Origin of the sequence: Pseudomonas sp. PS01300, assembly GCF_029960155.1 — a bacterium.
GTDB classification, from domain to species: domain Bacteria; phylum Pseudomonadota; class Gammaproteobacteria; order Pseudomonadales; family Pseudomonadaceae; genus Aquipseudomonas; species Aquipseudomonas palmensis.
Genome location: NZ_JASCPN010000021.1, coordinates 1 through 56407, shown reverse-complemented (window position 1 = coordinate 56407; position 56407 = coordinate 1). Strand labels below are relative to the sequence as shown.

The 56407-nt window shown below is 64.8% G+C and carries 50 protein-coding genes and 2 tRNA genes (1 of these 52 cut by a window edge); 30 read left to right on the top strand and 22 right to left on the bottom strand.

Annotation, left to right across the window (positions count from 1 at the left end; translation table 11 throughout):
- The 4 genes from pvdM to QMX96_RS12935 all read right to left on the bottom strand — a co-directional run.
- A protein-coding gene (gene pvdM, locus QMX96_RS12950; protein ID WP_213607275.1) for a pyoverdine-tailoring dipeptidase-like protein PvdM crosses the window boundary here: on the bottom strand, positions 1-722 show its 5' portion. Its footprint begins 631 nt before the window's first position; only the first 722 of its 1353 coding nucleotides appear in the window; it begins with the start codon at positions 720-722; its stop codon lies off the left edge, out of view.
- A 185-nt stretch (positions 723-907) separates the two neighbouring features.
- Positions 908-1831, bottom strand: a complete 924-nt coding sequence (pbpG, locus tag QMX96_RS12945; RefSeq protein ID WP_282361877.1) for a D-alanyl-D-alanine endopeptidase — start codon at positions 1829-1831, stop codon at positions 908-910.
- A 191-nt stretch (positions 1832-2022) separates the two neighbouring features.
- Complete coding sequence (locus tag QMX96_RS12940) at positions 2023-2211, bottom strand: hypothetical protein (RefSeq protein ID WP_043863041.1); 189 nt, start codon at positions 2209-2211, stop codon at positions 2023-2025.
- 121 nt (positions 2212-2332) lie between these two features.
- Entirely contained in the window at positions 2333-2698 is a 366-nt protein-coding gene (locus QMX96_RS12935; protein ID WP_054915708.1) for a hypothetical protein, read from the bottom strand.
- Positions 2699-2890: 192 nt separating this feature from the next.
- Here QMX96_RS12935 and QMX96_RS12930 point away from each other — a divergent pair, with 192 nt between their 5' ends.
- A complete protein-coding gene (locus QMX96_RS12930) occupies positions 2891-3706 on the top strand; it encodes a shikimate 5-dehydrogenase (RefSeq protein ID WP_282361876.1) in 816 nt (271 codons plus the stop codon).
- A gap of 87 nt (positions 3707-3793) precedes the next feature.
- On the opposite strand, the gene QMX96_RS12925 is transcribed toward QMX96_RS12930, so the two are convergent.
- A complete protein-coding gene (locus QMX96_RS12925; protein WP_043863038.1) occupies positions 3794-4438 on the bottom strand; it encodes a DUF480 domain-containing protein in 645 nt (214 codons plus the stop codon).
- 124 nt (positions 4439-4562) lie between these two features.
- On the opposite strand from QMX96_RS12925, the gene QMX96_RS12920 reads away from it, so the two are divergent.
- Positions 4563-5072: a DUF1993 domain-containing protein gene (locus QMX96_RS12920; RefSeq protein WP_043863037.1), complete on the top strand. Its 510-nt coding sequence runs from the start codon at positions 4563-4565 to the stop codon at positions 5070-5072.
- Between the two features lie 66 nt (positions 5073-5138).
- On the opposite strand, the gene sstT is transcribed toward QMX96_RS12920, so the two are convergent.
- Complete coding sequence (gene sstT / locus QMX96_RS12915) at positions 5139-6350, bottom strand: serine/threonine transporter SstT (protein ID WP_043863036.1); 1212 nt, start codon at positions 6348-6350, stop codon at positions 5139-5141.
- Between the two features lie 242 nt (positions 6351-6592).
- Positions 6593-7498, bottom strand: coding sequence for a transcriptional activator NhaR (gene nhaR, locus QMX96_RS12910; protein ID WP_043863167.1), 906 nt, complete (start codon positions 7496-7498; stop codon positions 6593-6595).
- A gap of 115 nt (positions 7499-7613) precedes the next feature.
- Between nhaR and QMX96_RS12905 the strand changes: the two genes are divergently transcribed.
- Both QMX96_RS12905 and QMX96_RS12900 read left to right on the top strand, forming a co-directional pair.
- The gene (locus tag QMX96_RS12905) at positions 7614-7868 is read left to right on the top strand and encodes a hypothetical protein (protein WP_043863035.1); all 255 of its coding nucleotides are present in this window, start codon (positions 7614-7616) and stop codon (positions 7866-7868) included.
- A gap of 31 nt (positions 7869-7899) precedes the next feature.
- The gene (locus tag QMX96_RS12900) at positions 7900-8658 is read left to right on the top strand and encodes a TerC family protein (RefSeq protein WP_043863034.1); all 759 of its coding nucleotides are present in this window, start codon (positions 7900-7902) and stop codon (positions 8656-8658) included.
- 82 nt (positions 8659-8740) lie between these two features.
- On the opposite strand, the gene QMX96_RS12895 is transcribed toward QMX96_RS12900, so the two are convergent.
- Positions 8741-8914, bottom strand: a complete 174-nt coding sequence (locus QMX96_RS12895) for a hypothetical protein (protein WP_167400240.1) — start codon at positions 8912-8914, stop codon at positions 8741-8743.
- A 156-nt stretch (positions 8915-9070) separates the two neighbouring features.
- Between QMX96_RS12895 and QMX96_RS12890 the strand changes: the two genes are divergently transcribed.
- Entirely contained in the window at positions 9071-9808 is a 738-nt protein-coding gene (locus QMX96_RS12890; protein ID WP_123752231.1) for a peptidase C39 family protein, read from the top strand.
- An 18-nt stretch (positions 9809-9826) separates the two neighbouring features.
- Here the strand turns inward: QMX96_RS12890 and QMX96_RS12885 are convergent, their stop codons facing one another.
- On the bottom strand, positions 9827-11110 hold the full coding sequence (locus QMX96_RS12885; protein WP_043863032.1) for an FAD-binding oxidoreductase: 1284 nt from the start codon (positions 11108-11110) through the stop codon (positions 9827-9829).
- 204 nt (positions 11111-11314) lie between these two features.
- Here QMX96_RS12885 and QMX96_RS12880 point away from each other — a divergent pair.
- Both QMX96_RS12880 and QMX96_RS12875 read left to right on the top strand, forming a co-directional pair.
- Positions 11315-11391, top strand: a tRNA-Val gene (locus tag QMX96_RS12880).
- A gap of 157 nt (positions 11392-11548) precedes the next feature.
- Positions 11549-11625, top strand: a tRNA-Val gene (locus tag QMX96_RS12875).
- A gap of 111 nt (positions 11626-11736) precedes the next feature.
- On the opposite strand, the gene QMX96_RS12870 is transcribed toward QMX96_RS12875, so the two are convergent.
- Positions 11737-11955 carry a hypothetical protein gene (locus QMX96_RS12870; RefSeq protein ID WP_043859680.1) on the bottom strand — a complete coding sequence of 73 codons (219 nt, stop codon included), beginning with the start codon at positions 11953-11955 and terminating at the stop codon, positions 11737-11739.
- Between the two features lie 147 nt (positions 11956-12102).
- On the opposite strand from QMX96_RS12870, the gene QMX96_RS12865 reads away from it, so the two are divergent.
- Positions 12103-12657: an NAD(P)H-dependent oxidoreductase gene (locus tag QMX96_RS12865; RefSeq protein WP_282361875.1), complete on the top strand. Its 555-nt coding sequence runs from the start codon at positions 12103-12105 to the stop codon at positions 12655-12657.
- A 101-nt stretch (positions 12658-12758) separates the two neighbouring features.
- Here QMX96_RS12865 and phnX read toward each other — a convergent pair whose 3' ends face one another.
- Both phnX and QMX96_RS12855 read right to left on the bottom strand, forming a co-directional pair.
- Entirely contained in the window at positions 12759-13586 is an 828-nt protein-coding gene (gene phnX, locus QMX96_RS12860; protein WP_258662481.1) for a phosphonoacetaldehyde hydrolase, read from the bottom strand.
- A 49-nt stretch (positions 13587-13635) separates the two neighbouring features.
- Positions 13636-14742 (bottom strand): 2-aminoethylphosphonate--pyruvate transaminase, encoded by a 1107-nt coding sequence (locus QMX96_RS12855; RefSeq protein ID WP_282361874.1) that lies wholly within the window; start codon positions 14740-14742, stop codon positions 13636-13638.
- A gap of 112 nt (positions 14743-14854) precedes the next feature.
- On the opposite strand from QMX96_RS12855, the gene QMX96_RS12850 reads away from it, so the two are divergent.
- The 17 genes from QMX96_RS12850 (at position 14855) to QMX96_RS12770 (ending at position 40546) form a co-directional block, all read left to right on the top strand.
- Complete coding sequence (locus QMX96_RS12850) at positions 14855-15715, top strand: LysR substrate-binding domain-containing protein (protein ID WP_116053428.1); 861 nt, start codon at positions 14855-14857, stop codon at positions 15713-15715.
- A 73-nt stretch (positions 15716-15788) separates the two neighbouring features.
- On the top strand, positions 15789-16802 hold the full coding sequence (locus tag QMX96_RS12845) for an AraC family transcriptional regulator (protein ID WP_043859675.1): 1014 nt from the start codon (positions 15789-15791) through the stop codon (positions 16800-16802).
- A gap of 82 nt (positions 16803-16884) precedes the next feature.
- Positions 16885-21453 carry an NEL-type E3 ubiquitin ligase domain-containing protein gene (locus QMX96_RS12840; protein WP_282361872.1) on the top strand — a complete coding sequence of 1523 codons (4569 nt, stop codon included), beginning with the start codon at positions 16885-16887 and terminating at the stop codon, positions 21451-21453.
- A gap of 136 nt (positions 21454-21589) precedes the next feature.
- Positions 21590-23242: an AMP-binding protein gene (locus QMX96_RS12835; RefSeq protein WP_282361871.1), complete on the top strand. Its 1653-nt coding sequence runs from the start codon at positions 21590-21592 to the stop codon at positions 23240-23242.
- Between the two features lie 9 nt (positions 23243-23251).
- The gene (locus tag QMX96_RS12830; protein WP_213607283.1) at positions 23252-24019 is read left to right on the top strand and encodes an SDR family NAD(P)-dependent oxidoreductase; all 768 of its coding nucleotides are present in this window, start codon (positions 23252-23254) and stop codon (positions 24017-24019) included.
- Positions 24020-24033: 14 nt separating this feature from the next.
- Entirely contained in the window at positions 24034-25227 is a 1194-nt protein-coding gene (locus tag QMX96_RS12825; protein ID WP_058541898.1) for an acetyl-CoA C-acyltransferase, read from the top strand.
- An 8-nt stretch (positions 25228-25235) separates the two neighbouring features.
- Positions 25236-26363, top strand: coding sequence for an acyl-CoA dehydrogenase (locus tag QMX96_RS12820; RefSeq protein WP_043860115.1), 1128 nt, complete (start codon positions 25236-25238; stop codon positions 26361-26363).
- A gap of 14 nt (positions 26364-26377) precedes the next feature.
- Positions 26378-27151: an enoyl-CoA hydratase gene (locus QMX96_RS12815; RefSeq protein WP_043860114.1), complete on the top strand. Its 774-nt coding sequence runs from the start codon at positions 26378-26380 to the stop codon at positions 27149-27151.
- A 4780-nt stretch (positions 27152-31931) separates the two neighbouring features.
- Positions 31932-33452, top strand: coding sequence for an aldehyde dehydrogenase family protein (locus QMX96_RS12810; protein WP_043860112.1), 1521 nt, complete (start codon positions 31932-31934; stop codon positions 33450-33452).
- 109 nt (positions 33453-33561) lie between these two features.
- The gene (gene pqqA, locus QMX96_RS12805) at positions 33562-33633 is read left to right on the top strand and encodes a pyrroloquinoline quinone precursor peptide PqqA (RefSeq protein ID WP_020289857.1); all 72 of its coding nucleotides are present in this window, start codon (positions 33562-33564) and stop codon (positions 33631-33633) included.
- Between the two features lie 122 nt (positions 33634-33755).
- Positions 33756-34919: an alcohol dehydrogenase-like regulatory protein ErcA gene (gene ercA / locus QMX96_RS12800; protein WP_043860111.1), complete on the top strand. Its 1164-nt coding sequence runs from the start codon at positions 33756-33758 to the stop codon at positions 34917-34919.
- Entirely contained in the window at positions 34903-36585 is a 1683-nt protein-coding gene (locus QMX96_RS12795; RefSeq protein WP_282361870.1) for a NahK/ErcS family hybrid sensor histidine kinase/response regulator, read from the top strand. The genes ercA and QMX96_RS12795 overlap by 17 nt, the downstream gene beginning before the upstream one ends.
- A 250-nt stretch (positions 36586-36835) precedes the next feature.
- Positions 36836-37240, top strand: a complete 405-nt coding sequence (locus tag QMX96_RS12790; RefSeq protein ID WP_043860109.1) for a TraR/DksA C4-type zinc finger protein — start codon at positions 36836-36838, stop codon at positions 37238-37240.
- A 162-nt stretch (positions 37241-37402) separates the two neighbouring features.
- Positions 37403-39010, top strand: a complete 1608-nt coding sequence (locus QMX96_RS12785) for a methyl-accepting chemotaxis protein (RefSeq protein ID WP_043860108.1) — start codon at positions 37403-37405, stop codon at positions 39008-39010.
- 117 nt (positions 39011-39127) lie between these two features.
- Complete coding sequence (locus tag QMX96_RS12780; protein ID WP_054915725.1) at positions 39128-39337, top strand: hypothetical protein; 210 nt, start codon at positions 39128-39130, stop codon at positions 39335-39337.
- A 535-nt stretch (positions 39338-39872) separates the two neighbouring features.
- Positions 39873-40340, top strand: a complete 468-nt coding sequence (locus tag QMX96_RS12775) for a hypothetical protein (RefSeq protein ID WP_043860106.1) — start codon at positions 39873-39875, stop codon at positions 40338-40340.
- Positions 40337-40546: a hypothetical protein gene (locus QMX96_RS12770; protein WP_235384112.1), complete on the top strand. Its 210-nt coding sequence runs from the start codon at positions 40337-40339 to the stop codon at positions 40544-40546. The genes QMX96_RS12775 and QMX96_RS12770 overlap by 4 nt, the downstream gene beginning before the upstream one ends.
- Positions 40547-40555: 9 nt before the next feature.
- Here QMX96_RS12770 and QMX96_RS12765 read toward each other — a convergent pair whose 3' ends face one another.
- The 7 genes from QMX96_RS12765 to QMX96_RS12735 form a co-directional block, all read right to left on the bottom strand.
- The gene (locus tag QMX96_RS12765) at positions 40556-40927 is read right to left on the bottom strand and encodes a Na+/H+ antiporter subunit G (protein ID WP_043860104.1); all 372 of its coding nucleotides are present in this window, start codon (positions 40925-40927) and stop codon (positions 40556-40558) included.
- Positions 40924-41202 carry a K+/H+ antiporter subunit F gene (locus tag QMX96_RS12760; protein ID WP_043860103.1) on the bottom strand — a complete coding sequence of 93 codons (279 nt, stop codon included), beginning with the start codon at positions 41200-41202 and terminating at the stop codon, positions 40924-40926. The genes QMX96_RS12765 and QMX96_RS12760 overlap by 4 nt, the downstream gene beginning before the upstream one ends.
- Positions 41199-41687: a Na+/H+ antiporter subunit E gene (locus QMX96_RS12755; RefSeq protein ID WP_043860102.1), complete on the bottom strand. Its 489-nt coding sequence runs from the start codon at positions 41685-41687 to the stop codon at positions 41199-41201. The genes QMX96_RS12760 and QMX96_RS12755 overlap by 4 nt, the downstream gene beginning before the upstream one ends.
- A complete protein-coding gene (locus tag QMX96_RS12750) occupies positions 41684-43369 on the bottom strand; it encodes a monovalent cation/H+ antiporter subunit D (protein WP_043860101.1) in 1686 nt (561 codons plus the stop codon). The genes QMX96_RS12755 and QMX96_RS12750 overlap by 4 nt, the downstream gene beginning before the upstream one ends.
- Positions 43366-43710 carry a Na+/H+ antiporter subunit C gene (locus tag QMX96_RS12745; protein WP_007986256.1) on the bottom strand — a complete coding sequence of 115 codons (345 nt, stop codon included), beginning with the start codon at positions 43708-43710 and terminating at the stop codon, positions 43366-43368. The genes QMX96_RS12750 and QMX96_RS12745 overlap by 4 nt, the downstream gene beginning before the upstream one ends.
- A complete protein-coding gene (locus QMX96_RS12740; protein WP_054915726.1) occupies positions 43710-46628 on the bottom strand; it encodes a monovalent cation/H+ antiporter subunit A in 2919 nt (972 codons plus the stop codon). The genes QMX96_RS12745 and QMX96_RS12740 overlap by 1 nt, the downstream gene beginning before the upstream one ends.
- Positions 46629-46777: 149 nt before the next feature.
- On the bottom strand, positions 46778-47725 hold the full coding sequence (locus QMX96_RS12735) for a DMT family transporter (protein WP_078480523.1): 948 nt from the start codon (positions 47723-47725) through the stop codon (positions 46778-46780).
- Between the two features lie 84 nt (positions 47726-47809).
- On the opposite strand from QMX96_RS12735, the gene QMX96_RS12730 reads away from it, so the two are divergent.
- Positions 47810-48373: an XRE family transcriptional regulator gene (locus QMX96_RS12730; protein ID WP_100634750.1), complete on the top strand. Its 564-nt coding sequence runs from the start codon at positions 47810-47812 to the stop codon at positions 48371-48373.
- Between the two features lie 7 nt (positions 48374-48380).
- Here QMX96_RS12730 and QMX96_RS12725 read toward each other — a convergent pair whose 3' ends face one another.
- On the bottom strand, positions 48381-48938 hold the full coding sequence (locus QMX96_RS12725; protein WP_054915728.1) for a cysteine hydrolase family protein: 558 nt from the start codon (positions 48936-48938) through the stop codon (positions 48381-48383).
- 104 nt (positions 48939-49042) lie between these two features.
- Here QMX96_RS12725 and QMX96_RS12720 point away from each other — a divergent pair, with 104 nt between their 5' ends.
- The 4 genes from QMX96_RS12720 (at position 49043) to QMX96_RS12705 (ending at position 54669) form a co-directional block, all read left to right on the top strand.
- A complete protein-coding gene (locus QMX96_RS12720) occupies positions 49043-50023 on the top strand; it encodes a GlxA family transcriptional regulator (RefSeq protein WP_282361867.1) in 981 nt (326 codons plus the stop codon).
- A gap of 77 nt (positions 50024-50100) precedes the next feature.
- The gene (locus QMX96_RS12715; protein ID WP_282361866.1) at positions 50101-51540 is read left to right on the top strand and encodes an FAD/NAD(P)-binding protein; all 1440 of its coding nucleotides are present in this window, start codon (positions 50101-50103) and stop codon (positions 51538-51540) included.
- A 105-nt stretch (positions 51541-51645) separates the two neighbouring features.
- A complete protein-coding gene (locus QMX96_RS12710) occupies positions 51646-52806 on the top strand; it encodes an aminotransferase class V-fold PLP-dependent enzyme (RefSeq protein ID WP_282361865.1) in 1161 nt (386 codons plus the stop codon).
- Positions 52807-52860: 54 nt separating this feature from the next.
- The gene (locus QMX96_RS12705; RefSeq protein WP_282361864.1) at positions 52861-54669 is read left to right on the top strand and encodes an aminopeptidase P family protein; all 1809 of its coding nucleotides are present in this window, start codon (positions 52861-52863) and stop codon (positions 54667-54669) included.
- Positions 54670-54712: 43 nt separating this feature from the next.
- Here the strand turns inward: QMX96_RS12705 and QMX96_RS12700 are convergent, their stop codons facing one another.
- Both QMX96_RS12700 and rhtA read right to left on the bottom strand, forming a co-directional pair.
- Positions 54713-54994 carry a hypothetical protein gene (locus QMX96_RS12700; RefSeq protein WP_043859840.1) on the bottom strand — a complete coding sequence of 94 codons (282 nt, stop codon included), beginning with the start codon at positions 54992-54994 and terminating at the stop codon, positions 54713-54715.
- A 181-nt stretch (positions 54995-55175) separates the two neighbouring features.
- Positions 55176-56063 carry a threonine/homoserine exporter RhtA gene (gene rhtA / locus QMX96_RS12695; RefSeq protein WP_043859839.1) on the bottom strand — a complete coding sequence of 296 codons (888 nt, stop codon included), beginning with the start codon at positions 56061-56063 and terminating at the stop codon, positions 55176-55178.
- Positions 56064-56407 lie beyond the last annotated feature (344 nt).

Genomic DNA, 56407 nt, shown 5'->3' with positions numbered 1-56407 from the left:
TCGATGATCACCCCCAGATCGTTCAGGCGCTTGACCGCCTGCTTGCCGATTGGCGACAGCCCGCCCAGGGCGTCAGCGGTGTCGTTGAAGAACGGCAGCGGCCGCGAGGAGTCCGCCCAGTCATTGTTGCCGGTGTAGCTGAAGCCGAACATGCGCATGCCACGGGCCGCCCACAGGTCGAGCTGGGACAGGTCGTTTCCCAGTGGGTAGGCGTTGAGCATGCTGATGAAGATGGCGAACTTGCCCTCGCCATGCAGGCGGCGCATGTCGTCGGGGGTGTAGGCGATGCCGATCTGGTTGGGGAAGTCGCGCACCATGGCGCTGATGATCTTGTAGCGCACCTCCTGTTGGTGGCGGGCCTCGTCGACAAATCCCGGAGTGGGGCGGTGGGGCGCATTCGGGCCGTTCCACAGTTCGGGCCAGCCGAAGATCGTCAGCGCCGCGCCGGATAGTCGCCCCTGGCCGGCCTTGACCAGATCGAGCTGGCCGCCGCTGTTCTTGTCCACCTCGTGGCCAGCGGTGCCCATGTCCAGCGGTACGGTGACGTGGCTATCGAAGGACAGCATGTGCTCGTGCAGGGCATTGGCCTGCTCGACGATCTCGCGGGGGTAGGCAGGCCCTTGCTTCCAGTACAGGTAGCCAGCGGCGGCTGCGCCCACGACTGCTGCCAGGGCAAGCGGCAGGCCGATGTACAGGGCTTTTCGGGAACGGGTTCTGGTCATTGCCATCTCGGTCGCAGTACTGATCGGTCCGACGGCCTGGCTGTGTCAGGCGAAGGTCGGGTGTCAGGGGAAGGACGATTGATGGAGGGCTAAATTTACAACCTCCGGCGCGCGCTCGGAGTTGTGGCTTCACGCTCTTGGCGGGTGGGGTGTCTGCCGTGCGCGAGGCACGGCAGTGTGTGCGATCAGTCGACCGCAGGGCGGTTCTGGCTGCGTTCGGCCTTGTAGCGGATCGCGACGGCCGGGGCGGGTTTGGCGTCGCCGGTTTCCAGCCATTGGCGCATGCGGCTGGCATCGGCGAAATGGGTGTACTTGCCGAAGGCATCGAGTATCACCATGGCCACCGGGCGATTGTCCATCCGCGTCAGCAGCACCAGGCAATGACCGGCCTCGTTGGTGAAGCCGGTCTTGGTCAGCTTGATGTCCCAGTTGCTCTTGTTGACCAGGTGGTCGGTGTTGCGAAAGCCCAGGGTGTAGTTGGGTTTCCTGAAGGCAACGGTCTTTTCGCGGGTGGTGCTCAGCTCGCTCAGCAGCGGGTAGCTGCGCGCGGCCAGCAGCAGCTTGCTCAGGTCGCGGGCGGTGGACACGTTGCTGGTCGACAGGCCGGTGGGTTCCACATAGCGGGTATGACTCATGCCCAGGGCCTTGGCCTTGGCGTTCATGGCCTTGATGAAGGCGGCGTAGCCACCGGGGTAGTGGTGCGCAAGGGTCGCGGCGGCCCGGTTTTCCGAGGACATCAGGGTAATCAGCAGGGTGTCGCGACGGTTCAGCTCGCTACCCAGGCGAACCCGCGAGTACACGCCCTTCATTTCCTTGGTCTGGGCGATGGTGATGGTCAGGGGTTCGTCCATGGCCTGCTTGGCATCGAGCACCACCATCGCGGTCATCAGTTTGGTGACCGAGGCGATCGGCACCACACGGTCCGGGTTGCTCGCATAGAGCACCTTGTTGGTCTGCAGGTCGATCAGCAGTGCACTGCCCGAGGCCAGGTGCAGCTTGGCAGGGTCGCGCTGGACCTGGGGGGCCGGTTGGGCAACAGCGTTCGACGTGACGCTGGCAGTGCCAGTGAGCATCAGCAGCAGGCTGAGAATAGACAGGGAGGTTTTCACGTTGGTGCTCACTAAATGTAGGTATGTCGTTGGCTGTGCACGGGTTTTTTATTACAAGCCGTTACATTCTAGGAGTATGGTCGAGTCTGTGTCGATTGCCCCGTAAACATTGGGCGAACTATGAAATTTATTTAACCTTGGGCTTCGTTTGCAGCGGCTGGATCGGCGTGCCGAACCAGCCGAGCGGGACCTTAGCGTGACTTGAGGTAGCCGGCGGTGACGGCCTTGAGCAGCTCGTGACCTGCCTCGGCCGCCTTGGCGGGCGTCTGTGGCAGCTTGTACTGGCCGCTGAGGATGATCGCCAGGGTCATCTGCTGCGCGGCGGCAAGGGGGTGTTGGGCTGGGTCGAGCGGGGCTGGAAATCCTTTTTCAGCGGTCATGCGAACTCCTGGGTTCAGGCTGTGAGGGTTTGCCAGCCTAGGCCTGAACGGCGATCAAGCCAATGCGGGCGGTTTCCCCGACAGCCTGCGCCCTGCCCGCAGGCAGGGCGCGGGGCCGGTGCTACCAGCGGGGCGGTCCGTAGTACACCGGTGGCGGGCCGTAGTAGCGCTCGCGGTAATACGGCGGCGGCACCGGTACGTAGCGCTCCACTACCGGATACGGCGGGTACGGCTGGTAGTACACCGGCGGCGGCGGGGCCTGGACATACACCGGCGGGGGACCGTAGTAGGCCGGCTGGCGCTCGACGTAGACGGTACGGTCGTGGTTGCCGGACACCACCGCACCCACCACGGCACCGACGACGGCCGCGCCAAGCACCGGGCCGGCACCGCCGTGCCAGCCGCCGCCACCACCGTGGGCGGCCGCTTGCCCGCAGACGGCCAGGGCGCCAACCAGCAGGGCGATTCTCGGGATGTGACGGTTCATGAAGACTCCTCGGTTTGCAGCCCCGGCGCTGGTGCTGTCAAGACACCCAAGACGTGGCGCGGGGATACCCATAAGACCGCAGCCCCCGGAAAAATGGCACGGGCGTTGAGTAAAGGTTGTGTAAGCCCCGATCAACGGTTCGGTGGGCAGTGAGTGCATACTGGTGCCCCTGCCGTTTTCAGGAGCCAATCGATGACCCCCAGCAAAGACACCGTTTTGTGCATGTCCCTGGCCGGGCGCCCGGGTACCTTCGGCGTGCGCTTTCATAACCATCTGTACCAGCAGATGGGGCTGGATTACTACTACAAGGCCATGACCACCACCGACCTGCCGGCCGCCGTGGCCGGCATTCGCGCGCTGGGTGTGCGTGGGTGCGGTGTGTCGATGCCGTTCAAGGAGGCCTGCATCGCGTTGCTCGATGAACTGGACCCCTCGGCGGCGGCCATCGATTCGGTGAACACGCTGGTCAACACCCAGGGGCATCTCAAGGGCTTCAACACCGACTACCTGGCGGTGCGTCAACTGATCCACCAGCATCGCCTGGACCCTGCATGGAGCGTGGCGCTGCGCGGCAGCGGCGGCATGGCCAAGGCGGTGGCGTGCGCGCTGCGCGATGCCGGTTTCAGCGACGGCACGATCGTTGCGCGCAATCGCGAGGCCGGCGAGCGGCTGGCCCGCACCTGTGGCTATCGCTGGCAGGCCGAGCCACACGGTGTGCGGGCCCGGTTGCTGGTGAACGTGACGCCGATCGGCATGGCGGGCGGGGCCGAGGCGCAGCAACTGGCCTTCGAGCACGAGCAGATCGAGGCGGCGCAGGCGGTGTTCGACGTGGTGGCGATGCCGGCGCAGACGCCCTTGATCGTGGCCGCCCAGGCTGCTGGCAAACCAGTGGTTAGCGGGCTGGAGGTGATTGCGTTGCAGGCGCTGGAGCAGTTCGTGCTGTATACCGGGGTGCGCCCCGATTCACGGCAGATCGCCGAAGCGGTGGCGTTTGCGCGGGGCGATTGAGCCCTGCAGGCAGGTTCGCGCCAGGCAGTGAGCGGGAGCGGCTGAACGTGCTCCCGCAAAGCATTGCTCGACCCTGTGCCGAGCTGGCTACTCCAGCTGCGCCAGGCGTTCTTCCAGCGCCGCGATCCGCGCCTCCAGTGCCTCGATGCGCTCGGCCGACACGCCGCCGACAGGGCGTTCCGCACCTTGCTGGCGTGCCGCCAGAATCGCTTCGATGTCGGCCGGGTCGCCGAAGGCATGGGTGTAGCGGTCTTCGCGCTGGCCGGGCTGGCGCGGCAGGTGCAGGGCAAAGCCCCGGGCTACCAGGCGCTCCAGCTGATGCAGCACCTGTTCGGCATCCTCGAATTCATGCATGCGGTTGCTGCGCGTCAGCAGCTCACTGACCGTCTGCGGCCCGCGCAGGAACATCAGCCCCAGCAGTACCTGTTGCGCTGGTACCAGCTCCAGCGCCTTGTCGACGCGGTGCTCCCAGCGGTCGGCCCGGCTGCCCATCTGCAGGCGCGCCAGGCCCTGGCTTTCGAGGGCACGCAGGCTTTGGCCGACCTGGCCCTGGGTCAGGTTCATCACCGGCTCGCGGCTGGTCTTCTGGTTGCAGGCCAGCACCACGGCGTTGAGGGTGAGGGGGTAGGTTTCGGGGCTTGTGGCCTGCTTTTCGATCAAGGCGCCGAGGATACGGATTTGCGTGCTGTCGAGGCGCTGCTCGTCAACGGGGGTGTCCAACTCAGTGCTCATCGCGCGTTCCCTATGCTGTGGAAGGCAACTAGCCTAATCCTTGCAGAATAAAAGACAAGCCGCCGGGCGCCGCCAAGCGTGTCTATAATCGGCCACGCTCAATCCATCACCCAGCGAGACTGTCATGACCATTTCCCTGTACGCCGCCTCTGTTCCCGTTTTCAAGCAGATGCTCAATGCCCTGAGCGATGTGCTGGGCAAGGCCCAGGCGCACGCCGAGGCGAAGAATATCGACGCCAATGTCTTCCTGCAGGCGCGCCTGTACCCCGACATGTTCCCGCTGGTTCGCCAGGTGCAGATTGCCGTGGACTTCGCCAAGGGGGTTTCGGCCCGCCTGGCCGAGGTCGAACTGCCCAAGTACGACGACACTGAAACCACCTTTGCCGAGCTGCAGGCGCTGATCGCCAAGGTGTTGGCCTTCGTCGAGCAGATCGAAGCGAAGCAGATCGACGGCAAGGAAGGCATCGAGATCATCACCCGTCCGGGTACGCCGAAAGAAAAACGCTTTACCGGCCAGAGCTACCTGCTGACCTACGGCCTGCCGCAGTTCTTCTTCCACGTGACCACGGCCTACGCCATCCTGCGCCACAATGGCGTGGAAATCGGCAAGCGCGACTACATGGGCGCGTTCTGATTACCCAGGCATGAAAAAAGCCCGGCAAGGTCAACGCCTTGCCGGGCTTTTTCATGCCTGCCAGGATCAGCTCGCCTGGCGTTCCTCGGCCTCGCACGCGGCGGCCGTGAACAGCACGTCGGTGGACGAATTGAGCGCCGTTTCGGCCGAGTCCTGCAGGATGCCGATGATGAAGCCTACCGCCACCACCTGCATGGCCACCTCGCTGGGGATGCCGAACAGGCCGCACGCCAGCGGAATCAGCAGCAGCGAGCCGCCCGCCACCCCCGAGGCGCCGCATGCGCACACGGCGGCGACCACGCTGAGCAGGATGGCCGTGGGCAGGTCGACGCTGATGCCCAGGGTATGCACCGCCGCCAGGGTCAGCACGGTGATGGTGATGGCCGCGCCGGCCATGTTGATGGTCGCACCCAGCGGGATCGACACCGAGTAGGTGTCTTCATGCAGCCCGAGCTTTTCGCTCAGGGCCAGGTTGACCGGAATGTTGGCGGCCGAGCTGCGGGTGAAGAACGCGGTGATGCCGCTTTCGCGCAGGCACAGCAGCGTCAGCGGGAATGGGTTGCGACGGATTTTCCAGTACACGATCAGCGGGTTCATCACCAGCGCCACGAACAGCATGCAGCCGATCAGCACCGCCAGCAGGTGCAGGTAGCCCAGCAGGGCCCCCAGGCCGGATTCGGCCAGGGTCGCAGCCACCAGGCCGAAGATCCCCAGAGGCGCGAAACGGATGACCATGCGCACGATCAGCGTTACGCCCTTGGACAGGTCGTCGACCACGGTGCGGGTGGTTTCACCGGCATGTCGGATAGCCACGCCCAGGGCGATCGCCCAGGCCAGGATACCGATGAAGTTGGCCTCCATCAGCGCGGTCACCGGGTTGGCCACCACGCTCAGCAGCAGGCCTTGCAGCACTTCGCTGATGCCACCAGGCGGGCTCATCGCCACATCGTGAGTGGCCAGCACCAGCTGGGAGGGGAACAGCATGCTGGCGACCACCGCCACTACCGCTGCGGAAAAGGTGCCGAAAAGGTAGAGCACCAGAATAGGGCGGATATGGGTTTCCTGGCCGTGCCTGTGGTTGGCGATGGAAGCCATCACCAGGATGAACACCAGAATGGGTGCCACCGCCTTGAGTGCACTGACAAATACCTTGCCGATAAATGCCAGGTTCAGCGCGGCGGCTGGCCAGAGCAGCGCCACGGCAATGCCGGCCACCAGGCCGATCACGATCTGCAGTACCAGACTGGTACGGTTCAACAGGTTCAGAAGTGGGGTCATGACAGGTGTTTCTCGTTCTTGTGCAAGGTCCGGGAGGCCCGGATAGCGTAGCAAAGGCATGCCGCGGGCAAGCCCTGCGGCGAAAGGGGCGGGACTTTAGCACAGCACGCGGGCCCTGACCGCAGCACACTGCCTGGCGGTAGGTGGGGCGTGTTGTCGCGATGCGTCGGCGCGTCCTTCTATCGACGGTTCGGGCCGTGGAATGTTTAGGCCCGGGATGTGATGTCGGTGCCGTGTGTCTCTCAGGGCGCAGGCCAGTTGAACAGCTCGCGGCGGGCACCTTCGGTGATCGCGACGATGCCCGGGTGCTTGACCTTGCGCTCTACCGAAATGGCATAGAACGACTCGGTGACGGCATCGGTCTGGCCGATCAACTCCACCCCGTACTGGCGGCAGACCTCGTCGGCGATCACGCTGGGGGCGATGAAGATGCCGCTGCCCGACTGCCCGAATGCCTGCATCAGCGCACTGTCATCGAATTCGCCGACGATGCGCGGCTGCAACTGTTGCTCGGCGAACCAGCGCAGCAGCCGGCTGCGCACCACCGTCTCCTGGCCGGGAATGAGCATCGGTGCATGCTGCAGGCCGACAGGAAAGGGCGCCGGATGCAGGGCAGCCAGTGCCGGGGTGGCGAAGAAACTGATGCCGCACTCCCCGAGCTTCTGGCTGTAGCCCTTGATGTCGAGATGGCTGGGCATCGGGCTGTCGGAGATCACCATGTCCAGGCGCTGTACTGCCAAATCTGCCAGCAGGCGTTCGAGCTTGTCCTCGCGGCAGGTCAGGCGCAGCGGGTCGGGCAGCTCCATGGTCGGCGCCAGCAGCCGGTACACGATCGACTTGGGCACCACGTCGGCCACCCCCACGCGAAACAGAATCTGCTGCTCATCGGGCTGGGCGCGCAGCACTGCTTCCAGTTCGCCGCCAATCTGGAACATCTGCTCGGCGTAGGACAGGGCCTGGCGCCCGGTCTCGGTCAGTTCGAGCTGGCGTCCCACACGGCGAAACAATTCGATACCGTAGCTATGCTCAAGCAGGCTGATCTGCCCGCTGATGGTCTGCGGGGTGAGATTGAGCTGCTCGCCGGCACGCACGATGCTGCCGGTCTTGGCCACGACCCAGAAGTAATGCAGTTGTCGGTAGTTGAGCATGTGCATCTCCGATTCGTAAAAACCGAAGTATAACTGCTGAAAATACGAATTTTCCGGATGTTTCAGTCTCTTTAGAATGCGTCGCTATCAAGGCAAGACCTTCAGAGAGGAACCCATGCTGTATTTCAAATCGATTGGCACACCCCTGGTGATGGCGCTGGCGCTGCTGGCCATGAGCGGTTGCGAGCAGGCGGAAAAATCTGCCCAGCAGATGCTCAACCAGGCTGCCCAGTCGGCCAAGGAAGCGATCGACAAGACCAACGATGCCGCCCAGCAGGCGCTCAGCGACGCGACCGGTTCGCCCCTGGCGAAAAAGCCCGATGAGGCCCAGGACAAACCCGAGCGCGACGACAGCGCCCGGGAAATCTGATTTTTTACCCACACTGATTCAGGATTGATTCATGGAATACCTGTTGGAACTTGCTGCAAGCCCGACCGCCTGGGTGGCCCTGGCTACCCTGGTGGCCATGGAGATCGTGCTGGGCATCGACAACCTGATCTTCATCTCGATTCTCACCAACAAGCTGCCTGAGCAGTTCCGCTCCAAGGCACGGCGCATCGGTATCAGCATGGCGCTGGTGATGCGCCTGGGCCTGCTCAGCACCGTGGCGTGGATCGTGCAGCTTACCGAGCCGGTGGTGGACGTGTTCGGCCATGCCTTCTCGTGGAAGGACATGATCCTGATCGCCGGTGGCCTGTTCCTGCTGTGGAAGGCGACGTCCGAGATTCACCACAGCGTCGACCCGCGTGCCAAGGAAGAGACCAAGGCGTCGTCTACCGTGACCCTGGGCTTTGCTGCGGCGATCGGGCAGATCCTGGTACTGGACATCGTGTTCTCGATCGACAGCATCATCACGGCCGTGGGCATGACCGAGCACTTGCCGATCATGATCATCGCGGTGATCAGTGCGGTGATCGTGATGCTGGTGGCCGCCGACCCGCTGGCCCGGTTCATCAACGACAACCCTACCGTGGTGATGCTGGCCCTGGGCTTCCTGATCATGATCGGCATGACCCTGATCGCCGAAGGCTTCGGTGCCCATGTGCCCAAGGGTTATGTGTATGCGGCGATGGCGTTCTCCACCGCGATCGAGGTGCTCAACATCATGTCGCGCCGGGCTCGCGAGCGGCGCGAGGCGCTGCAAGCGAAACCTGACTGACCGCTTCGCCAGCGACGTCGGCTCTGCAGGACGCACCTGCAGACGCCGGCGTTATCGGCGAAGGTTGTTATGCAGTGTCGCGTCAGTGCGCGTTGGCGTGGCGGCGAGCGTGCCGCTGTGCCTCGGATGCAGCCCTGGTCGGCTGCGGATGGTGCAGATGGTGGCGGCGCGCGATGCGCAACACCCCCCAGAGCATGGCTGCGGCTACCACCAGCCACGTGCCTATCAACAGAAAGATTCCCATCGTCAGACTCATTGCGTGCCTCCTTCGACTGGGCAAGCTGCACTCGCCATTCGGACACAAGCTCAGTCTAGCCCATCGTCTGTGACAGACGGTTGACCAGTGGTCCAGCGCCTTGGTTCAGTTCGCTCTAAGCGTGCCGCGGGCTATACCGCAGGCCTGCGCCAGCCTATGATCGCAAGCCAGGGCCGGGCGTCGTCTGCCCGGCATCAGCACAAGCGAGTGTCCATGTTGCCCACCGCCCCCAAACGTCGCGTGTCCCATCGTCTGCTGCTGGCTTGCCTGCTGGCCGCCAGCCTGGCCGGTTGCGCCAGCCAGCCTTCATCCCAGCTCAACAGCCTGCCCCAGCGCGTGGAACTGGGCGCGGTGCCGTTCTACCGTGGTAACGCCAACCAGAGCGCGCCGATGGCGCTGGCCGCGATCCTCTCGCAGCAGGGGGTGCGCATCACCCCCGGCCTGCTCGAAGGGCCCTTGCAACTGCCACAAGGTGTCGACAGGCTGCAGGCCTCGGTAGCGACCGTGGCACGCCAGTACGGCATGGTGGTGTACCTGCTCGACGGCACCCTGCCGGCGTTGCTGACCCAGGTGGCCGCGGGCAATCCGGTGCTGTTGCGCTATCAGGAAGGTTCGGCGTTCTGGAGCGAGCCGCGCTATGCCCTGCTGGTGGGCTATGACCGCTACAAGTCGCGGGTGCTGCTGCGTGCGGGCAACAATCGGCGGTTGCTGATGGACTTCGACGATTTCGCCGCAGCCTGGAAGAAGGAGGGGAGCTGGGCGGTGCTGGTGCAGCCGCCCGGCCAACTGCCGGCCCAGGTGGACCGCCAGCGCTGGCTCAAGGCCGCCAATGAACTGGCCCAGGCAGGCCAGGAGCAGGCGGCCCGCCAGGCCGTCAATGCCGTGGGGCAGTGACGGCCCGGGGTTGCCGGCTTACACGCCCAGGCGGTCGCGCAGGCTGTAGTACCACGCGCCCAGGGCACTGAACGGTACGCGCAGCATCTGGCCACCCGGGAACGGGTAGTGCGGCAGTTCGGCGAAGGCGTCGAAACGCTCGGCCTGGCCGCGCAGGGCCTCGGCCAGCACCTTGCCGGCCAGGTGGGTGTAGGTGACGCCGTGGCCGCTGCAGCCCTGGGAGTAGTAAATGTTGTCGCCCAGACGACCTACCTGCGGCAGGCGCGACAGGGTCAGCAGGAAGTTGCCGGTCCAGGCGTAGTCGATCTTCACGTCCTTGAGCTGCGGGAAGGCCTTGAGCATTTTCGGGCGGATGATCGCCTCGATGTTGGCCGGGTCACGCGCGCCGTATACCACGCCACCGCCGAAGATCAGGCGGTTGTCGCCGGTCAGGCGGTAGTAGTCGAGCAGGTAGTTGCAGTCTTCCACGCAGTAGTCCTGCGGCAGCAGGGTACGTGCCAGCTCTTCGCTCAGCGGCTCGGTGGTGATCACCTGAGTGCCGCATGGCATCGACTTGGCGGCCAGTTCCGGTACCAGGTTGCCCAGGTAGGCGTTGCCCGCCACGATGATGAACTTGGCGCGCACCTTGCCCTGCGGGGTATGCACGACCGGGTTGGCACCGCGCTCGATGCGGATGGCCGGGGACTGTTCGTAAATCTTGCCACCCAGCGATTCCACTGCGGCGGCTTCGCCCAGGGCCAGGTTGAGCGGGTGGATATGGCCGCCGCTCATGTCCAGCATGCCGCCGATGTAGCTGTCGCAGGCGACCACTTCACGGATGCGGCGCTGGTCCATCAGTTCCAGCTGGGTGTGGCCGTAGCGTTCCCACAGGCGTTGCTGGGATTCCAGGTGGCCCATCTGCTTTTTGGTCAGGGCGGCGAACACGCCACCGTCCTTCAGGTCGCACTGGATGTTGTACTTGGCCACGCGCTCGCGGATGATGCGCCCGCCCTCGAAGGCCATCTGGCCGAGCAGCTGTGCCTGTTTGGGGCCGACGGTACGTTCGATCACGTCGATGTCGCGGCTGTAGCTGTTGACGATCTGACCGCCGTTGCGGCCAGAGGCACCGAAGCCGACCTTGGCGGCTTCAAGCACGGTGACGCTGAAACCGTTCTCGAGCAGGAACAGGGCACTGGACAGGCCGGTGTAACCCGCACCGATCACGCAGACGTCGGTCTGTACTTCTTCCTGCAGGCTCGGGCGCTGCGGGACGGGGTTGGCCGATGCGGCGTAATACGACTGGGGGTAGGGGGTGTTGGCCATGTGCGGGCACCTCAGGGTTTGTAGTTGTATGTTCTATATTTTTTACGATTGTGCAGATCGTATCAACAATAATAAACACCCGCCAGCCAGACGGTAAAAATCGCGCAAACCCGGGCTGGGGTAAAAAATATTAGTATTCAGTGGCTTAGCGTGAAAAAAAGTATTGACACGCTGCGTCGATTGCGTAGAATGCCGCCTCACAGCAGGCACATAGCTCAGTTGGTTAGAGCACCACCTTGACATGGTGGGGGTCGTTGGTTCGAATCCAATTGTGCCTACCAAACATCACCGCCCCTGCTGGCGGTACACGAAAAAGGCGATCCGAGAGGGTCGCCTTTTTCGTTTGGGCCGTTTTCATGGGCGCGGCAAAGCTGCTGATTTTTTTGTACATTTCGCTTTACGAGGGGGCTTGAACCTGAGTAGAATGCGCCCCGCAGCAGGCACATAGCTCAGTTGGTTAGAGCACCACCTTGACATGGTGGGGGTCGTTGGTTCGAATCCAATTGTGCCTACCAAACATCACCGCCCCTGCTGGCGGTAACACAAAAAGGGCGACCCGCAAGGGTCGCCCTTTTTGTTTGCCTGAAGCAAAGGGCGCGGCCGGATTGCTCGGGCCGCGCGGTGCATCAGGGGATACGGGTGATCTCCACGCCGCTCTGTACCAGCTCGAAGCGATCCTCGCCCAGGTGGTTGACCCGATCGCCGATGGCCAGGCGATAGCTGGTGATCGGCAAGGAGTCGGCACTTCCATCGGCCTGCAGGGTGGCTTCCTGAAATTCATGAACGGGGTAGATGCGTCCTTCAGCATCCCGAGCATGAAATTGTCCGACCAGTACTGCTGTCATTTGGCGTGTGCCCTCTGAAATGTTCTCTATGGGCCATAGACCACTGTTTTGCCTGGGAAGTTTAGTCCCCCTGGAAAAAAACCTGTGGGCCGCGCCGTAGCGTCTATAACTACCACTTCTCTATGTCGATCAGGTTGGAGCGTGGTCATGAGCCAGGTCTATTCGGTTGCGGTGTTGGTAGGCAGCTTGCGCAAGGAGTCGATCAACCGCAAGGTCGCCAGGGCGCTTGCAGAGCTGGCACCGGCCAGCCTCAAGCTGGGTATCGTCGAAATTGGCGAGCTGGCGTTGTACAACGAGGATATCGACACCGACCCACCGGCAGCCTACAAGGCCTTTCGCGACAAGGTGCGTGCCAGCGACGCGGTGCTGTTCGTGACCCCCGAGTACAACCGCTCGGTGCCTGGCGTGCTCAAGAATGCCATCGACGTCGGCTCGCGCCCGTATGGGCAGAGCGTGTTCAGCAAGAAGCCGGGGGCGGTGATCAGTGTGTCGCCGGGGGCGGTGGGGGGCTTTGGTGCCAACCACCACCTGCGCCAGTCCCTGGTGTTTCTCGATGTGCCCTGCATGCAGCAGCCAGAGGCCTATGTGGGTGGGGCGGCGACGCTGTTCGCCGAGCATGGCAAGCTTTCGGAGAAGACCCGGCCGTTTCTGCAGAGCTTCATCGACAGTTATGCGGCGTGGGTGGCGCGGCACCTGGCATAGGGCCCAGGCGCGCCCTTGGCTGGCGAGGGCGGCTCCTGGCCTGCAGGAGCCGCCTTGCCGATTGCAGGAGCCGGCCTTGCCGGCGAAAGCCCCAACGCGGTCTATACCCCCTGCGGCATCTCACCCTGCGCCAAACGCCGATTGATATCCTCCACCACCTGCGGCAGGTCATTGATGGTGTCGATCAGGTAGTGCGGGCGTGACCCTTCGAACAGTGCATGAATGCGCGCACGCTCGCTGGCCAGTTGCTCGGCATCCAGCGCCAGGTAGCCTTCATGGGTCAGCCCCAGCGCGTTGCCCGAGCACACCAGCGCCACGGTCCACATGCCGGCACGACGCCCTTCCAGAATGCCCGGTACGGTGTCGTCCACCTTCACGCACGCCGCCACATCGTCGATACCCAGCGCAATCACGTTGGCCAGCGCCTGGGCCGGCCACGGGCGACCGTTGGGGGTCTGGTCGGTGGCCACCACATGGTCGGCCACATAGCCATTGTGCCCAGCCAGTTCCACTACCTTGTCCATCACCACCTTCGGATAGCCGGAGCACGAACCGATCTTCAGGCCCTGCCGGCGCAGAGCGCTGATGGTCTGCAGTGCGCCGGGGATCAGCGCCGAATGGGTGGCGATCTTTTCGATCTGCAGCGGCATGAAGCGGTTGTAGAGCGCCGTCACGTCATCATCGCTCGGCACGCGGCCGAACACCGCGCGATAGCGCTCGGCAATCTGCGGCTGGTCGCACAGCGTGCGGATATGGTCCCACTTGCCCATGCCCATGGGGCCGCGGGCCTCCTCGATGGACACCTGTACATCGAATTCGGCAAAGGCCTCGACGAAGATCTGCGTGGGGGCGAACGAGCCGAAGTCGACCACGGTTCCGGCCCAGTCGAGAATGGCCGCTTGCAGCTGTGTGGGGTTGCTGTAGTTCATCATTGCGTTCCTTGTTCGGTATACCGCAGAAAAGGGGGATAAAACGGAATCAGATGTGCAGCACTTCCATTTCCCGCAGCGCATCGGCCACGGCCCGAACCGCGGCGCGCATCTCGTGGGGGCCGACGCAGCCGATGCAGCCCACGCGGAATGTCTCGACCTGGGTCAGCTTGCCGGGATAGAGGATGAACCCCTTGGCCTTGACCCGTTCGTAGAAGTCCGCGAACTGGTAGCGCGGGTCACGCGGGGCGTGGAAGGTGACGATGATCGGGGCCTGGATGGCAGCGGGCAGAAAGCTGCGCAAGCCGATGGCCGCCATGCCGTCGAGCAGGGTCTTGCAGTTGCTTGCATAGCGCTGGTGGCGCGCCGCCAGGCCGCCTTGCTCGTGGTACTGCAGCAGCGCCTCGTGCAGCGCCGCCACCACGTGGGTGGGCGGGGTGAAGCGCCACTGGCCGGTGCGGGCCATGTAGGCATGCTGGTCATGCAGGTCCAAGGCCAGCGACGGCGAGTTGCCCTCGGCGCCAGCCAGTGCGGCCTTGTCGGTGAACACGAAGCCCATGCCCGGTACACCTTCGAGGCACTTGCCGGACGCCGCGATCAGGGCGTCGAAAGGCACCTGGGCCGCGTCGATCGGCAGGGCGCCGAACGAGCTCATGGCGTCGATGATCAGGCGCTTGCCGTGATCGGCGACGACCTGGGCGATCTGCGCCAGCGGGTTGAGGATGCCGGTACTGGTTTCGCAGTGAATCAGCGCCACGTGGGTAATGCTGGCATCGGCGCGGATCAGGCGTTGGACATCGGCGGCGGTGGTGGGCTGGTCTTCGGCGGTCTCGAAGATGGTGAATGCGCGGCCCAGCACCTGGCAGATCCTGGCCAGGCGCTGCCCATAGGCGCCGTTGACCAGTACCAGCACCTTGCCGTCACGGGGCACCAGCGTGCCGATGGCCGCCTCCACGGCGAAGGTGCCGCTGCCTTGCAGTGGCACGCAGTGGTGGCTGGCGTGGCCATTGACGATGCTCAGCAACTGCTGGCACAGGTTGGCGGTCAAGGTGTTGAATTCGCGGTCCCATGAGCCCCAGTCGAGCATCATCGCCTGCCGCGTGCGTGCCGAGGTGGTCAGGGGGCCCGGCGTCAGCAGGACGGGGGTGTGGGTCATGGCGATGCTCCTCGCAAGCGGTGGGCTGAAACTACGGTGCCTACGTTGCAATTGCGCGCTTCATCAATCAAATTGTTTGTCGTTATGCCAACCATAAGTCAGGCCGATAGATATGAACCTGTTCCAGCTTCGCGCTTTCGATGCGGTGGCCCGCGAGGGCAGCTTTACTCGCGCTGCCGCGCGCCTGTTCATCAGCCAGCCAGCGGTCACCGGGCACATCAAGGCACTCGAGGAGCATTACCAGATCACCCTGCTGCGGCGCACTGCGCGGCGTGTGGAGCTGACCGAGGAGGGCACCCGCCTGGCCGCCATCACCCGCGCGATGTTCGGCCTGGCCGAGGAGGCGCAGGTGATGCTCGAAGCCAACCGCCAGTTGCTTACCGGGCGCCTGGAAGTTGCCGCCGACGGGCCACACCAGGTCATGCCGATGCTGGCCCAGCTGCGCGTGCGCTACCCCGGCATCACGGTCAACCTGCGTCTGGGCAATGCCCAGGAAACCCTGGCGGCGCTGCTGTCCGAGCATGCCGACGTGGCCGTGCTGACCGAGGTCGAACCGCGCAAGGGCCTGCACCTGCAGGCCCTGGGCCCGTCGCGTATCTGTGCCTTGCTGCCGGCCGGCCATCGCTGGGCCAGCCGCCCCGAGTTGCCCCTTGCCGAACTGGACCAGCAGATCATGGTGCTGCGCGAACCCGGCTCGATCACCCGGCGCACCTTCGATCAGGCCTGTGCCCGGGCCGGGGTGCAGCCACGGGTGCTGCTGGAGCTCGACAGCCGCGAAGCGGTGACCGAGGCGGTGGCCGCGCAGCTGGGGCTGGGTATCGTCTCGTCGATGGAGACCAGCCACGATCCGCGGGTGGTGGCCCGGCCCATAGAGGGGCCAGGGCTGGTCAACCAGCACATGCTCGGTTGCCTGGAGCGGCGCCGCGAGTTGCGCCTGATCCAGGCCTTTCTCGGGCTGGCGTCATCGGCATGACACGGCGTTGGCGTTTTGCCGTCGGCCCCCTAAGATGGCCGGCACACACCACCTGCAACACGAGTGAGGGTCGATGAAGGAGAAAGACACCATCTCCATGCAACTGGTGCGCGAGGCCCTGTTGCAAAGCAGCGCACCCGGCGCGGCGGCTGCGGCGTTGCTGCAGCGGGTGGGGATCGACCCGCAGCAACTGGAGCAGCCCCAGGCCCGCGTGCCGGCCAGTGCCTATGCCCGGCTGTGGCGGCTGCTGGCGCGTCGCTGCAACGACGAGTTCTTCTGCATGGACCCGCGCGGGCTGCGCAGCGGCAGCCTGGCGTTCATCTGCCGCTCGTCCATGGCCCAGCCGACCCTGGGCGCGGGCCTGGAGTGCGCGCTGGGGTTTCTGTCGCTGATGCTCGAGCACCTGCACCCGGTGCTGGTGCGCCAGCAAAGCCTGGCTGAAATCGTGATCGGCGAACCCGCCGAGGCGCCGCGCCGCCCCTTCACCTATTTCACCTTCTGGATGATCGTGCATGGTGTGGCCTGCTGGCTGGCGGGTCGGCGCATTCCGATTCTGGCCATCGAATTGCGCTGCGCCGAGCCGGACTACTGCGATGACTACCGCGTGATGTTTTCACAGAACCTGCAGTTCGAGCGCCCACGCACGCGGCTGATTTTCGCTGCCGATTGCCTGGACCTGCCGCTCAGGCGCACACCCGAAGAGCTGCAGCGTTTTCTGGCCGAGGCGCCGGCCAACATTCTGGTGAAGTACCGCGACCCCACCAGCCTGGCGCGGCGGATCCGCGACGACCTGCGCCAGTTGCCCGCCAGCCAGTGGCCGGATGCCGAGGCACTGGCCCAGCAGCTGTGCCTGTCGGCCTCCACCCTGCGTCGACGCCTGGCCGAGCAGGGCCAGACCTACCAGGCCCTCAAGGACAGCGTGCGCCGCGAGCTGGCCATCGGCTGGCTGGCCGATGCGCAGGTCAGCTACGTGGAGATCGCCGAACGCCTGGGGTTTGCCGACACCAGTTCGTTCTACAAGGCCTTTCGCAAGTGGTCGGGGTGCAACCCCGGGCATTACCGCAGCCTCGTGCTGGGTTCGGGCTGAGGCCGCGAGGCAAGCCTTCCCGCTCCCTTGCCGGCGGGGCTGTTCCTAGTCTGGGTGCCCACCCCTTGATGGAGCAGGCGCCATGAGCCCGACCTCGAGCACCCGCAAAACCACCGGCACCACAGACGATCCCACCATTCTCGATCAATTCATCGCCGAACGCCTGCCGGGTTGGCTGCGCACGGCATCCAGGGACCAGGCGCGCGCAGTGAGCGCTGCATTGATCCGGCATCAGGCGTCGCTTGAAGCGTTGACCGAGTTGTTCCAGCTCCTGCAGTCGCCCGACGTGTTCGCTGCGCCCCTGCTGGACAAGGCCTTGCGCGACACCCTGGGGCTGCAACTGGACACGCGTGCGGCGCACTGGAAGGAAGTGCGCCTGCGTCAGTACCGCCCGGGGCTTTCGGTCACGCCCATGCCTTATCTGGAGGCGATCGAGATCCAGAGCCCGCTGTTGCAGCGTGCCCTGCAGAACTTCAGCGAGACTGCCGGCGGCTACTGGGGATTCTTTCGCGGCACGGCGATCGTGTCTGCGGGTCAGGCACTGGGCGTCGCGCCCGAGCGGTTTGCCGGCCTGTGCCGCACGCTGGACCTGGGCCAGAAGTATCAGGCTCATCTGGACAGTGTGCTCGACCCGCCGGATGACGCACTCAAGCGCCAGCGCCATGCGCTGCTGGCCCGCGAACAGCGCGATCAGCTGGATGTGGCCGCCCAGGTCGGCTACCTGAAAAAGGACATCGACGAGGTGGCCTACCGCATGCTGCGCCAGGTGGTCGACGGGGCGAGCCAGGTGACTTACGCCGAGCACCCGGTAAGGGTGCGCAGCATCGAGGTGCTGGGGCAGCAGGTACAGGGCGCGGTCGCCTTTCTGGCCCGTGGCGAACCCCTGGAGGGGGCGATACGCTGGACCGAGGCCGGCCTGGTGCGCCAGGTGGTGGTGTTTCTGCCTGGCGATCCGCAGCGCCCGCTGCGTCAGTATCCGACCTGGTATGCCTGTGCAACCGATCTGGGCCTGGCCTTGAAATCGGCTGATTACCTGAGCTACTTCCAGAGCCTGATCAGCCTGCAGGAGCGTGCAGCTTTCGGCGCGGCCTGGCAGGCGCAGCGAGACGCGGCGCGCCCGGACCTGGAGCTGCTCGATTACCCGCTGGCCGGAGAGTTGTTCGCCAGCCTTGCGCAATGGCGTATCGCCCGGCTCAAGGCCGACGCAGCGGTGCTTGCCGTGCCTACGGCCAGGGTCGACGATGCGCTGGCCGAAGCACGTCGCGAGGCCTACCTGGCCGCAGGTGAAACCCTGCTCGGCATAGCGGCCTCGTTCGTCCCCGGGGTTGCCCAGATCATGCTGCTCAGTAGCGTCGGGCAGTTGCTGGGCGAGGTCTATGAGGGCGCCGTCGACTGGAGCAAGGGCCAGCGCAAGGAGGCCCTGGCGCATCTGACCGGCGTGGCCGAAAACGTGCTGGCCAGCGTTGCAACAGGGGCGGGTGTGGCGGGCCTGGTGGCGGTGGCCAAACGGTCGGCCTTCGTCGACGGCCTCATGCCGATAGTGCGCAGCACGGACCAATACAGGCTGTGGAACGAAGACCTGGCAAGCTACCGTCATGCCCACCCTTTGCCTGAAACCCTGGTGCCGCGCGGCGATGGCTTGTATGAGGATGCAGGCGCGCTGTGGCTCAGGCATGAAGGGCAGACCTATCAGGTTCAGCAGCGCGATGGGCGCTGGGTTATGGTGCACCCGCAGCGTGCCGAAGCCTACTCGCCCGGCCTGGAAACCAATGGCGAAGGCGCCTGGCGCCTTCCTGGCGAGCATGCGCTGCAGTGGGCGGGCAATGCCCTGCTGATGCGGCGCCTGGGCCCGCTGGCCGAAGGGCTGAGCGATGCGCAGATCGACCAGGTCATGGTGATTGCCGGTATGGACGAGGCGCGTTTGCGCGGCCTGCACGTGGAGAACCGGGGCATGCCGGTTCGCCTGCGCGATACCCTGGTCCGCTTCGGTATCGATACGCGCATCTCGACATTCTTCGAGCGCCTGCACCGGCAAACCGATGCCCAGGGCCTGGACCCTGAGCTCCATGCCTTCTGCAGGGAGCATCTGCAGGGTGTCGAAGACGCGGGGCAGGACTCGGAGCTCGATCACATCTGGGAGCAGATGCCGCGCTTGCGCTTCGAACTGTTCGAGTACCTTGAGGCGGCCACGCTGACCGCTGCCGATAGCCGTGTGAGCCTGTTGCAACGTGACTTTCCCGGGCTGGCGCGACGCTATGCCCAGGCGCTGGCAGAGCAGGCCGATGCCACGCAGCGCCAGATGATGGATCAGACTCGGCGCATTCCCCTGGCGGTCGCCGAGCAGGCACGCCACACCTTGCGTGAGGCGCGATTGAGCAGGGCGCTGGAGGGGTTGTGCCTGCAGAACGTGCACAGTGACGACAGCGTGGGCCTGGCCTTCGGCTTGCTGCGACGCATGCCGGCCTGGCCCGACGGGCTGAACCTGGAGCTGCGCGAAGGTTCGTCCAGCGGGCGGGTGATCGAGCGCCAGTTGTCACTCAGCGATACCCGCCAGACCCGCGTGCTGGTGCGTCGCGACGGGCAGTTTTCGGTGTACGACACTGAAGGCTACGAGCTCGACGACGAAATACCGGCGCCCCAGGGGATGTTCGAGGCGATTGCCTGCTGCCTGACGCGCGAGCAGCGTCGCGCCCTGGGCTGGACGCGTCATGACAGCGCGGCACAAATGCGCCAGGCCCTGGCTGCGCGGGCCCTGGCCAATCCCTCCGAGGCCGCGCAACTGATCGGACAGGCGCGCTCGGCCGGGCGCTTCAGCCCGCCCCAGCGCTTGCCCGACGGTCGCATCGGGTATCCGCTCAGTGGCCGGGGCAGTGCGACACGACGGTCCCTGGTCAGTGTGGTGCGTGTGCTGTTCCCGGGCTATGACCAACTCCAGATCGATGTGCTTCTGACCGAACTGCAGGGGGGCTCGGTTGAACCGATGACGGCACTGATGCGCCTGCTGGACCAGTACCAGCGCCTCGATGCGAGCCTGCAGCTGTGGTGTCGGGAGGTCTTTGGCCAGTCCCGCGAGTGGCGACGCCTGGTGGCCGATGAGCTGCGCCGGTGCTGGCGACGACAGACCGATCGCGTGACCAATGGGGGTGGCACGCTGATCGGCTATCGCCTGAACCTGGTGGCGATGCCGGTGGGGCATCTGCCGCCGCTGGGGGCCGGTATCGATTTTTCCCACGTGATAGACCTGAGCCTGGTGGGCATGGGGCTGACCGAGCTGTCGAACAGCTTCCTGCAACGCTTTGTCGGCGTGCGCTGGCTCAACCTGGCCAACAACCGCTTCGGGCGCATACCGCCTGCCTTGAACGGCATGAACTGGTTGCGTGAGGTGAACCTGAACCTCAACCAGATCAACCTGCGCAACACCGGGGTCAATACCCTTGCGTCCCTGCATCGGCTTGAAGTGCTGAACCTGGACAACAATCCCATCGAGATCCTGCCGAACATGGCCGGCATGTACAACTTGCGCCACGTGTGGTTGCGCAGTACGCGCCTGCAGCTGTTCCCGACCGGGTTGCTCGAATGTCCGTTTCTGGATGTGGTCGACTTGCGCGACAACCTCATCACCCAGTTGCCGGAGACGTTCTTCGTGCCCGAGTCGCTGAACATCTACCTGCTCCAGCGTAACCCCCTGCCGCAAGCCACCTGGGACCGCATCAACGATCTGCAGCAGTTGCTGCCCGTGGTGGAGGCTGCGGCTGGTGTCATGGTACGTGCTGAAACGACTGCGCAAGCCCGCGCAATGTGGCTGGAGCTGGCGAACGAGGCGCAGCTGGATGTGCGCAGCCGTTACTGGGACAGCCTGATTGCAGAGCCTGGCGCCGCAGACTTCTTCCAGTTGCTGACCGAACTGACCGGGTCGGCGGATTTCCAGCATACCCGGGCCGAACTGGACCAGCGCGTGTGGCGCATGCTCGAGGCGATGGCGCAGCACACGGCGCTGCGCGAGGAACTGTTCGAACTGGCGGCCAGCCCGACCACGTGCGTGGACAGCGTGTCGTCCACCTACAGTGCGCTCGAAGTGCGGTATTTGCTGTTTCAGACCGTGCGCGCGGACAGCCCGAACGAGCAGCAGGGCGAAGCGTTGCTCGCCTTTGCGCGGCGTCTGTTTCGTCTTGAACAGGTCGAACAGTTCGCGCGTGCCGACATCCAGGCCAGGACGCAGGAGGCGCGTGGGGTGGACGAGGTCGAGGTGAGCCTGGCCTATCGCACCCGTCTGGCCGCTGCACTGGACCTGCCCGGGCAACCGCGCAACATGCAGTTCGCCGAAGTGGCCGCCGTGGCCCCGGCACAGATACACGAGGCCCAGCGGGTCGTGCTGGCTGCCGAGCAGACCGACCAGCTGGCAACGTTCATCAGCGGCCGGGATTTCTGGCTGGCCTACCTGCGCCAGGCTCACGAAGGCGAGTTCGAGCAGGTCGAACAACCGTTCTGGGATCGACTCGAGGTGCTGGCCGCGCAACAGGGCACGCTGCAGGAAGGGGTGTACCTGACGCGAATGAACGCATTGCGCAGCGAACGCGAGGCGGCAGTGCAGGCGCTGGCATTGCGCCTGACCCAGGCGGCGCTGGAGGCTGCCGCGCCGCCTGCGGGCTAGCGCTGGGGGCTGTGCAGGCAGTGGCCAAACCAGTCATCCAGATTGACAGCTTTGGCCATTGTCGCTGCGCGCTGGTGGCGCGACTATCGTCAGATCATTCGTTCTATTCCAACAATAAGAAACGAGGAGTCTGGCAATGCGTGATTACCACGACGCGCAGCGTGCTTTCGATTACCTGCACACTGCCGATGCCGTGCTGGCGGGCAACCTGGGTGCGCTCAACGCCTGCGTCGAGTGTTGCGACCGGCACGCCGCCGAGGGCGGCGTGGCCTTGTACTGGGAGCGCCACGACGGGGCCTGCGCGCAGTACACCTTTGCCGACCTGCAGCAGCGCGCCGCACGCCTGGCCAATGTGCTCAAGGCGCAGGGCGTGGGGCCGGGCGACCGGGTGGCGGGGCTGCTGCCGCGCACCGTCGAGCTGCTGGTCACGGTGCTCGCCACCTGGCGCCTGGGGGCAGTCTACCAGCCGCTGTTCACTGCCTTCGGGCCCAAGGCCATCGAGCACCGCCTGCACAGTTCCGGCGCCCGCGTGGTGGTCACCGACCGCACCAACCGCCCGAAGCTCGACGAGGTCGAGGGCTGTGCGCGGATCATTACCGTCGATGCCCAGGCCGGCAGCGGCGACCTGGATTTTCACACTGCCCTCGACGCTGCCAGCGCCGACTGCGCGCCTGTGCTGTTGTCCGGGGAGGCCCCCTTCCTGCTGATGTTCACCTCCGGCACCACCGGCCCGGCCAAGCCGCTGGAGGTGCCGTTGCGGGCCATCGTGGCGTTTCAGGGCTACATGCGCGACGCCATCGACCTGCGCCCCGAAGACAACTTCTGGAACCTGGCCGACCCCGGCTGGGCCTACGGCCTGTACTACGCCGTCACCGGGCCGCTGGCGCTGGGCCAGGCCACCACCTTCTTCGACGGCCCGTTCAGTGTCGAAAGTACCTGCCGGGTGATCGACAAGTACGCCATCACCAACCTGGCCGGGTCGCCCACGGCCTATCGCATGCTGATCGCTGCCGGCCAGGCCTTCGCCGAGCCGATCAAGGGCCGCCTGCGGGTGGTCAGCAGCGCCGGCGAACCGCTCAACCCGCAAGTGATCCGCTGGTTCGCCGAACACCTGCAGGTGACCATCCACGATCACTATGGCCAGACCGAACTGGGCATGGTGCTGTGCAACCACCACGGCCTGCGTCACCCGGTGCACCTGGGCTCGGCCGGCTTTGCCATCCCGGGTCATCGCATCGTTGTGCTTGATGAACAGCAGCACGAACTGCCGCCCAGCCAGCCCGGCATCCTCGCGGTGGACCGCGAGCAGTCACCGCTGTGCTGGTTCGGTGGCTACCACGGGGTGCAGACCAAGGCCTTCGTCGGCAAGTACTACCTCAGCGGCGACACGGTGGAGCTGAACCAGGACGGCAGCATCAGCTTTGTCGGGCGCAGCGACGACGTGATCACCACCTCCGGGTATCGGGTCGGGCCGTTCGATGTGGAAAGCGCGCTGATCGAGCACCCGGCGGTGATCGAGGCCGCCGTGGTCGGCAAGCCGGACCCGGAGCGCACCGAACTGATCAAGGCGTTCGTGGTGCTGGCCAGCGGCGTGGAGGGCACGCCGGAGCTGGCCGAAAACCTGCGCCAGCATGTGCGCCAGCGCCTTTATGCACATGCCTACCCGCGCGAAATCGAATTTGTCGGCGAGCTGCCCAAGACCCCGAGCGGCAAGCTGCAGCGTTTCATCCTGCGCAATCAGGAAATAGCCAAACAACACACCGCGCCGGCGCCCGTCGCCAGCGCCTGAGGACCCCTTATGCAAATTGCCAACAAGAACTTCATCGTCAGCGGCGCCGCCTCCGGGCTGGGCGCCGCCACCGCCGAGATGCTGATCGGCGCCGGTGCCCAGGTGATGCTGGTGGACCTTAACGGCGAGGCCGTTGCAGCCAAGGCGCAAGCCCTGGGTGACAAGGCCCGTTTCGCCGTGGCCGACATCAGTCAGGAGGCCCCGGCCAAGGCCGCCGTGGACGCAGCCGTCAGCGCCTTTGGCAGCCTCCACGGGCTGGTGAACTGTGCCGGCATCGTCGGCGCCGAGAAGGTCCTGGGCAGGCAGGGGCCGCACGGCCTGGACAGCTTCAGCCGGGTGATCAACGTCAACCTGATCGGCAGCTTCAACCTGCTGCGCCTGGTGGCAGCGGCCATGGCCGAAGGCGGTGCCGACGCCGACGGCGAGCGCGGGGTGATCATCAATACCGCCTCCATCGCCGCCTATGACGGGCAGATCGGCCAGGCGGCCTACGCTGCCTCCAAGGGCGCGATTGCCAGCCTGACCCTGCCGGCCGCCCGCGAACTGGCGCGCTTCGGTATCCGCGTGATGACCATCGCGCCGGGCATCTTCGAAACCCCGATGATGGCCGGCATGACCCAGGAAGTACGCGACTCGCTGGCGGCCGGCGTGCCGTTCCCGCCGCGTCTGGGCCGCCCGCAGGAGTACGCGGCGCTGGCGCGTCACATCATTGAAAACAGCATGCTCAACGGCGAGGTGATCCGCCTCGACGGTGCCTTGCGCATGGCTGCCAAGTAATTCAGGAGAACCGCATGAGCATGTCCCATGATCCCATCGTAATCGTCAGCGCCGTGCGCACGCCCATGGGCGGCCTGCAGGGCGATCTCAAAAGCCTGACTGCACCGCAACTGGGCGCTGCCGCCATTCGCGCAGCCGTCGAGCGTGCGGGCGTGGCTGCCGACAGCGTCGACCAGGTGCTGTTCGGCTGCGTGCTGCCGGCCGGTCTCGGCCAGGCCCCGGCACGCCAGGCGGCCCTGGGGGCCGGCCTGGACAAGGGCACCACCTGCACCACCCTGAACAAGATGTGCGGCTCGGGCATGCAAGCCGCGATCATGGCCCATGACCTGCTGCTGGCCGGTACTGCCGAGGTGGTGGTGGCCGGCGGCATGGAGAGCATGTCCAACGCCCCGTACCTGCTGGACAAGGCGCGCAGCGGCTACCGCATGGGGCACGGCAAGGTCATCGACCACATGTTTTTCGACGGTCTGGAAGATGCCTACGACAAGGGTCGCCTGATGGGCACCTTTGCCGAGGACTGCGCCCAGGCCCAGGGCTTCAGCCGCCAGGCTCAGGACGACTTTGCGATTGCCTCGCTGACCCGTGCGCAACAGGCGATCGAGAACGGCAGCTTTGCCGCCGAGATCGTGCCGGTGGAGGTGACCGAGGGCAGGCAGACCCGCCTGGTCAGCCACGACGAACAGCCGCCCAAGGCCCGCCTGGACAAGATCGCGCAGCTCAGGCCGGCGTTTCGCGAAGGCGGTACGGTCACGGCAGCCAACTCCAGCTCGATTTCCGACGGTGCGGCGGCGCTGGTGCTGATGCGCAGGTCCCAGGCCGAGCAGCGCGGCCTCAAGCCACTGGCGGTGATCCACGGGCATGCGGCGTTCGCCGACGAGCCTGCACTGTTCCCCACCGCGCCGATCGGCGCCATCGATGCGCTGCTCAAGCGCACCGGCTGGAGCCTGGCCGAGGTCGACCTGTTCGAAATCAACGAGGCGTTCGCGGTGGTCACCCTGGCGGCGATGAAGCAGCTGGACCTGCCCCACGACAAGGTCAACATCCACGGCGGCGCCTGCGCCCTGGGCCACCCCATCGGCGCATCGGGCGCGCGTATTCTGGTGACCCTGCTTGCCGCGCTGCGCCAGAAGGGCCTGCGCCGCGGCATAGCGGCCATCTGCATCGGCGGTGGCGAGGCCACGGCCATGGCTGTCGAGTGTCTGGACTGAGGTGCACCATGCTAGTCAACGATGAACAACAGCAGATCAGCGACGCCGTTCGCCAGTTTGCCCAGGAGCGCCTGCGGCCCTTTGCCGAGCAGTGGGACCGCGAGCACCGCTTCCCGCGGGAGGCTATCGAGCAGATGGCCGAGCTGGGCCTGTTCGGCATGCTGGTGCCGGAGCAGTGGGGCGGCAGCGACACCGGCTATGTCGCCTACGCCATGGCCCTGGAGGAAATCGCCGCCGGCGATGGTGCCTGCTCGACCATCATGAGCGTGCACAACTCGGTGGGCTGCGTGCCGATCCTCAAGTTCGGCAGCGAGCAGCAGAAGCAGCAGTTTCTGACGCCGCTGGCCACGGGCGCGATGCTCGGTGCCTTTGCCCTGACCGAGCCCCAGGCGGGCTCCGATGCCAGCAGCCTGAAAACCCGTGCGCGCCTCGAGGGCGATCACTATGTGCTCAACGGCTGCAAGCAGTTCATCACCTCGGGGCAGAATGCCGGCGTGGTGATCGTGTTCGCGGTGACTGACCCGGCAGCCGGCAAGCGCGGCATCAGTGCCTTTATCGTGCCCACCGACTCGCCTGGCTACCAGGTGGCGCGGGTGGAGGACAAGCTCGGCCAGCATGCCTCCGATACCTGCCAGATCGTCTTCGAGAACGTGCGTGTGCCGCTGGCCAATCGCCTGGGCGAGGAGGGCGAGGGGTACCGGATCGCCCTGGCCAACCTGGAAGGCGGGCGCATCGGTATTGCCGCGCAATCGGTGGGCATGGCGCGGGCCGCGTTCGAGGTGGCACGTGACTATGCGCGCGAACGCGAGAGCTTCGGCAAGCCCCTGATCGAACACCAGGCGGTGGCGTTTCGCCTGGCCGACATGGCCACGCGCATCGCCGTGGCCCGGCAGATGGTGCATCATGCCGCCGCCTTGCGTGATGCCGGGCGCCCGGCGCTGGTGGAGGCCTCGATGGCCAAGCTGTTTGCTTCGGAAATGGCCGAAAAGGTCTGTTCCGATGCCTTGCAGACCCTGGGCGGTTATGGCTATCTGAGCGACTTCCCGCTGGAGCGGATCTACCGTGACGTGCGGGTTTGCCAGATCTACGAAGGCACCAGCGACATTCAGCGCATGGTCATTGCGCGCAATCTTTGAAGGGAGCAGCTTGCATGAGTTTCGAAACCATTCTGTTGGACATCCGTGGCAAGGTCGGCCTGATCACCCTCAACCGGCCCCAGGCGCTCAACGCCCTCAACGCGCAGATCGTGCGCGAGCTGAACCAGGCGCTGGACCAGCTCGAAGCCGACCCGAACATCGGCTGCGTGGTGCTGACCGGTTCGGAGAAAGCCTTCGCCGCCGGTGCCGATATCAAGGAAATGGCCGAGCTGAGCTACCCGCAGATCTACATCGACGACCTGTTCAGCGACAGCGACCGCATCGCCAACCGCCGCAAGCCGATCATCGCCGCGGTGTCCGGCTTCGCCCTGGGCGGTGGTTGCGAGCTGGCACTGATGTGCGACTTCATCCTGGCCGCCGACAATGCCAAGTTCGGTCAGCCTGAAATCAACCTGGGCGTGTTGCCGGGCATGGGCGGCACCCAGCGCCTGACCCGCGCGGTGGGCAAGGCCAAGGCCATGGAGCTGTGCCTGAGCGGGCGCATGATGGGGGCCGAGGAGGCCGAGCGTGCCGGCGTGGTGGCGCGTATCGTGCCCAAGGAGCAGCTGCTCGAGGAGGCCCTCAAGGTGGCGGCACAGATCGCCAGCAAGTCGGTGCCGGTGGCGATGATGGTCAAGGAGAGCATCAACCGTGCTTTCGAGGTGAGCCTGTCCGAAGGCGTGCGCTTCGAGCGCCGGGTGTTCCATGCCGCGTTTGCCACCGAAGACCAGAAGGAAGGCATGGCGGCGTTCATCGCCAAGCGCGAGGCTCAGTTCAAGGACCGCTGAGCAACATCTACCACCTGCCCGGCAGGGCGTGACGCTGTACTGCGGCTTCTTTACTCACAAGGAAGTCGCATCATGGATGCAGCAGATACGCTTTTCGGGCAGTTGGCCACACACGCTTCGCTGTGCGGCCCCATCGGCCGCCAGATGGTCACCCGGCCCTCGTTGCACGCCGTGGCTGCGCAGGTGTGCGCGCAGCAATGGCAGGTGCGCGGGATCAAGGGCCCGGCGCCATCGGCCTTGACCCTGGTCAGGGGACGGCCGGGGCAGGGCGCGCGGCTCGATTCGCTGGCCGATGCCCTGATACGGCGCTATTGCGAACGCACCTGCCTCAACCTGGCCAGCGGGCTGGACTACCTCACCCTGCAGCGCGGCGCCGAGTATCCGCAGGCCGCCGATGTCGACCTGCACGCGGTCGAAACCCTGCTCAATGAATGCGGGCCGTTGCTGCTCGATGAATACAAGCGTGTGCTCAGCCGTTACTGGGGCCAGGCCGAGCCGGGCCAGACCGCGCGCTGGGACTGGCTGGCCGATTACCTCAAAAGCCGTTTTTCCAGTGCCTGCGAACTGGCCCGAGGGGCTGGCGTGCTGGACGGGCTGGAGCTGGCCACGGCGACGATGGTCGGCATCTATCCACGGGCGACGCAGCGCGCGCAGTTCGGCAACGGCGCGGATGTACGCGTGTCGCTGCTGTGCCTGGATGCCGAACCCGGTGGCGGGCTGGACCCTGAACTGGCCAGCGCGGTGCTGATCGAGCGCCAGGTGCTCGGCCAGTTGCGCACTGTCGTGGTGCTCTACACCCTGGCGGGTGGGCTGTATCGCTTCGATTCGCGCCAGGCACTGCTGGAGGCATTGGCCAGGGGCTGGGGCGCGCAGGCTTCGGGCACCTTCAAGCTCAACCTGTACCAGACCGAACTGTCGATTTTCCAGGCCCAGGCGCGGTTGTTGTTCGAACAGCAATTGCGCCTGATCGATGCCATCGCCGCCGCACCTCTCGATTCGCAGGTCGACCCGGTGCAGACGCTGGTCGCGCGCCTGGACGAAGCCACCTCGCTGGTGCAGGTGTGCGATGTGAGCGAGCGCCAGACCCTGGCCAGCCTGCGCGGGCTGTTGCCGACGTGGTTGCGCGACGCTGACGATGCGCCGCGCCTGCAGTACACCGAGATGCTGGTGCGCCTGGCGCGGGTGCAGCAGCGCAGTGGCGGGCAGTCGTTCCTGCATGACCTGCCCGGCATGCCGGAGTACGCCTGGGCCCAGTGGCAGGCGGCGGTGCGTGCCGGGCACCCGGGCTTCACCCGTGCCGAGCTGGAGGATGTCGAGCTGGTCAACCGCCAGGTGATTGCCGGCGCCGGCGGCAGTGGGGGGGATTTTGCCCCGGCGGGCAGCATTCGCGAGGTGACGCTGAACCTGGCCCAACTGGCGGTGGGCAACCTGGGGCTGCTCAGGGCAGGCAGCGTCACCTTGCGCAGCCGCAGCGGCGCAGTGCTGCCGACATGGCTGGATCTTGCATTCATCAAGGCCCAGGTCACCCGCCTGGACGTGGGCCAGACCTACCCGGACCTGTTGCAGCACAGCCTGCTGGATGACCCTGTGCAGTCGGCCAGTCGCCAGCAGCTGTTCGTCGATCAGTTGCGCGAACAACTGCCGATGCTGGTGCTGGAGTATTACCTGCGTCAACGCGAAGGGGTTAGTGCACTGAGTGCCCGGCGTGTCATGGCACTGTGCCGTGGCGAGGAAACCGACGCGGTGCTGCGTCCGTTGGGCCTGTTGCGCGAGGCGGGTGCACACCCCGATGTCGCGCTCAATGCTTACCTGGTCGAGGGCCGCGACCCGCGCCAGGGGCCGTGCCTGCTGTATCGCCCACTGCACCGCGAGCCGCTGCAGGAGTTCAGCTCGCGCCAGGCCTTGTTCGAGCGGTTGTGCGAGCCCGGCGCGCTGCACGACGATCTGCTGGCGCGGCTGCCTGCCAAGGCACAGCCGGTGTACGCGCGTGGCGGGCTGGAGCAGCCGCATACGGTGCGCTTCCTGCCTGGCTCGGACTTCGCTCCCCTTCAGGTGCCGGCCCCGGCGTCGTTCAGCGACGCGCTGATCGACGGCGACCCGCTGGTGCATCTGTACCGTAGCTGCGCCCAGGAACTGGTGGCCCGCGCCCGGGCCGGCTCGCAGTCATCCAGCGAACAGCGCTGGGCGGCCTATGCCGAACTGGGCTGGCTGATGTTCAACACGCTGTTGCCACTGTGCAATGGCCCGGTTGCGGTGGCCGGCTGGCTGGTGCAACTGACGGCAGGCCTGCGCGATACCTTGCAGCAACACCAGAGCGAGGGTGACGGGCAGCTGGCGGGATGGTTGTTCAACCTGGCGCTGACGTTGCTGGCGAGCAGGACCGACACCACCCGGCTCAAGCTCTCAACCCCTGCGCAGAGGGGCGAGTCGCCGCTGGCCCAGGTGCTGGAGCCCGAGTTCGGCCATGCCCTTGCTTCGCCCTCGGGCCAGGCGCTGGACAGCCTGGATTTCAGCTGGGCAGCGGCGGCGGACCGACTGAGCGGCGAACAGCGCGCGCGGCTGGTGCCCCTGCAGCGCGTGCAGGGCCGCGAGGGGCTGGGGGCACCGATCAGCCACGGGCCCTGGCAGGGGTTGTACCTGCATGAGGACCGTCTGTGGGTGGGTGTCAGCGGGCAGGTCTACCCCGTGGTGGAGGAGGATGCCGGCCTGCGAATCCGCGACGCGCAACAGCCTCCCGGGCCCTGGCTGCGGCACGCCGCCGATGGCAGCTGGCAATTCGACCTGGGCTTGCGCTTGCGTGGCGGCATGCCGCTGAATCGGCGCATCCAGCAGTTGCGCCTGGCCAACCAGGCTCGCGTGGAGGTTCTGCAGAAGGAACTGGACGACTACCAGCCGGTGCGCCAGGCCAGCGCCTTGCAGCTCAAGCGCGATCTGGACGAGGTGGTGAAACAGGAGCCGCAGCCCTCGGCCGAGCGATTGCAGCGCTATGTGGATGATCTGCGACGGCACGGGCAGGGGCTGGCCAAGGCGCGGGAAAGCCATGCGCAACTGAACCAGCTTAAAACCCTGGCAAACTTTCGCGCCCAGCAGGGCAACTACCTGTTCGAGGAGTCCAGCATTACCGTGCAGTTGCTGTACGCCTTGCGAAGCCTGTTCATGCATAACAAGGACGGCATAAACAACCTTCGCGGCGGCCAGGGTCAGGACCGTCTGCGCGAACTGGTGCTGGAAGGCACTTCGCCCACCTATCGGCAACTGGTGGTGCTGCTCGAAGGGGCCAAGACCCTGACCGAGCAGATCATCGACTGCTATCAGGCCCTCGATCGCCTGACCGGGCAACTGCGCCAGATCCTGCCCGGCGGCCCGGCCCAGGCAAGCAGGATCGAGGCGATGCGCGGTGAAGAGCTGTCAGTCCAGGCCTGGCGTTCGTCCCAGATCAACATGCTGGGGGTGTTGGTGCTGCAGGCAGACCGCGGGCACGCCGGAGGCGAGGGTATCTACGAGACGGTGTTGTCTGCCCGATTGGGCTTGCAACTGGAGCTCGAGATGGGCGGGGCGTTCACCGATCAGGAACGGGTGCAGATGCTCGACAGCAGTGTGCGCCACTATGCCAGTGCACTGCAGGGCACCCAGCTTTACAAGGCCTCCAGCGCGGTTTTGCAGGGGGCGGCACAGGTGGAGGAGTACCAGCAGGTGCTGCAGGCCCTGCATGATGCTGCCCAGAAGCGACTGGCCGGGCTGATTCGCGACCTGCCACGCCAACCTTCGGCGCCACCGGCCTCAGGCAGCCGCTCGCGCACGTTGATACGCACCCGCAACCGCGGCGTGGTGGTGGGCCAGCAGCGTCGGCTGGCCGGGGCCGACAGCGACGTGGTGGTGGTGATCGACCCGGTGGAACAGCGCGAGCTGGCCCGCTACGAGGAAACCGCCGAGGCCGGTATCTGGCAGCCGGTGGAGCGCCCCCGCCCAGCACCTGCGCGCGCCACCCAGGCACAGTTGCCGGGCTTGCTGGAGCGCTCCACGCGGTTGCTGAACGACTCGGCGCAGCAGCTCAGGCGCGCCGTTGCCCAGGCCAGGACCGCCATGCTTCCGGTGGAGATGGAAGAAATCCTGACGCACCAGGCGCGCCCGCTTGACGAGCTGGCCCGGCAGATCGAACAGGCATTGACTGCCGGCAACGACACCGACCGGTCTGCTGCCGGCCAGGATGCGGCGCTGCAAGCCAAGGCCCTGCTCGAGCAGGCCAAGCACCTGCGTGATGAAGGGCGGCGTCTGCGCGTGCAGATGACCCTGGCACAGTTGCCGACGGTCAGTCGGGTGGCCTACCTCAAGGCCCAGGGCGAGGTCAGCCTGCACAGGCTCCAGCCGCGCAAGCCCACGCGAAAACGCAAGGGTCATGCCCAGGATTTCCTTCAGGAGTACGAAATCCACGACAAGGCGGGGCAGTTGCTGTGGGTGGCGCACTTTCATTACGCGACCCTGGACGCAGAGCCTGGGCTGTACACCGCGGCGCATCTGAAAACCGCCGCACAGCGGTTCGAGGGGGGGCAGTACCAGTTGCCGGCAGACGCCGACAATGAGCGCGTGATCCAGATCTACCGCAGCCAGATCGACAGCCGCTCGGCCCGGGCGCTGTTCCTGGACCTGGAGCGGCGCCCGCGCCTACTACCAAATGACGAGTTGTCCTCTGCCAAAGGGCGATTCGTCAGCCGCCCCGGGCTGCCTAAGATCCGTACACCGCCTGTCGTCATGACAGGCCCGGATCAACAGAGGCCCGAACATGATCTATGCAGCTCCCGGCACCGAAGGCGCCCTTGTCAACTTCAAACCGCGTTACGGCAACTACATCGGCGGCGAGTTCGTTGCCCCGCTGAACGGCCAGTACTTCACCAACAGCTCGCCGGTGAACGCCCAGGTCATCGCCGAATTTCCACGTTCCAGCGCCGAAGACGTCGAGCGCGCCCTGGACGCCGCCCACGCCGCTGCCGATGCCTGGGGCCGTACCAGCGTGCAGGACCGCTCGCGCATCCTGCTCAAGATTGCCGACCGTATCGAGCAGAACCTCGAAGTGCTGGCCATTGCCGAAACCTGGGACAACGGCAAGGCCATTCGCGAAACCCTGAATGCCGACGTGCCGCTGGCCGCCGATCATTTCCGTTACTTCGCCGGCTGCATCCGTGCCCAGGAAGGCAGCGCAGCCGAGATCAACGAAAATACCGCCGCCTACCACTTCCATGAACCGCTGGGCGTGGTCGGGCAGATCATTCCATGGAACTTCCCGCTGCTGATGGCCGCCTGGAAGCTCGCCCCGGCCCTGGCCGCCGGCAACTGCGTGGTGCTCAAGCCGGCTGAACAGACCCCACTGTCGATCACCGTGTTCGCCGAGCTGGTGGGCGACCTGCTGCCGCCGGGCGTGCTCAACATCGTGCAGGGCTTCGGGCGCGAGGCCGGTGAAGCGCTGGCCACCAGCAAGCGCATCGCCAAGATCGCCTTCACCGGTTCCACCCCGGTGGGCTCGCACATCATGAAGTGCGCTGCCGAGAACATCATCCCCAGCACCGTGGAACTGGGCGGCAAGTCGCCGAACATCTTCTTCGAAGACATCATGCAGGCCGAGCCGAGTTTCATCGAGAAAGCCGCCGAAGGTCTGGTGCTGGCGTTCTTCAACCAGGGCGAAGTGTGCACCTGCCCATCGCGTGCGGTGATACAGGAATCGATCTACGAGCCGTTCATGGCCGTGGTGATGAAGAAGATCGCCCAGATCAAGCGTGGCAACCCGCTGGACACCGAAACCATGGTTGGTGCCCAGGCGTCCGAGCAGCAGTACGACAAGATCCTCTCGTACCTGGACATCGCCCGCGAAGAGGGCGCGCAGGTACTGACCGGTGGCGCCAGCGAGCGCCTGGCCGGCGACCTGTCGACCGGCTACTACATCCAGCCGACCCTGCTCAAGGGCCACAACAAGATGCGCGTGTTCCAGGAAGAGATCTTCGGCCCGGTGGTGGGCGTGACCACCTTCAAGGACGAGGCCGAGGCCCTGGCAATCGCCAACGACACCGAGTTCGGCCTGGGCGCCGGGCTGTGGACCCGCGACATCAACCGTGCCTACCGCATGGGCCGTGGCATCAAGGCCGGGCGCGTGTGGACCAACTGCTACCACCTGTACCCGGCGCACGCCGCGTTCGGCGGGTACAAGAAGTCCGGCGTGGGTCGTGAAACCCACAAGATGATGCTCGACCACTACCAGCAGACCAAGAACCTGCTGGTGAGCTACGACATCAATCCGCTGGGCTTCTTCTGACGCCCGATGGCTGTGGGAAAATCTGTTCCAAAGTAGCATTCGACCTGCGCCGGCAACGGTGTATTAATAGACGCACCGCAATCCTGTGGTGCCAGAAGAGGATGGACCTATGTGGAAAAAACCCGCGTTCACTGATCTGCGTATCGGCTTTGAAGTGACCATGTACTTCGCCAGCCGTTGATCCCTCTTGCGCCGGTGCCCCAAGGCACCGGCGCTGCCTTGTGCATCCCCCCTATCGTCTGATTGCAAAACCCTCCTGATGCTTTAGGCTGGCGCTACCTTAAAAGAACAAGAAGGCGTCGCATGAGCCCGAACCTGAGCCAGTTGCGTAAATTCGTCTCTCCGGAAATCATCTTCGGTGCCGGCTGTCGGCACCATGTGGCCAATTACGCCAGGACCTTCGGCGCGCGCAAGGTACTGCTGGTCAGTGACCCTGGCGTGATCGCCGCCGGCTGGGTCGGCGACATCGAGGCCAGCCTGCAGGCGCAGGGCATCGATTACTGCCTGTACAGCGACGTGTCGCCCAACCCGCGGGTCGAAGAGGTCATGGCCGGCGCCGAGCGCTATCGCAGCGAACAGTGCGACGTGATCGTGGCCGTTGGCGGCGGCAGCCCGATGGACTGCGCCAAGGGCATCGGCATCGTGGCGGCCCACGGCCGGCACATCCTGGAGTTCGAAGGGGTCGACACCATCCGAGTGCCGAGCCCGCCGCTGATCCTGATCCCGACCACCGCCGGCACCTCGGCCGACGTGTCGCAGTTCGTGATCATCTCCAACCAGCAGGAACGCATGAAGTTCTCCATCGTCAGCAAGGCGGTGGTACCCGATGTGTCGCTGATCGACCCTGAAACCACCCTGAGCATGGACCCGTTCCTCTCGGCCTGTACCGGCATCGACGCGCTGGTGCATGCCATCGAGGCGTTCGTGTCCACCGGTCATGGACCGCTGACCGACCCCCATGCCCTGGAGGCAATGCGCCTGATCAACGGCAACCTGGTGCAGATGATCGCCAACCCGCAGGACATCGCCCTGCGCGAGAAGATCATGCTCGGCAGCATGCAGGCCGGGCTGGCCTTCTCCAATGCCATCCTCGGGGCGGTGCACGCCATGTCCCACAGCCTGGGCGGGTTTCTCGACCTGCCCCACGGTCTGTGCAATGCGGTGCTGGTCGAGCATGTGGTGGCCTTCAACTACAGCGCCGCCCCCGATCGCTTCAAGTTGATCGCGCAGACCCTGGGTATCGATTGCCGCGGGCTGAACCACAATCAGGTCCGCCAGCGCCTGGTCGAGCACCTGATCGCGCTCAAGCACGCCGTGGGCTTTCACGAAACCCTGGCCTTGCACGGGGTGGGCAGCAGCGACATTCCGTTCCTGTCGCAGCATGCGATGGACGACCCGTGCATACTCACCAACCCGCGGACCTCGAGCCAGCGTGATGTCGAGGTGGTGTATGGCGAGGCCCTCTGAGCCTGGCGCGAATGCGCTGGCCGGGCTGCTGGGGCTGAGCAACCACACTGTTCGCAAAAGCCACTACCCGGAACTGGCGGCGCGCCTGGACGAGCTGGAAACCGAGCGCAAGCGCTATTCGTGGCTGTTCGAGCATGCGGTGCACGGCATCTTCCAGGCCAGCCTCGACGATGGCCTGCGCGCCGCCAACCCGGCGCTGGCGCGCATGCTGGGGTATGCCGACCCCCAGGCGGTGCTGTTTTCCCGGCGTGACCTGGCCAGCCACCTGTTCGTGGGCGGCCAGGCCGAGTTGCAGGACATTGCCCAGGTGCTGCAGCGCGAGCAGGCCCTGCTGGGTTACGAAACCCAGCTGCGACGCAAGGACGGCAGCAGCATCGATGTGCTGATGAACCTGTTGCTGCGCCCGGACGAGGAGGGCGTGGTCGAGGGGTTCGTCGCCGACATCACCGAGCGCAAGCTGGCGCAGGAGCGTCTGCAGCAACTCAACGACGAGCTGGAGCAGCGCGTGGCCGAGCGTACCCGCCAGCTGATGGAGGCACGCGATGCGGCCCAGGCCGCCAACCGCAGCAAGGACAAGTACCTGGCCGCCGCCAGCCACGACCTGCTGCAACCGCTCAATGCTGCACGCCTGTTGATTTCGACCCTGCGCGAGCGCCAGTTGCCGCCGGCCGAGCAATTGCTGGTGGAGCGCGCGCACCAGGCGCTGGAAGGTGCCGAAGACCTGTTGAGCGATCTGCTGGATATTTCCCGGCTCGACCAGGCGGCAATCAAGCCTGACCTTGACCTGTACCTGCTGGACGATGTGCTGGCGCCGCTGGCCTCGGAGTTCCAGCCGGTGGCGGCTGCCGAGGGCCTGGGCCTGCGTTTGCGCAGCGGTCGCCAGGTGATCCGCACCGATGTGCGGCTGCTGACGCGGATCCTGCGCAACTTCCTCAGCAACGCCTGCCGCTATACCGAACAGGGGCGCATCCTGCTGGGGGCGCGGCGGCGTGGCGACTGCCTGCGCCTGGAGGTCTGGGATACCGGGCGCGGCATTGCTGCGCAGCGCCTGCAATCGATCTTTCTCGAATTCAACCAGCTCGATGTGGGCCGCGCCGCCGATCGCAAGGGGGTGGGCCTGGGCCTGGCGATCGTCGAGCGCATTGCGCGGATCCTCGATTACCCGGTACGGGTACGCTCCTGGCCGGGGCGCGGTTCGGTGTTCAGCATCGATGTGCCGCTCTCCACCGAACGTCGTTGCCCGCCGGTGCTGGCGCCAGCACCGCTGCCGAGAGTCGGCGCCCCGCTGCCGGGGCGCCGCCTGCTGGTGCTGGCCCACGCACTGAGCATCCTGCCGCGCATGGCCGCCCTGCTGGCCCAGTGGGGGTGCGAGGTGCTGACCGCGACCGACCGCGAGACGGCATTTCAGGTGTTGCAGGGGCGCGCGCCGGAACTGGTGCTGGCGGACTTTCACCTGGACCACGGGGTGACCGGCTGCGAAGTGGTGCGCGACCTGCGTGAGCATTTCGCGGTGACCATACCCGCCGTGATGATCACCGCCGATCGCAGCGACCAGAGCCGCCGTGCGATGCAGCGCCTGGGGGCGCCATTGCTCAACAAGCCGGTCAAGCCGGGCAAGCTGCGTGCGGTGCTGAGCCAGTTGCTGGGCGAGGCGGGCGTGCGATAAACAGCGAGACTACCCCCGCGGACGAGTTTTTTTGCTATAAAGGCCGCCCTCAGGGGAGCGTTGACGCTCGTTCGAGGGGCATTTCGGACAAAACCACCTTCATTTGTATTGCCCCTTGCGAAACTCGGCCTTAGACTGCCGCCCCCTGTAAATTGAGTGCCGGATGGTGCTTGAAGAATTGCGCCGCCGGCGAGCTGTTCGCCGGTAGCACCCGATCGCCTAAATGCACGTATTTTTTATAGAGAAATCAATGACAAAGGAAAAGTTGCTGGCCATGCCGGCCGATGACTACATGAACGCTGAGCAGCATGCCTTTTTCACCGAGCTGTTGCAGTCGATGAAAGTGGAGATCCATGAGCGCATCGAGAAAAGTCGTGTAGCCATCGAAAGCCTGGACACCCCTGCTGATCCTGCCGACGCCGCCTCGGTCGAAGAAGAGCGTCACTGGCTGGTCAACACCATCGACCGCGACCAGCGCCTGCTGCCCCAGCTGGAAATTGCCCTGGGCCGCATCAAGGACGACAGCTTCGGCTGGTGTGAAGACAGCGGCGAGCCGATCGGCCTCAAGCGCCTGCTGATCAGCCCCACCACCAAGTACTGCATCGAGGCGCAAGAGCGCCACGAGCAGCTCGACAAGCACCAGCGTCAGGCCTGACGCCCGCTGTCGTACCAGCAAGCCCCGGGTTCACAGCCCGGGGCTTTTGCGTTTCTTTGCCTTGCATCAAGCAGGAGGGTCTTACATCCAACGAAGCATGGATAATGGCCTTGTAGTGGCGTTTAATGGGGGCACAATAACGACACTGCGGGAACCATTGTTATGATGCGAGAAGGATCTCTGCCTGGCACGCTGGTGCCGCTGCAAGGTACGTCCACTGGCGCCCGGCGCTGGTCGGGCACGGCGCTGCAAAGCCTGGTGCTGGTGGTGTTGCTCAGTGCCATGGCGTTTGCCGATGTGTCCTTCTACCTGTGTCTGCCACTGGCCTTGCTGGCCCTGTGGCTGCCGTTGATGCGCAAGCGGCCGGCCGAGGTGGTGAGCGAGCAGGACCCGCTGGGCGACCTGACCCGTGACCTGGCCCAGGCCACCAGCCACAACGCGCTGTCTGCCGCTGGCGTTGCCCATGCGGTGCAGCAACTGGCCGACAAGCTGCAATCGCAACTGGTGTCGGCGGCGCAGATCGTCAGCAGTGCCGAAGTCATGATCGGTACCGAGAAAGCCACTTCGCAGCTCAGCCAGCAGGCCCTGGGCGCGGCCCGCGAGGCCCACCACAGCAGTGCTGCCGGCAGAACGGTGCTGGCCGAGTCGATCCAGCGCATGCACCAGCTCAGCGCCCGTGCCAACGACAGCCGCGAACTGATCGAGGCGCTGCACCAGCGCAGCGAAGACATCGCCCGGGTTACCCTGGTGATCCAGACCATTGCCAGCCAGACCAACCTGCTTGCATTGAACGCGGCCATCGAGGCCGCGCGCGCCGGCGAACACGGTCGTGGCTTTGCCGTGGTGGCCGATGAGGTGCGTGGCCTGGCCGGACGTACCGCCAGTGCCACCGAGGAGGTCGGCCTGATGGTGGCCGATATCCAGCAGCGTACCGCCCAGGTGGTGGAGCAGATCCGTGAGTTGTCCGATGACCTGCACCAGGGGGTGGACCAGGTCGAGCACACCGGCGAGCAACTGGACGCCATCGCCGGGCTCGCCGCTGGCGTCGAGCAGCAGATCGATGCGATCGCTGCCGGTACCGAGACCAACCGTACTCAGCTCGACAGCCTGTTCCAGGCCGTGGCGCAGATGCGCAGCGACCTGGTGGTGAGCGACCAGCAGACCCAGCGCCTGGCCCAGGCAGCCGTGCAGATGGAAGGTCAGGCCGAGCGTATCAGCGAGCGTCTGGCCGAGGTGGGGCTGGATGACTACCACCAGCGCGTATACGACCTTGCCCGCCAGGGGGCCCAGAAAATTGCCGAACGCTTCGAGGCCGACATCGCCCAGGGGCGCATCAGCGTCGATGCTCTGTTCGATCGCCAGTATCAGCTGCTGCCCGGTACCCGCCCGGCCCGTTACCGCACGCGTTTCGACGACTACACCGACCAGGTACTGCCCGCGATCCAGGAGCCGCTGCTGGCCCAGCATGAAGGCCTGGTGTTCGCCATTGCCTGTACCCAGCAGGGCTATGTGCCGACCCACAACAACGCCTTCAGCCAGCCACTGACCGGTGACGAGGCGACCGATACCGCGCACAACCGCAGCAAGCGCAAGTTCGACGACCGCACCGGTATCCGTTGCGGCAGCCATCAGCAACCGGTGCTGCTGCAGACCTATACCCGTGACACGGGCGAGCTGATGCATGACCTGTCGGTGCCGATCCAGGTACAGGGGCGCCACTGGGGTGGCTTGCGCCTGGGCTATCGACCCCAGCACAGCGTGATTTCCTGAGCCGGATTTGTTGCACTTGATGCAAAACAGCTATGCCGGGGATAGCTTTTTCCCGCAAGGGGCAGGGGTTTATCATCGCCTCATCGTTAGGCTGCTAATTAAATTCCGGAGGGAATCATGCAGTGCAAGGTCGATGTGGCGGTGATGATCGGCAGTGGCGTTCCCATTTCGCTGCGTTCGGTGGGCATGCGCGTGTGCTGGGTGGTGCTGGTCAACGGTGAGCGCAGAGGCACCGCGTTCGCCAGCCGTGACGAGGCACACGCCTGTCGCGCCGCCTGGCTGGCACAGTTCGATGGGCAGGGGCTGGACGCCTGTCAGGCCGGGTAGGCGCGGGGCCTGGCCTCGAGGGTCCTTGCCAGGTCGCAGGCCTCCCCGTGATGTCGGCGAAAGCCTTTCACCCGGCCCGTGGCAGACTCCGTGATATGGAAAAAACCGACGCCAGCCGGCACTACAATGTAGCGCGGCCGGGTTTTGCCGGATGCGCTCCCGATATTTTTTGATACTTCAAGTGTATTGCCCACTCGACGTGTTTCGGTGTTTTCGTGCATATTCGCTTCCCTGTGCAGTGAACATGTTCGTCCAGAGGTCCTTCGTTCTGGGATCTTTCTTTCAGCTATCGCATTTTTTCAGCGAGCACGCTGTCAGAGAAATCGGTTGCACTTTGGGAAATGGCTGTTTGTAGCCGCCGGTTATCAACTGGCAGGGCACGACGTGTTTTCCTTCGCAGCCTGGTGTCTGTGCGTACGAACAACCCTGGCACTGATCCACTAGTCTTTCAGACTTCAAATTGAAAACCGGGACCTTCGCGGCGCAGTGCCGCCTGCGAGGTGGCGGGGTGATGCTGGTTTTGAGGAATTAATCATTGGCAGTCAGTAATCTGGATATGCACGCCCTCTTCGTGTTGGGCGACCTGCGGGCCAAGTTGGTCAAACAGTTTCAATCGCGCTTCGTCTACGTGACCGAACAAAGTGCCGAAGGTATCTACCTTGCCGAGATCGATACCGAAGAGGCCCTGGTGGTCGATGACAAACAGCGGCTTGAACTGAAAGTGGGCGATCACTTTCGGGCGGCGGTATTGCCCAGCCGCGAAGGTGGCAAGTTGGAGATCCGCTTTCGCGACATCAAGCTGACCGTCTACGAACTGGGCGATTATGCGTTCGTGACCGTGCCCGAAGGGCATGGCATCGTGTTCCGCGAGGGGCAGACCGTGGTGATGGTGTTTGCTGCCCACGAGCAGATCAAGGAAGGCCTGACCAAGACCCTGAAGGCTGCCACGGCCAAGGCCGCCAAATGGCGCAAGGGCGAACTGACCTTCAAGGCCAGCGAGTGAGCAGTACCGCTGCGGCGTCGGGGCGTGCGCGCTTCCACGCCGAGCATCAGGCCCGCGCCCAGGCCCAGGCCCTGGAGTGGCTGGCACAACGCGCGGTGCTGCAGGGCGCCTGGTTGAACTGGGTGGCAGGGCAGCTGTACCAGCTGAGCCCGCCGGAATATGCGGCAATGGTGCGCCGCGAGCTGCAGGTGTTGGCAGCTCGATAGGGCCAGGTGTCAGTGCCCGGTATCGCGCCCGCGGCCACTGCTGACCTCTTCGGGTACGTCATCCCCGGCCATGCGCTTGCGAAACAACCCGGCCCGCGCCAGCAGCAGGGTGGTCACCGGCACGGTGATCGACAGCAGGATCGGGATCAGCCAGGCGTGCAGTACGGGCGAGTGCTTGAGGCCCGAAAAGTACAGGATCGAAGCCATGGCCACGCACCAGGTGCCGAAGGTCGACGCCAGGGCGGGCGGGTGCATGCGCTGGAAGAAGGTCTTCAGGCGCAGCAGGCCTACCGCGCCGCTCAGGGCGAACAGGCTGCTGACGACCAGCAGCACAGCCGTGACCACTTCAAGCCAGAACGGCAATTCGACGGTCGAGTTCATTCGATCACCTCGCCACGCAGCAGGAATTTGGCCAGGGCAAACGAGCCGACAAAGCCGAACAGGGCTATCAGCAGCGCACCTTCGAAGTAGGTGTCGCTGGCGTAGCGGATACCCAGCACCAGCATCATCAGCATGGCCAGAATGTACAGGTAGTCCAGCGCCAGTACCCGGTCCTGCGCCGAAGGGCCTTTGAACAGGCGCACCAGGGTCAGGGCCATGGCCAGGGCAAAGATGAACAGGCTGGCGAGAATGGCGTTGGCGAGCAGGCCAGTCATTCGAAAATCTCCATCAGCGGACGTTCGTAGGTGTGCTTGAAGTGGTCGATGAACTGCGTTTCATCGTCCAGATCGAAGACATGCAGCAGCAGGATGCTGCGGTCCAGCGCCAGCTCCGACCAGATGGTGCCGGGAATGACCGTGGTGATCATCGACAGCGCCGCCAGGCCATGGGCATCGCGCAGGTCCAGCGGAATACGGATGAAGCGCGAGCGTGGCGGCCGGCCACCGGCCTGCCATACGCTACGGGCAACCTGCAGGTTGGACATCACCACATCGCCCCCCACTCGCAGAATCAGCCGCACGATGGTGCCCGGCTTGCGTATGCGCACCGGTAGCGGACGCAGCGGCGCCATCAGGATGGGTGCCAGGATTGCCAGCAGTGCGCCAAGCAGCAGGTTGCCGGCACTCAGCGAGAGGTTGAGCAGCAACCACAACCCCCAGAGCGAAAGCGACAGCAGTGGCGCGGGAAACAGGCGCTTCATGGCTGCACCTGCCCGGCAATCGCCTCGCTGGTGGGGCCGGGCACCGGTCGCGTGCCGAGTACCGCATTGACGTAGCTGGCAGGGTCCTTGAGCCCGGCCGCCGTGTCCTGGGTGTAGCGCAGCAGTGGTTCGGCGCGCACGCTCAGCAGCACGCACAGCCCCAGCAGCAGCACGATGGGAATGCACTCATTGCGCCGTAGCAACGGCGAGGGGCGCTCCTGCGGGGTCCAGAAGCGCTGGATGCCGACACGGGTCAAGGCGATCAGCGATGCCAGACCCGAGAGCACCAGCAAGGCCACCAGGCCCCAGCCGGCTGCAGACAGCGGCTGGTCGACCGGCACGCCCAGGCCGTTGGGGTTGAACAGGGCGCTGATCAGGCTCAGCTTGCCGATGAAGCCGGACAGCGGCGGCATGCCGATGATCAGCAGCGCGCAGGCGATGAAGCTCAGGCCCAGGAATGCCATGGTCCAGGGAATCACCTGGCCGATCACCGCCTTCTGTTCATCGTCCAGGTTGATGCCCTTGGGCGGCTGCAGCGATTCCAGGGGCGAGGGCAGCGCATCGGTGTCGTCTTCCAGCGGGATCTCGTTGGCCGAGCGCGAGCGCTCGATCAGCTCGGCCAGCAGGAACAGCGCGCACAAGGCCAGGGTGGAGCTCACCAGGTAGAACAGTGCGGCGGCGGTCAGCGCCGCCTGGCCGAAGCCGATGGCGGCCAGCAAGGTGCCGGCCGAGACCAGGATGCTCAGGCTGGCCATGCGCTCCAGGCGTTGCGCCGCCAGGATCGACAGCGCCGCGCAGCCCAGGGTGGCCAGGCCACCGATGACCAGCCACTCGCCGCCGAAGAACGCCGAAGCGCCGGCCTGACCGGAGAACAGCAAGGTCCACAGGCGCAGCACGGTATAGGTGCCCACCTTGGTCATGATCGCGAACAGTGCGGCAACCGGGGCGCTGGCCGACGAGTAGGCCGGGACCAGCCAGAAGTTGAGCGGCCAGATACCCGCCTTGGCCAGAAAGGCCGTGGCCAGAATCGCCGCGCCGGCATGCAGCAGGCCGCGGTCGGCCTCGGGCACCAGCGGAATCTTCAGGGCCAGGTCAGCCATGTTCAGGGTACCGGTGACCCCGTAGAGCATCGCCGCCCCCACCAGGAACAGCGAGGAAGCGAGCAGGTTGATGGCAATGTAGTGCAGGCCGGCCTTGACCCGCGCACGACCCGAGCCATGCAGGATCAGGCCGTAGGAGGCGGCCAGCAGCACTTCGAAGAACACGAACAGGTTGAACAGGTCGGCCGTCAGGAAGGCGCCGTACAGGCCCATCAGCTGGATCTGGAACAGGGCGTGGAAGCTGGCGCCTGCGCGGTCCCAGCGCGCGGTGGCGAACACCAGCGCGCTGACCCCGACGATGCCGGTGAGTACCAGCATCAGTGCCGAAAGGCGGTCGAGTACCAGCACGATGCCGAAAGGTGCCTGCCAGTTGCCCGGCAGGTACACGCCGATCGAGCTGGCCTGGCCCTGCTCCTGCACCCACAACAGCAGGCAGATCGAAATACCCAGCCCGGCCAGGCTGGAGATCAGGTTGATGCGGGCCTTGAGCGGCCGGCGCTTTTCGCCCAGCAGCAGCATCAGTGCGGCGGTTAGCAGCGGCAGCAGAATGGGCGCGACGATCAGTTGGTTCATCACACTCATTCTTTAGGCTCCCGGCCATCCACGTGGTCGGTGCCGGTCAGCCCGCGCGAAGCCAGCAGCACCACCAGGAACAAGGCGGTCATGGCGAAGCTGATGACGATGGCCGTCAGTACCAGTGCCTGGGGCAACGGGTCGGTGTAATGGAGCAGGTCCTGGGGTACGCCGTCCTTGATGATCGGCTCCTTGCCGATGAACAGGCTGCCCATGCTGAAGATGAACAGGTTGACGCCGTACGACAGCAGGCACAGGCCCATCACCACCTGGAAGGTCCGTGGGCGCAGGATCAGCCACACGCCTGACGCGGCGAGCACACCGATGGCAATTGCAATCACTTCTTCCATCAGGCGGCTCCCGGGTTGACGGTGGGTTTGGGCTGGCTGCTCGGCCGGTGGCTGCGCACCGACTGGTGGGCCAGTGCGGTGAGGATCAGCAGCGTGGACCCGACCACCACGGTAAAGATGCCCGTGTCGAAGAACAGGGCGCTGGCGACATGGATGTCGCCCAGTATCGGCAGGTCAAGGTGCGCGGTATGCGTGGTCAGGAACGGGTAGCCGAGCAGCATCGCCCCGGCCCCGGTGAGGGTTGCCAGCAGCAGGCCGGTGCCCATCCAGCGCAGCGGACGCAGGCTCATCTGGGCTTCCACCCACTGGGTGCCGGCGACCATGTACTGCAGGATGAACGCCACCGACATCACCAGGCCGGCGACGAAGCCGCCACCGGGCTGGTTGTGGCCGCGCATGAACAGGTACATCGAGATCACCAGCGCGATCGGCAGCAGCAATCGCACCAGGGCGGCGGGCACCATCATGAAGCCCAGCGCGGTATCGGCGGCCTGACGGGGGTTGACCAGGTCGGTGACCACGTCCGGCGCCAGCAGGCGCTGCTGGGCAGGCAGCTGGATGCTCTCCTTGGGCGGGCGGAAGCGGCGCAGCAGGGCAAACACGCTCAGTGCCACAGCCACCAGTACGGTGATTTCACCCAGGGTATCGAAGCCGCGGAAGTCAACCAGCATCACGTTGACCACGTTGGTGCCGCCACCCTCGGGCAGCGCCCGGCTCAGGTAGAAGGAAGAAATCACGTTGGGTGTCGGGCGGGTCAGCATTGCGTACGACAGCAAGGCCATGCCACCGCCGACCAGCACCGCCAGCAGCAGGTCGCGCAGGCGGCGTGCCACAGCGCGCTCCTTGCTGCCGGGCAGGGGCGAGATGTCTTCGATACGCCGTGGCAGCCAGCGCAGGCCCAGCAGGATCAGCACCGTGGTGACCACTTCGACCACCAGTTGGGTGAGTGCCAGGTCCGGCGCCGAGAACCAGACGAAGGTGATGCAGGTCATCAGGCCGCAGACGCTGACCATGGTCAGGGCCGCCAGCCGGTGGTACTTGGCCTGCCACGCAGCGCCGATGGCGCAGATGATCGCGATCAGCCAGAGCATCACGAATACACCTGAGCCCGGGATCTTGGGCCGGTCGCCCCAGCTCAACCCGGTTTGCAGCATGGGCAGCACGCCGGCGAGCAGGGCGATGAGCACCAGCATGAACAGCTGCTTCTGCAGGCGGCGGGTGGTGAACAGGCGCTCGAAGCGGCGCGCCACACGCATCAGCAGCACCTGGCCGTGTTCGAAGAGGCGCTTGCCATTGAACAGCTCGATCAGCGGCGGGTAGAGGAAGCGCCCGCGCTTGAGCTGATTGCGCAGCACCAGGTAGAGCACCACGCCGCCGCACATGGCGATTAGGCTCATGATCAGTGGTGCATTCCAGCCGTGCCAGATGGCCAGGCTGTACTCGGGCAGCGTGCCACCCACCACCGGCAGTGCGGCAGCGGCCAGCAGCGGGCCCACCGACTGCGCAGGGAAGATACCCACCACCAGGCAGGTCAGCACCAGCAACTCGACCGGCGCGCGCATCCAGCGGGGCGGCTCGTGGGGGGTATGGGGCAGGTCGGTGGCCGGCGGGCCGAAAAACACGTCGACGGTGAAGCGCAGCGCATAGGCGACGCTGAAGGTGCCCGCCAGGGTCGCGATGATCGGCAAGGTGGTTTCGACCCAGGCCGTGGAACTGATGAACACGGTTTCGGCGAAGAACATTTCCTTGGACAGAAAGCCGTTCATCAAGGGTACGCCGGCCATCGAGGCACTGGCGACCATGGCCAGGGTGGCGGTGAACGGGATCAGCCGGAACAGCCCGCTGAGCTTGCGGATATCGCGGGTGCCGCTTTCATGGTCGATGATGCCGGCGGCCATGAACAGCGAGGCCTTGAAGGTGGCATGGTTGAGAATGTGGAACACCGCCGCTACCGCTGCCAGCGGGCTGTTCAGGCCCAGCAGCAGGGTGATCAGGCCCAGGTGGCTGATGGTCGAGTAGGCCAGCAGGCCCTTGAGGTCGTTCTGGAACATGGCCGCATAGGCGCCCAGCAGCAGGGTGCAGGCCCCTGCGCCGCTGACGATCCAGAACCATTCTTCGCTGCCGGCCAGCGACGGCCATAGCCGGGCCAGCAGGAACACCCCGGCCTTGACCATGGTGGCCGAGTGCAGATAGGCCGAGACCGGCGTGGGCGCGGCCATGGCGTGGGGAAGCCAGAAGTGGAAGGGGAATTGAGCGCTCTTGGTCAGGGCGCCGAGCAGGATAAGGGGAAGCAGAATGGGGTAGAGGGCATGACTGCGAATCAGGTCACCGGCGGCCAGGACCTTGTCCAGGTCATAGCTGCCCACCACATGGCCGAGCAGCAGTACCCCCGCCAGCAGGCACAAGCCACCGGCCCCGGTGACCATTAGCGCCATATAGGCGCCGCGCCGTGCATCGGCACGGTGGTGCCAGTAACCGATCAGCAGGAACGAGAACAGGCTGGTCAGTTCCCAGAAGAACACCATCTGGATCAGGTTGCCAGAGATCACCAGGCCCAGCATGGCACCCATGAACGCCAGGAAAAACGCGAAGAAACGCGGAACCGGGTCCTGGGGTGACATGTAGTAGCGCGCATACAGCGACACCAGGGTGCCGATGCCCAGCACCAGCAGCGAGAACAGCCAGGCGAACCCGTCCATGCGCAGCACGAGATTGAAGCCCAGGCTCGGCAGCCACAGAAATTCTTCACGGATGACGCCGCCATCGGCAATTTGCGGGTACAGGAGTGCGACCTGCACGGTACCGACCAGCGCGACAAGGCCGGCCAGAAGTGATTCGCTGTTACGCGCGTTGTGCGGCAGTACAGCCGCCAGACAGCTGCCAACAAACGGCAGAAGCAGTAGAACTATCAAGGACATAGATTTCTAATCTGCAGAGGTTTGTAAGGGATCATACGTGGCGCCCCGTCGATCACCAACACGCAAGCTGTCGCAGAATCCTACTTTTGCGCCTCATCAACGCGTTTTTTTATAACAGTTTTTTACAAGAATTGTGCCGCTATTGCAGATTACCGGTCCGTTTGTTGCACCTGTTGATCGTCATCGCTGGCGCCGAGGGGCTCGCCACGGCGTTTGATCTTCAGTTCGCTGACCACCACCGCGATCACGATCAGTAGCCCGCCGAGCAGTGCGATGCCCGGCAGACGCTCGCCCGCCAGGCGGCCGACGATACCGGCCCATACCGGCTCTGCAGCGTAGATCAGCGTAGCCCGGGTGGGCGAGACTGATTGCTGGGCCCAGTTCATTGCCACCTGGATCACCGCACTCATGGCGCCCAGGCCGACGGCACTGCCCAGCAGCAGCCAGGAAAAGTCCGGCAGGGCTTCCCGGGTGGGCACCACCATCATGAACGACAGCGCCGACGCGGTAGCCAGTTGCACCACGGTCACGCGGCGCACGTCGACCTTGCCGGCATAGTTGCTGATCAGAATGATCTCGGCTGCGATCGCCACGGCGCCGATCAGCGTGGCGATTTCGCCGGGGCTGAACTGCAGCGAGCTGCCACTGGGGCCGGCCACCAGCATCAGTCCGGCGAACGCCAGGCCAATGCCCAGGCTCGGCATCAGCCCCGGGCGCCGGCCCAGCACCAGCCACTGCAGCAGCGGTACAAAAGGTACGTACAAGGCGGTGATGAATGCCGACTGGCTACTGGTGATGGTTTGCAGGCCCACGGTCTGCAGGCCGTAGCCCAGCATGATCGAGGCGCCGATCAGCACGCCGGCCTTGACTTCGAACCAGGTCAGGCCGGACAGCGCACGCGCACTGAACGCTCCGACAAACAGCGCCGCCGCTGCAAAGCGCAGGCCGACGAAGAACATCGGGCCGCTGACGGTCATCACGTTATGCACCAGCAGAAAAGTGGCGCCCCAGAGCATGGTGATGAACACCAGCACCAGTTCGGCCTTGCTCAGGCGCAATGAAAGGAAGAGGGATCGGGCAGTGGTCGGCGAGGTCATGGGCTTGCACACGTGGGGCGAGCGACGCACAATGCGTCGGAAGGTGGGCAGTATACTGCGCAAGCCATGTGAGTGAGCAATATAGTGCACAAAGATTCCAGTCAGCGGGCCTCCGTGCTTCAGCACGTGAGCCAGAATATCCGGCGCCTGCGCCATGCGGCAGAGCTGAGCCAGAGCGCCCTTGCAGAAAAATCCGGTGTCAGCCGACGCATGCTGGTGGCAATAGAAGCGGGTGAAAAGAATGTCAGCCTGACCACCCTCGACCTGATCGCCGAGGCCTTGTCGGTGGCGTTCAGCGACCTGATCCAGGCACCTGACAGCCGTGACCCTGATCGCATCAACGAACTGGCCTGGGCCGGTGTGCACCCCGGCAGCAAGGCCGTGTTGCTGGCCAGTTCCAGGGCCAGCCGCGAGGTGGAGTTGTGGGAGTGGCGCCTGGAGCCGGGCGAGGTGTACCCGGCCGAGGCCGATTTCGACGGCTGGAGCGAACAGATCTATGTGTTCGAGGGGCGCCTGACCCTGGTGATAGAAGCGCAGGAACATGTGCTGGCGGCTGGCGATTTCTACAGCTTCGCCAGCAACCGCATGCATGCCTACCGCAACGATGGCGACGTGGCGACGCGCTTCGTGCGCAACGTGGTGATCTGAAGGCCTGTCAGCGCCGATTGGCGTCAAGCCACTCCTGGGTGGAGACCACCTGCGCGTAGGCGAAGGCCAGCGATGCCATGTACGCCGCGTGGGCCTGGGCCGCCGGTACGACCACGCCGTTGAATTCCAGGTCGCGGGTGGCGCAGGCATCGTGCACCACCGTGGTGCCATAGCCCATGTCCGAGGCGGCCCGGGCGGCGGCATCGATGCACATGTGGCTCATGCTGCCGACCAGGGTCAGGCCGGTAATCTTGTGCTGGTCGAGCAGGGCCTTGAGGTCGGTGCCCAGAAAGCTGTTGACGTTGTGCTTGAGCACCACCGGCTCGCCCTCGCGAGCGGCTGCTTTCGGATGAATCTGCGCGCCTTCGGAGCCCGGAGTGAAGAAAGGTGCATCGGCGGACTCGAACTCATGACGTACATGGACCACCAGGTCGCCGTTTTCGCGGGCAGCCTGGATGATCCGTGCGGCGTTGTCGGCGGCCGCATCGGCGCCGTGCAGCGTCCATTTGCCGCCGGGGAAGTAGTCGTTCTGGATGTCGACGATGATCAGTGCCTGTTTGCTCATGGTGCAGTCCTTCAGGAGAATGGTTGTGACGTGCTGATAGTTATAGGCTTGTGCGACAGGCTTGCGCATTGGCGCGACCGACAAATTGGCGGGAAAAACTGACAATGGATGCAATCGGCGATCAGGTCGAGATCGGTATTCTGGTTTACCCAGGTGCCCAGATGGCGGCAGTGCATGGCCTGACCGACCTGTTCGCGGTGGCCAACCGCATGGCCGCGGACCTCGGGGCGCGACGCAGCCCGCTGCTGCGGGTGTGCCACTGGGCCGAGGTGCCGGGACAGCCGCTGGCGGTGAGCTTCGACAGTCACCCGCAGGCGCATCACCGCCCGCGAGTGATGATCATCCCGCCCAGCCTGACCGAGGAGCCGGGCCCCGAACTGATCGAACGTTTCTGCAACGACCTGCGTCAGTGGCACCGCGAAGGCGCGCTGCTGGTGTCGGTGTGTGTCGGGGTGTTCTTCATTGCCGCCAGCGGCCTGCTCGACGGTCGCTCCGCCACTACTCACTGGAATTTTGCCCAATCGCTGGCCGAGCGCTTTCCCCTGATCAAGGTCGAGGCCAACCTGCCGTTGCTGGAAGATGGCGACATCATTACCTCGGCCGGATTGATGGCCTGGACCGAGTTGGGGCTCAAGCTGGTCGAGCGCTTCCAGGGGCAGACCCTGGCGGCTGAGACGGCGCGATTTCTCGCGGTGGCGCCAGTGCATGCCATGCCTGGGCCGGGCAGCGTGTTCAGCCCGCGCCTGGACCATGGCGACGAAGCGGTGCTCAAGGTGCAGCACTGGCTGCAGAGCACGGGGGCGCGGGAGGTCAACCTAGCCTTGATGGCCGACTGCGCAGGGCTCGAGCAGCGCACCTTCCTGCGGCGTTTTCGCAGCGCCACCGGCCTCAAACCCACCGAGTACTGTCAGCAGGTGAGGGTAGGGCGCGCTTGCCGGATGCTCGAGTTCACCAACCGCAGCATCGACCAGATCGCCTGGGGTGTTGGCTACCAGGACCCTGGTGCGTTTCGCAAGGTCTTCCACAAGGTCACAGGGCTTGCGCCAGGCGAGTACCGCAAGCACGTGGTCGGGCCTGCGGGCTGATCCTCCTTTGGTACCGCACCGCTGCCCTTGCGGTGGATTGCTGCTTATTATCCGGTCTCCCGGGAAAGGAGATACCGATGCACGAACAACAACCGGCACCTGCCTGCGACGACATGGCGGATGTACTGATCATCGGGGGTGGCCTGAGCGGCGCCTTGTTGGCGGCGCAATTGCTGTGTCGCCCCGGACGCCGGCGCCTGCTGGTGGTCGAGCCGCGTGGGGAGCTGGGGCGTGGCGAAGCCTACAGCGCTACCGAAAACGGTCATACCCTCAATGGCAATGCGGCGCGCATGAGCGTCGATCCGGACAATCCCGATGACCTGACCCACTGGCTGCAACAGCAGATCGATGCCGGGCATTGGCCCGAATCCGCCGAGCAGGGCGTGCCGGTGGCCGAATTGTTCCCGCCGCGAGGTCTGTTCGGTCGCTATGCCCGCCAGCGTCTGGCAGAGGCCGAGCGTGTCGGCGCCAAGGCCGGCTCCACGCTGGAGCATGTGTGTACCGAGGTGGTTGACCTGCAGGTGCACGATGACAGGGTTCAGGCGCAATTGCAGGATGGGCGCCGGGTGCAGGCGCGCCAGGCGGTGCTGGCTACCGGCATGTTTGCCGCGGCGCGCACGGCGCAGGTGGGTGAGAACAGCCTCAACGCCGCAGCCATCGACCCCTGGGACGTGGCCGCCATGCGCACGATCGACCCGCAAGGCACAGTGTTGATCATCGGTTCCGGGCTGACCATGGTCGACACCCTGGTGTCGTTGCAACTGGCCGGGCATCGTGGGCCTGTCGAGGTGTTCTCGCGCCACGGGTTGTGGCCCCACGAGCGCCGTCAGCCACCGCCCTGGGAGGATTTTCTCGAGGCGGACCCTTCGCTGCGCAGCCCGCGCCAGTTGCTGCGTGCGCTGCGCCGGCAATGCAGGCTGGCGTTGGCCCAGGGCATCGACTGGCAGGCCCCGCTGGACACGGTGCGGGTGCATATCCCCAGGCTGTGGAGCCAGGCCAGTGACCGCGAACGCCGCCAGTTCGTGCGCCATGTGCGGCCCTGGTGGGAAAGCCATCATCACCGTTCGCCGCCCCAGGGTGCAGCGCTGCTGGAGCGGTTGCGCCAGGAGGGGCGCCTGCATATTCATGCGGCCTCCCTGCAGAGGGTCGAACCGGCTACCGGAGCCGGGGTGGGGGTGCGCCTGCGGTTTCGCGGCGAGGCCCAGGCGACGCGGGTCGAGGGTGCCGCGCTGGTCAACTCCACCGGTATCGAGTATGACTGGCGGCGCGTGGCACGCCCGCTGCCGCAAGCGTTGTTGCAGCGCAGGCTGATCCGGCCAGGGCCGCTGGCCCTTGGAATTGATGCCGACCCGCAGGGCGCAGTGATCGATGCCGATGGCGCGGTCAGTACGCGCCTGTTTGCGATGGGCCCGCCGCTGCGTGGCCTGTGGTGGGAAAGTACTGCCGTCACCGATGTGGCGTTGCAGGCCAAGGGATTGGCTGCTCGTCTGACGCGGGAGCCTGAGTCATCACCGTAATGATATTTTTGTTATATAAATATGAAAATTGATAATTAATGGTTCTATGCGTGTTCGTGCACTATAGATGCACGACTACTCCACGCATTCAGGAAGCGCCTGGCCATGACCACACTCCCGCTGTATTTCGACTACGCCGCCACGACACCCGTCGACGAGCGAGTCATTCAGGTAATGGTGGAGTGTCTGGGGGTCTCCGGGCGTTTTGGCAATCCGGCTTCCAGCTCCCATCGGTATGGTCAGCAGGCACGCCTGGCGGTCGAGCAGGCACGGGCCCAGGTCGCCGGCCTGGTAGGTGCGCGGGCCGACGAGATCATCTGGACGTCGGGTGCCACCGAATCCAACAACCTGGCCCTCAAAGGGCTGGCTCAGGGCCGCACAGGTGGGCATGTCATCACCAGCCGCATCGAGCACAAGGCCGTGCTCGATACTGCCCGACAGCTCGAGCTGGCAGGCATCGAGGTGACGTGGCTGGGCCCCGATGCCCAGGGGTTGATCACTGAACAGGCGGTATCGGCGGCGCTGCGTGACGACACCTTTCTGGTATCGCTGATGCTGGTCAACAATGAACTGGGCACCCTGAACGATGTGCAGGCCATCGGCGAGCGGGTGCGCCGCCACGGCGCATTGCTGCATGTGGATGCCGCCCAGGGGGCAGGCAAGGTGCCTATCGACCTGTCACGCTGGCCGGTGGACCTGATGTCGTTTTCGGCGCACAAGGTGTATGGGCCCAAAGGGATCGGTGCGCTCTACGTCGGCAAGCGCGCCGCGCCGCTGCTGCAGGCACAGATTCACGGTGGCGGGCACGAGAACGGATTGCGCTCGGGCACCCTGGCCACTCACCAGATTGCCGCCATGGGCGCTGCCTTCGCACTGGCCGGGCAGGTGCAGCAGCAGGAAGTTGCCCGTATGCACCGGTTGCGTGAGCGGCTGCTGGAGCAACTGGCCGATATTCCCGGCCTGGGGCTCAACGGCAGCCCTGTCCAGCGCATCCCTCATACGTTGAGCCTGACCTTTGGCGGTGACGGTATCGATCTGCAGGCGCTGGCCCGTACGCTGGCGTTTTCCTCGACGTCGGCCTGCAATTCGGCCAGCAGTGCGCCTTCGCATGTGCTGCTGGCGCTTGGGCATGACGAGCGTGCGGCACGGCAGACGTTGCGCCTGAGCCTGGGGCGCTATACCCGCGAAGAGGATATCGACGCCGCTGCCGGTGCCATCCACGCAGCGTTACACAATGTGCCTTTCTGGGCGGTTGCCCACGGTTGAGTGCTGCTTCATTATCGTCCACCAGAACATTGGTCGCGGTGGTGGCACAACATAATGAACAGTCAGCCTGGAATGCAGGAAGCAGTAACCGCGCGCCTGGCGCGCATGCGTGCAGTGATGAACCGCGAAGGGGTCGATGCACTGCTGGTGCCCTCGGCAGACCCGCACCTGTCCGAATACCTTCCAGGCTACTGGCAGGGGCGCCAATGGCTGTCCGGGTTTCATGGCTCTGTGGGTACGCTGGTGCTGACGGCCGATTTTGCCGGGCTGTGGGCCGACAGTCGTTACTGGGAGCAGGCCGAAAAGGAGCTGGCGGGTAGCGGCATCGCGTTGATGAAGCTGATGCCGGGTCAGCCGGGGGCCCTTGACTGGCTGGCAGAGCAGGCGCCCGCAGGCGGCACGGTGGCAGTAGACGGTGCGGTGATGCAACTGGCGTCGGCGCGGCAGCTGCAGGATCGCCTCAGGGTGCGCAATGTGCGCCTGCTCAGTGACAGGGACCTGCTGGCACAGGTGTGGCTGGAGCGGCCTGCGTTGCCAGGCAGCCCGGTTTACCAGCATCTGCCGCCGCACGCGAGTGTCAGCCGTGCCGACAAGCTGGCGCAACTGCGCACAACGCTCAAGGAGCGCGGCGCAGATTGGCATTTCATTGCGACGCTGGATGACATCGCTTGGCTGTTCAACCTGCGTGGCAGCGACGTTTCATACAACCCGGTATTCGTTTCCTTCGCATTGATCGGTCAGCATCAGGCCATTCTGTTCGTGGCATCGAGCAAGGTCGACAGCGCTGTGCGCGAGGCACTTGAGTCTGACGGGGTGCAACTGCGCGAGTATGAAGCAGTGGGCAGCGCGCTGGCAGGCATCGAGGCGGGCAGTGTCCTGCTGGTAGATCCGGCACGGGTGACCAGCGGGTTGCTGGCCAACCTCGGTGCCCAGGTGCAACTGCTCGAAGGCATCAATCCAAGCGTTCTGTCCAAGTCGAGAAAGAGCGAGGCGGACCTCGTTCATATCAGGCAGGTGATGGAACAGGATGGTGCGGCGTTGTGCGAGTTCTTCGCGGACTTCGAAGCCGCACTGGGGCATTCGACCCTTACCGAGGTCAGTGTTGACACCTTGCTCGGCGCAGCCCGGGCTCGGCGTCCCGGTCATGTGTCCCCAAGCTTTGCCACCATTGCCGCCTTCAACAGCAATGGGGCCATGCCGCATTACCGCGCCACCGACGCCTCGCATGCGCTCATCGAAGGTGATGGGCTGTTGTTGATCGATTCAGGTGGGCAGTACCTGGGAGGGACCACCGACATTACCCGTATGGTGCCCATCGGCACGCCAAGCCTGGAACAGAAGCTGGATTGCACGCGGGTGCTCAAGGGCATGATTGCGCTATCCAGGGCGCGTTTTCCGCGGGGCATTGCCTCGCCTTTGCTCGATGCGATTGCCCGAGCACCGTTATGGGCCGAGCATGTGGATTACGGGCATGGCACCGGCCACGGCGTCGGCTACTTCATGAACGTGCACGAAGGTCCCCAGGTGATTGCCTATCAGGCCTCGCCTGCGCCGCACACAGCCATGCAGGCCGGTATGATCACCTCCATCGAGCCGGGCACCTATCGGCCTGGGCAGTGGGGCGTGCGCATCGAGAACCTGGTGTTCACCCGGGATTCGGGCAAGAGTGGTTTTGGTGACTTTCTTGAATTCGAAACGCTGACCTTGTGCCCTATCGACACACGATGCCTGTTGCCTGAGCAACTGGGCAGCGAAGAGCGTGAATGGCTCAATAATTACCACCGCACGGTGCGTGAACGGCTTTCGCCACTGCTGGCAGGTGCTGCTCTGCACTGGCTGGAACAAAGAACCGAAGCTGTCTGATCGGGCACATGAAAAAGGGCAACCTGCGGGTTGCCCTTTTTCGTTACTTGCAGATGACGATCATGCTTCGGCTGGTGTAGCCGGCGGGGTTGAGACCGAAGGGGTAGTCCCCTGGCTCGTCTTCGCCATCGCCAGACTTGGCGACGACTTTGTAGCCCTTGGTGCCGCAGGAACTGGCGGCCTTGGCGTAGCACTTGTTCCATGAAGACGACAGGCCCGAGCAGTTGATGTGCATGCCCTTCTTGCCGTGTTTGACCTCAGTTTTGGCGTTCGCCGCACAGCCAGCAATGGCCAGAATGGCTAGGATGAGCAAAATTCGTTTCATTCCTGTCCTTACAAAGAGTGTCGGGTCTGCAAGCCCGAAACGGTTGCCTGCGCCTCTTCCTGTTGCCTCTCGCGTCCTTGTCTTAAGTTAACACTTCAAGCAGTGCATTGAATTACAGCTTAAACAGGGTGCCATGGCGACACAATGACAAAAACAGGTTCAAATGGAAATATTTCTCAAATCAGTCGGCTGGGACCAGTGGCGGGCTTTCCCTGCGCATGGACAGCGTGGCTCCCACCGAGGCAGTAATGATCGCGGCGATGGCCAGCCATTGCGCCATGCTCAACACTTCGTTGAGAAACAGTAGTCCCGACAATGCGCCGAATGCCGGTTCGATGCTCATCAGTGTGCCGAAGGTTCGGGCGGGCAGGCGTGTCAGGGCCACCATTTCCAGGCTGTACGGTAATGCTGTCGACAGAATGGCCACGCCAATCGCCACGGGTAGCAGGGCAGGGTTGAGCAGGGCGCTGCCGGCATGAACGATGCCGATCGGCGCAACGAACAGTGCGGCAACCATGACGCCAAGTGCGGCGGTCTGAATGCCGTGCTCGGCCCCGGCTTTCTGCCCATACAGAATGTAGAGCGCCCAGCACACGCCGGCGCCCAGTGCGTATCCGGCGCCTACCAGGTCGATGGCCGCCCCGGTCTGCCCGATGGGTATCAGCAGCAACAGGCCGATCACTGCCAGCCCGATCCATACGAAATCCATGGCCCTACGCGATGCGTACAACGCCACGGCCAGCGGGCCGGTGAACTCCAGGGCAACGGCGATACCCAGCGGGACACTGCGCAAGGACATATAAAAGAGAAAGTTCATGCCGCCCAATGCCAGGCCATAGATGATGACCGACTTGAGGGTGCTGGAGGTGAAGCGCGCGCGCCAGGGACGCAGCAGCACCAGCATGATGAGGCTGGCGAAAATCAGGCGCAGCGTTGTGGTGCCTTGCGCACCTACCAGCGGGAACATGCTTTTTGCCAGCGAGGCGCCGGACTGGATGGATGCCATTGCAATTAGCAGCAGGCCAATGGGGAAGAGGCTGGAGGCCAGGCTGCGGGGGTGGGTGTTCATTGTTGGAGTTGCTTCCTTATATAGAGAGAGGCGTGTGGCCTGGCGCCTATGATGCGCAAGGAGGCGAAGATGAGCAATATAGTGCGCAACTTTCTTTGTTCATCGAATATCGCCAATTAGCCCTTGACGCACGATTTAATCTCTCTATAATTCGCCCCACTTCCGGCGCAGTCGAAACGAAAAACTCCTTGAATATCAATGAGTTGGACGTTTAAGATCAGGCTGGAGGTGCTTCGATCGAAAGATCGGCAGCGGTGAAAAAGGTGGTTGACAGCAGGTTGTAACGCTGTAGAATTCGCCTCCCGCTACGAGAGATCGAAGCGAGTCAAGTGTTTGAAGTGAAA

What these genes read in the sequence shown, in the direction of transcription:
- QMX96_RS12845 (WP_043859675.1), top strand. Translation starts at nt 15,789, where the DNA reads ATGAAGGAGAAAGACACCATCTCCATGCAACTGGTGCGCGAGGCCCTG.
- QMX96_RS12900 (WP_043863034.1), top strand. Translation starts at nt 7,900, where the DNA reads ATGGAATACCTGTTGGAACTTGCTGCAAGCCCGACCGCCTGGGTGGCC.
- QMX96_RS12760 (WP_043860103.1), bottom strand. Translation starts at nt 41,202, where the DNA reads ATGACTGGCCTGCTCGCCAACGCCATTCTCGCCAGCCTGTTCATCTTT.
- QMX96_RS12755 (WP_043860102.1), bottom strand. Translation starts at nt 41,687, where the DNA reads ATGAAGCGCCTGTTTCCCGCGCCACTGCTGTCGCTTTCGCTCTGGGGG.
- nhaR (WP_043863167.1), bottom strand. Translation starts at nt 7,498, where the DNA reads ATGCTCAACTACCGACAACTGCATTACTTCTGGGTCGTGGCCAAGACC.
- QMX96_RS12740 (WP_054915726.1), bottom strand. Translation starts at nt 46,628, where the DNA reads ATGTCCTTGATAGTTCTACTGCTTCTGCCGTTTGTTGGCAGCTGTCTG.
- QMX96_RS12895 (WP_167400240.1), bottom strand. Translation starts at nt 8,914, where the DNA reads ATGAGTCTGACGATGGGAATCTTTCTGTTGATAGGCACGTGGCTGGTG.
- QMX96_RS12890 (WP_123752231.1), top strand. Translation starts at nt 9,071, where the DNA reads ATGATCGCAAGCCAGGGCCGGGCGTCGTCTGCCCGGCATCAGCACAAG.
- QMX96_RS12935 (WP_054915708.1), bottom strand. Translation starts at nt 2,698, where the DNA reads ATGAACCGTCACATCCCGAGAATCGCCCTGCTGGTTGGCGCCCTGGCC.
- QMX96_RS12815 (WP_043860114.1), top strand. Translation starts at nt 26,378, where the DNA reads ATGAGTTTCGAAACCATTCTGTTGGACATCCGTGGCAAGGTCGGCCTG.
- QMX96_RS12820 (WP_043860115.1), top strand. Translation starts at nt 25,236, where the DNA reads ATGCTAGTCAACGATGAACAACAGCAGATCAGCGACGCCGTTCGCCAG.
- QMX96_RS12925 (WP_043863038.1), bottom strand. Translation starts at nt 4,438, where the DNA reads ATGAGCACTGAGTTGGACACCCCCGTTGACGAGCAGCGCCTCGACAGC.
- sstT (WP_043863036.1), bottom strand. Translation starts at nt 6,350, where the DNA reads ATGACCCCACTTCTGAACCTGTTGAACCGTACCAGTCTGGTACTGCAG.
- QMX96_RS12785 (WP_043860108.1), top strand. Translation starts at nt 37,403, where the DNA reads ATGATGCGAGAAGGATCTCTGCCTGGCACGCTGGTGCCGCTGCAAGGT.
- QMX96_RS12885 (WP_043863032.1), bottom strand. Translation starts at nt 11,110, where the DNA reads ATGGCCAACACCCCCTACCCCCAGTCGTATTACGCCGCATCGGCCAAC.
- QMX96_RS12700 (WP_043859840.1), bottom strand. Translation starts at nt 54,994, where the DNA reads ATGAAACGAATTTTGCTCATCCTAGCCATTCTGGCCATTGCTGGCTGT.
- QMX96_RS12745 (WP_007986256.1), bottom strand. Translation starts at nt 43,710, where the DNA reads ATGGAAGAAGTGATTGCAATTGCCATCGGTGTGCTCGCCGCGTCAGGC.
- rhtA (WP_043859839.1), bottom strand. Translation starts at nt 56,063, where the DNA reads ATGAACACCCACCCCCGCAGCCTGGCCTCCAGCCTCTTCCCCATTGGC.
- QMX96_RS12790 (WP_043860109.1), top strand. Translation starts at nt 36,836, where the DNA reads ATGACAAAGGAAAAGTTGCTGGCCATGCCGGCCGATGACTACATGAAC.
- QMX96_RS12835 (WP_282361871.1), top strand. Translation starts at nt 21,590, where the DNA reads ATGCGTGATTACCACGACGCGCAGCGTGCTTTCGATTACCTGCACACT.
- phnX (WP_258662481.1), bottom strand. Translation starts at nt 13,586, where the DNA reads ATGAACTACAGCAACCCCACACAGCTGCAAGCGGCCATTCTCGACTGG.
- QMX96_RS12830 (WP_213607283.1), top strand. Translation starts at nt 23,252, where the DNA reads ATGCAAATTGCCAACAAGAACTTCATCGTCAGCGGCGCCGCCTCCGGG.
- QMX96_RS12795 (WP_282361870.1), top strand. Translation starts at nt 34,903, where the DNA reads ATGGCGAGGCCCTCTGAGCCTGGCGCGAATGCGCTGGCCGGGCTGCTG.
- QMX96_RS12930 (WP_282361876.1), top strand. Translation starts at nt 2,891, where the DNA reads ATGACCCCCAGCAAAGACACCGTTTTGTGCATGTCCCTGGCCGGGCGC.
- ercA (WP_043860111.1), top strand. Translation starts at nt 33,756, where the DNA reads ATGAGCCCGAACCTGAGCCAGTTGCGTAAATTCGTCTCTCCGGAAATC.
- QMX96_RS12765 (WP_043860104.1), bottom strand. Translation starts at nt 40,927, where the DNA reads ATGAACTCGACCGTCGAATTGCCGTTCTGGCTTGAAGTGGTCACGGCT.
- QMX96_RS12710 (WP_282361865.1), top strand. Translation starts at nt 51,646, where the DNA reads ATGACCACACTCCCGCTGTATTTCGACTACGCCGCCACGACACCCGTC.
- QMX96_RS12870 (WP_043859680.1), bottom strand. Translation starts at nt 11,955, where the DNA reads ATGACAGCAGTACTGGTCGGACAATTTCATGCTCGGGATGCTGAAGGA.
- QMX96_RS12715 (WP_282361866.1), top strand. Translation starts at nt 50,101, where the DNA reads ATGCACGAACAACAACCGGCACCTGCCTGCGACGACATGGCGGATGTA.
- QMX96_RS12855 (WP_282361874.1), bottom strand. Translation starts at nt 14,742, where the DNA reads ATGACCCACACCCCCGTCCTGCTGACGCCGGGCCCCCTGACCACCTCG.
- QMX96_RS12905 (WP_043863035.1), top strand. Translation starts at nt 7,614, where the DNA reads ATGCTGTATTTCAAATCGATTGGCACACCCCTGGTGATGGCGCTGGCG.
- QMX96_RS12825 (WP_058541898.1), top strand. Translation starts at nt 24,034, where the DNA reads ATGAGCATGTCCCATGATCCCATCGTAATCGTCAGCGCCGTGCGCACG.
- QMX96_RS12750 (WP_043860101.1), bottom strand. Translation starts at nt 43,369, where the DNA reads ATGAGTGTGATGAACCAACTGATCGTCGCGCCCATTCTGCTGCCGCTG.
- QMX96_RS12940 (WP_043863041.1), bottom strand. Translation starts at nt 2,211, where the DNA reads ATGACCGCTGAAAAAGGATTTCCAGCCCCGCTCGACCCAGCCCAACAC.
- QMX96_RS12705 (WP_282361864.1), top strand. Translation starts at nt 52,861, where the DNA reads ATGAACAGTCAGCCTGGAATGCAGGAAGCAGTAACCGCGCGCCTGGCG.
- QMX96_RS12735 (WP_078480523.1), bottom strand. Translation starts at nt 47,725, where the DNA reads ATGACCTCGCCGACCACTGCCCGATCCCTCTTCCTTTCATTGCGCCTG.
- QMX96_RS12920 (WP_043863037.1), top strand. Translation starts at nt 4,563, where the DNA reads ATGACCATTTCCCTGTACGCCGCCTCTGTTCCCGTTTTCAAGCAGATG.
- QMX96_RS12780 (WP_054915725.1), top strand. Translation starts at nt 39,128, where the DNA reads ATGCAGTGCAAGGTCGATGTGGCGGTGATGATCGGCAGTGGCGTTCCC.
- QMX96_RS12840 (WP_282361872.1), top strand. Translation starts at nt 16,885, where the DNA reads ATGAGCCCGACCTCGAGCACCCGCAAAACCACCGGCACCACAGACGAT.
- QMX96_RS12850 (WP_116053428.1), top strand. Translation starts at nt 14,855, where the DNA reads ATGAACCTGTTCCAGCTTCGCGCTTTCGATGCGGTGGCCCGCGAGGGC.
- QMX96_RS12865 (WP_282361875.1), top strand. Translation starts at nt 12,103, where the DNA reads ATGAGCCAGGTCTATTCGGTTGCGGTGTTGGTAGGCAGCTTGCGCAAG.
- QMX96_RS12720 (WP_282361867.1), top strand. Translation starts at nt 49,043, where the DNA reads ATGGATGCAATCGGCGATCAGGTCGAGATCGGTATTCTGGTTTACCCA.
- QMX96_RS12725 (WP_054915728.1), bottom strand. Translation starts at nt 48,938, where the DNA reads ATGAGCAAACAGGCACTGATCATCGTCGACATCCAGAACGACTACTTC.
- QMX96_RS12810 (WP_043860112.1), top strand. Translation starts at nt 31,932, where the DNA reads ATGATCTATGCAGCTCCCGGCACCGAAGGCGCCCTTGTCAACTTCAAA.